This is a genomic window from Lysinibacillus sp. NPDC096212, assembly GCF_044763105.1.
Taxonomy (GTDB): Bacteria; Bacillota; Bacilli; order Bacillales_A; family Planococcaceae; genus Lysinibacillus.
This window is the reverse complement of the sequence record NZ_JBIWFQ010000034.1, coordinates 1-57,671: the sequence shown is the minus strand read 5'-3', so window position 1 is coordinate 57,671 and position 57,671 is coordinate 1. Positions and strand designations below refer to the sequence as shown.

Genomic DNA, 57,671 nt, shown 5'->3' with positions numbered 1-57,671 from the left:
ATAAGGTGTTTAGAATGTAATAGCAAGATAACAAAATTAGTAGAGATTATTATGTGATAAAGTAAAATTACATTAGAAAATCATAATAAGGTTAGGAGAACGAAAAAATGACATGGCATGAAATCAATGATGATATTGTCATTACATTACCTGATACTTTCGACATGAATGCAAACCTTGGCTATCTAACAAGGGAAAAAAATGAATGCATGTATGAAATAGAGAACGATATCATTACAAAAGTTATAGCAATTGGGGAAATTCGTTCTTTAGTACAGGTAAGCGTAATCAATAATAAACAAATGGTTGTTCAATTCCTAAATGATTCTAGACCTATTGAAAAGTGGCAACGGGAAGCGATTGTAAAATATATTCATGAGTGGTTTGATCTTGATAACGATTTAACGCCGTTTTATGAAATGGCCAAAGCAGACCCCTTACTTAAAATGCCTGCCCGAAAATTTTATGGATTGCGAGTTGTCGGCATTCCTGATTTATTTGAAGCTTTATGTTGGGGAGTTTTAGGGCAACAAATTAACTTAGCCTTCGCGTACTCCTTAAAGAAGCAATTTGTAGAAGGATTTGGCGATTCTATCGAATGGAATGGCAAAAAGTATTGGGTGTTCCCATCGTACGAACGAATTGCACAGTTAACACCTCCCGACCTAGCACATATTAAAATGACTGTAAAGAAAAGTGAATATATCATTGGAATCGCCAAATTAATGGCAAGTGGAGAATTATCAAAGGAAAAATTAATGACAATGAACTTTAAAGATGCTGAAAAAAACTTGATTAAAATACGAGGAATCGGTCCTTGGACAGCCAATTATGTTCTAATGCGCTGCCTCAGGTTCCAGACAGCTTTTCCTATCGATGATGTGGGTCTTATTAATTCGATAAAAATATTACGTAATTTGAACCGAAAGCCTACAAAAGAAGAAATCTTAGAAATATCGTTGCCATGGAAAAACTGGGAATCATACGCTACCTTTTATTTATGGCGTGTCCTTTACTGAATAGTTACAACTTAAAGCGGAATGTACTCAATAAAAAGAGAATGAACTTTAAAACCAATCTTGTTGACCGACCTAATGAGGCATTAATCTTTCTCCTCATAGCTTTCCATTCCCAATTGTATTCCTCTAGTTGTGTTTCTAATTCATACAAAAATATACCCTGCAGGTAGACTTTTTTTTGTGTCTACTCTGCAGGGTACACTTTAAAATAACTCAAGGCATGATCTTTTTACATAATCACAGAGCAGGTTTCTTTATCCCCGTAGCAACTTGTAATACCCAATGAGAGAGATCATTACAGTAAGCAGCAACAGAGTAATAAAGACCGGTAAAGAGGCGCCGCCAGGCACGAGTGTGCTAACCAGCATGATGAAGCCGCCTGCTACATATACCCGACCCATGAAAAGGTGAGACTTACGAATTTCGATCCCAGTATTGGTATCGTATACGGAAGTAGCCAGGCTGGAGCCTATATTCCCTCTCATTCTCGGAATAAAATTACCAATCACAATGAACACAGCACCTGTAACTAGAGGAGCAATAATATCCACGTTAAAAGGATTACCCATGCCATAGGCCAATACCAGACCGTGAACTGGCAGAAGGATAAGAATAACGCCGTTCAGAATCGCATTAACCGGTTCAACAGAGCGCGGGCTTTTTTTATTCAATCCAAGCCTCTGTATCAATGCCATGCAGACAAACACAAGAATCATCATTACGGGAATCATGCTTACAATAAACTCTCTGGGAGTAGCGTTAGAATCACTTTGATACTTTGAAGCGGAAATAATATTTTCAGGAAGCTGTGGGTAGCTCCATATACTTGCTATCACAGCTATAATGAAAATTAACAACGAAAACAAATACTTTTTCATAAATTTTCCTCTCCCTTTCCCTTGCTTTTATTGAATTGCATAAACCACTTCATTACTTCCTGTAATACAGACGTATTGATGGAGTAAACAACATGCTGCCCTTGCCTTTCGTCCCATACCAATCCACCTTGCTTGAGCAAGCTAAGATGATGAGAGATTGCAGGCTTTGTCATCTGAAAATGATCGGCAATTTCCCCAGCCGTTAAATCCTTATCCATGAGTAGATCAAGAATTTTGCGTCGGGTTGGGTCGGAGAGTGCTTTGAATGTAAGATTTAACGTCATATTATCACCTCCCTTTCTTATACGATTTAAACATTTAAATAATTATTTAATAATTAAATTAAACCACGCCTTAACTTTTTTTGTCAATATGCAAACAACCAGATATGACCAATAAATTGTTCAACCGTTCGAATATGAATTTGTACAGGATATACTTCATACCTTCCGCAAACAGATTATTTATAGCACTTTGCAGCTGATACTGCTTGCAGTGATAGTCGCTCCCTCCGTGAATTTAGAGTGGTTATTCTTTTTCTACCACTTCCCCAAATGTCCAAAGCATAGCAAGTTCTTAAGAAATTCTTCATAAATAACCTACCTAATTATTAATAATTTCCATTTACAATAACAAAGGTCGACAATATTACCTAAAATTAAGCCAAAGGAATTAATAGTAATGAAATATAAAATGGTCTCTTTTTCTTGTAGAACGCAAAATATCAAAATAAATAAGTTAGGAGAGTCTCATCTTGGGAATGACAGAAATTTTTAGTAATGTTCGGTATTTTATGTTGCCGGTATTAATGATTATTGGAATAGAGTTTATACTTATCGCACTATATTATTTCTTTTATTATAGAAAACAGCCGTCAAATCGAAAAAAACAGATTCATATAAAGAAGCTTGTTCTTGGTGCAATCTTTATCGGGTATATTATTTTTGTGTTTGAGTTAACTATTTTTGATCGTGGCACTTCCCATTACCTGCAGATGAACCTTCAGCCGTTTAGTGGTTATATTGATGCGTGGAAAAAATACTCTTTACGTGATCTTCAAAATTGTATTTTTAATATCTTAATGTTTGTTCCGCTAGGTGTTTTTTTACCTTTATTGAACTCTAAATTCAAAAAATTTAAGTGGCTTCTTCTTGTAGTTATAAGTGCTACATTATCTATAGAAACGTATCAGACACTTTCAGGAGCTGGGATTTTTGAGCTTGATGATTTAATGAACAACTCACTTGGTGGTATTATTGGATACCAGTTATACAGACTAGGGGCTTCCGTTGCGCATCACAAAAAAGTGAAAATAAAAAGTCTAATCGGAAACCTTGCCATACCTCTATTGATGGGTTTGATTTTTGTTGGGATGAATATTGTCTACGCCCAACAGGAGTTTGGTCATCTAGCGATAAACGCCTATACAAAATCGAATATGTCAGATGTGCATGTATCAACTTCACTGGAATTAAGCTCATTACCTACAGTTGCCCCAGTATATAGGAAAACCATTAAAAATGATGGAGTTGAAGCCCTATTGCAACAGAAATTAGGATTATCAAAGTTGAATGAACATGTCTATAGAGGTGATCGTGAGATTCTATTGGAAAACAAAGCAGGGTCCCAATACACGTTGTTTATAGGTTCAGAGGGAGACTGGTCATTAAAAGAGAATAATAATACGCCAGGGCAAACTTCTTTTTCAGGGAAAGAGTCAATGGTTGATAAGGCAAAGGCAATGATGGACGAATTTGCCATACTACCTCAAGATGCTGAAATGACGGTATTGGATACTGGAGAATTTGAATGGAATCTTCAGGATAGTACTTATTTAAATACTGATTATTGGACAGGAGATATAATGCTTGATCTTAAACAAGATGGCAGTGTTTCTTCATTAGCATATAATTTACATAAGAATCAATTTAAACGAGAAGTGAACATACTGTCTCCTGCGGAAGTGTATGAGCGAATAAAAAATGGGGAATTTCCCCAAATAAAATATAATGCACTGGTGAATGAGGAAGATCTTGTTATAAAACAAGGAGATCAACTTGAAATAGAATTAATCGAGCTTTCATATATGTACGATACGAAAGACTTCTATCAGCCAATATATAGAGTTTCCGGAAAGTATAATGGAAATGATTGGTTTACCTTAATTCAGGCAAGACGGTAGTAACGGTATCATAAATCAATACACACAAGCCCTTTTCTACCTTTTATCCTAGTCAATACAACTTTAAATAATTTAGAATTTATCTTTATTCACAAAAAAGCCTCACTTCATTGAAGAAAGTGAGGTTTTTTGTAAGTTTCTTTTGATTAAGTTCTATTCTATATAGTAAGGATTTACATGAATAAGGACTTCCCCTACATCGGGGTATTTATTTAATATTTCATTTTTTATATCACGAGCTATATCATGGCCTTGTTTAATTGTTAAATCATGATTAAGTGAAAGACGAACGTCTAGAATCTTATAGTGACCGTGTTCTCTTGCACGGATTTTGTCTATTCGTTTTACTTGATAAAATTCATGAATAGTCGCTTCATAACTGTCTAAAAGATACTGATCCACGCTTTTTTCCATTAAAATATCAACAGAAGGTTTAACTAATTCCATTGCGATTCTAAAAATAAAATAAGCTACTAAAGCACTTGCGATTGCGTCCGCGTATAACAAATATGTCCATCCAATTGCATTTCCTATAATCGCTAAAAGGACTCCTATAAATGCTGCAAGGGAAGCAATAATATCACCTTTATGATCATAAGCAATCGCTATTATAGCCTTACTATTCCACTTTTTCCCCTGTTTTATGGAGTATCTATATAATATTTCTTTTGCTATGTAAGAAATTATAGCTACAATCAATGCACTGTACTGTGGTACACCGGGTTTATCAAAAAATGCTAAAATTGCTTCTACGAATATATATAGTGAAACTAATATTAAAATAATTCCAACGATCGCTTCACTAATCACCTCTGCCTTACCATGCCCAAAGGGATGATCCTTATCAGGTGGTTTATTAGAGATACCTACAACCGCTAGCACAGCAATCGAAGCTACTACATCTGCCCCAGAGTGGATGCCGTCTGCAAATACAGCCTCACTACTTCCAAAAAGGCCAAAGAAGATTTTACCTATCATTAGAATTAGGTTGGATACAAGTGCAATCCATGCAACTTTTTTGCTAATTTGTTCTCTTTCACTAACCATTTATTTCTCCTCCGATTAAGAGTTTTAAAACTAAAAAACTGAGGGAAGAAATTCTCCTCAAATACCCTTAACCTACTTCATTCAATTAATACTCAACTATGATATCAGACGAATATCGAGTGGGTCTACAACAACCTTTTTTACCAATACTAAATAAATTTAGAGCATAAAAATAAGTTGCCTTAGACCAAATTAACAACTCGTATTTACTTTTCTTTTCTCTTGCGGAATATCCTTCAAATGGATTCTTTATTAAAGTGTAATTGCAAAATTTCCAGGCAGTTTAGTTGAATAAGTGCGGGCGTTTTTGTGTTTTAATAAGAACTGCTATTAAGGCGAAGGTATAACTTATGAAATACATTAAGGCTTATATGTAACCCTTGTACTAATTATGTTTATTATTTTGGTTATCACAACAATATTTGATGATGATTATTCAGGGATTGTATGTTCGTTTGTTTAGGCATATTTATAATAGGAACAGCATTTTTTATAAACACCAAACAATTAAAAAATTAGGATGCGTAAAGCGAGTTGCTAAACTATTGGGGGTTTACAAAGTAGATCCAATCTTTTTCTTCTCCAATTAACAGCAGAGCAGATAAGAAGGATACAACTATTCTCAGGAGATTTATTGCGAGGAGATGATTTTTTGGTTAGTGTATTGGAAAATATAACCCAAGTATCAGGAATAATATTACTCCTATGTTCAGTCTATTACTATAGACACTTTAAGAAAATTAGGAGAGAAAGAAAATTAACTTTGCTTGAATCTTCGATCTATGTCATAACTCAAGTTGCACTTTATCTTTGTGCAGGCAGTTATTTTCTTCTGTTTTTGGATAGGAATTTCGGATAGAAATTACTAGACTAACTGGGTACTTTACTTGAAGATTTTTGAGTATCTTTCATAGTTGCAATGATTCTTGCATAGGAGGAGATGAATATATGAGTTTACAGAAATGCGATAAATGCAATACTCAATTTAAATGGAGCAAAATCATAAAATCTCTTTTTTTAGCATACAGTCCTATTCAATGCAATCAATGTGGTACGGAGCATAGGATAATATTCTTTTCAAGAATTATATTGTCTTTGTTATCAGTTCTACCATTGTGGTTACTTGGCTTTATCATATTAACTCAATTATCGTCTTCCATTTCTTATACTTTTTCGATAATGATTTTATCTGGTGTTTTTTTGTTTTTGTTTTTGTTATTTCCTTTTTTTGCGAAGTACAAATCGGAATACTGAATATATTTATGGTGAAATAAGGTTTTACACTTGTTAAGCTAAGGAGTGCTGTAGTTAAAGATTATTAAGTTGTATAAGTAGCTCTTTTGCTTATTGGGGTAGCGTCAGGAAAATGCGGATTTACAACGATAAGAAAATTCCAAATTAAAAAGCCCAACTTCTCTACAAATCAAAATAGAGAAATTGAGCTTTTCAGTTACTTCATTTATTTATTGAATTCATTAACTGGAAGAAGTATTCAGGTTTATGAGTCTTATTTAGGTTATACCATGAATGTAATGCATCTGGTGTAAATACATCTATTTTTTTTAGTACCTCCATTGCAAATTCCAGAGGAGCTATTCCTGATGCAGTAACTAAATTCGCATCAGATACCGCAGATCCTAACTCATAGAATTTTTCTCCTTTATAGTTAGGACATACCATTTTAGTATATTCTAAGTTATTACTTGTATGCTTTCTAGTATCTAAGTATCCCATATTCGCGAGTCCCTCAGTTGCACCACAAATTGCAGCAACAATAGTGCCAATCTTTAAAGCTTGGCCAATTCTTTCCAAGATAGGTTGATGAATTTCTTCACTCCAAGTAGTCCCTCCTGGTAAAATTAAAAGATCTTTACTCTCAAGAGTACATTCATCAAGGGAAATATCTGGTTTTATGCTCAGTCCTCCCATAGTAGTAATCATTTCTTTATTAGCTCCTACTGTAATTACTTTTAAAGGTGCTAAATCTTTTTTGAAATATCTTCCTGTATTTAGTTCAGCAATTAAATATCCATATTCCCAGTCCGACATTGTATTAAATACATATAGAAAAACTTTTTTTGTTTGCATCCAATAACACTCCAATCACAATTGATATAGATATTATAAGATAACTTCCCTGACAGTTAACGTCAGGGAAGTTATCATACTTGATGAAATTTTATTAATTCCGACAGAACTTCAATAAGTCTTTTCTTAAGACTTATTGGCTCAATAACTTTAATAGATTTATTGTACGGTAAAAGTAAATAAGGTACATATGTATGTATCATATCTTTTTCAAGAAGAAAAACTGCTTGATTTGAAGTCCGTTCTTGTAAATAATGTCCTAAAAACCAATGTTGGCAAATATCATCCAATACACTTTTATCCCCATTAATAACCAAAGAAATAATCCCTTCCTTATCTTCTATAGTTGGAAGAAGATTTTTTATAAAAAAGTCACGTGCTGAAAAATTTTCTGGCCGGTTAAACTTATTTTCAGTTAGCATTAGACTTTCAATTCGATCTACTCTAAAACTACGGATATCATTCCTAAGATGACATAATCCAATCACATACCACTTATTATTCCAATAGATAATTCTGTACGGATCGACCAATCTATAATTTAATTGCTTTTCGCCACTTTTATGGTAAAGAATTTTTACTGAGTACCCGTCAGCTACGGCCTGCTCCAACTCCTTCAAAAAAGGTTCCATAGAGAGTGAACTTAATCGACTTATTACTTCAAGACTAGTTACATGTTGGTTTATCTTTGTTTCCTGCTCTTGATTTGAATATTTGCTTAGCTTTGAAATAGCCCTATTTAGTGCTTCACCACCATAATATCCAGCTTCTTCTGCAAAAACAGCAGCATGATAAAGTGAAGTTTGCTCCTCAAAATCAAAAAAAAGAGGAGCCTCAATAAAATTGTTCAATAAAGTGTATCCACCGTTATGTCCTGGTTCTGAAATTATAGGTACACCACTTGTTGAAATTGTATCAATATAACGATACACAGTCCTTATATTCATCTCTAACTTTTCTGAAATTTGTTTTGCAGTAATTTTTTCACCTGAACGAAGCATCCATAGAATTGCTAACATATTGTCAATTTTAGGCATATAATTCCACCTCTATATGAAATTTATTTTCTATTATATATTTCCGATTTTTGGTATAACTCATCAACTGTTCCTTTCCGATAGCTTTCTATATAATGAGGCCCTAGACACATTTGTAATTTCACAAATTTGATTTACAGTCATATCTCCCTCTTTATAAAGCTTTACTGCATAATTCATTCCTGCATGATTTTTATGGTACTTCTTTAACCGACCTTTAAACTTTCCTTCTTTCTTAGCTAGTTCAATCCCTTCACGCTGCCGCATACGGATAAGATCACGTTCTAATTGGTTTACACCTGCCATAACCGTAATTAAGAATTGGCTGTAGGGATTATCTTCTGATAAATCTAGCCATGTATCTTTTAAGGATTTTAAATTTGCCTTTTTACTCCGTATGTTATCGATTAATTCAAATAAATCTTGTGTACTACGAGTAATCCGAGTTAAGTCCGTAACATAAATGATGTCACCTTCTTGTATATCCTCTAACATTTTTTGAAGTTGCTCACGATCTTTTGTTGCTCCGTAAACTTTTTCTTCAAAAATAATATCCATTCCGATTTCGTTCAGTTGCTGAAATTGCCTTGAAGGATTCTGGCTAGTTGAACTGACACGTATATAACCGATTTTTCGCAAAATATCATCTCATTTTTGAGACAAGTCTTATGAGACGCTCTTAACTATGTTTTTATCAGTCTCCTACACTTGTATCAATAGAGTACACTCTATTGATATATAATTGAGCTAATTAACTGAATAATTACAGAAATGAGATGATACTTTATGAAAATTACGAGAGGTGGTGCTAGGAACCTACTACACTTTTTCCAAACGAGATTTAGAAATTATAAATAAACGAAGGAGAGAAGAAAACCGTTTAGGGTTCGCCGTTCAATTAGCCGTTCTTCGGTATCCCGGTGGCCATACACTCATATCAAAAGCATCCCGGATTCATTCATACATTATATTTTCTTATATATAGTGTATTTTTTACGTCTAGCATTAAGCTAGACGTAAATTAATCCTTCTATTTCACCGCTTGAATAATAGCTGAGACAATATAATTCTCTAGATCATAATTAGGTTCCCATTCACGGATAAATTCTTTTGAATCATCTTTTGGTTCAATTGAGATATTTGTAAAGCCAGCATCTTTTAAAAGTTCTTCATATTCATCAATCGAAATAGCACCAGATATACATCCAGAATACAAACTCATATCTGTTAAATAACTCTCTGGTAAGGCTGCCGTTAGAACAACATCTGAAATCGCTAAACGACCACCTGTTTTTAAAATACGGTAAGCTTCTTTAAATACCTGTGGCTTGTTTGGTGATAGATTGATCACACAATTCGAGATGATAATATCAGCTGTATGATCCGCAACAGGCATCTGTTCAATTTCTCCTAAACGAAATTCTACATTTTCAAAACCTGGTTTTTCTGCGTTACGGCGTGCCTTTGAGATCATTTCAGGTGTCATATCAATGCCAATTACTTGACCTTCTCTCCCTACCTTTGGTGCAGCTAAGAAACAATCGAAGCCACCACCAGAACCTAAATCAACAACAGTTTCTCCATGCTTCAAATCCGCGATAGCTTGTGGATTACCACAGCTAAGGCCCATATTGGCTCCATCAGGAATAGAAGCTAGCTCTTCCTTTGTATAGCCCATTTTTTGCGAAATTTCTTCGATGGAAATATTTTGATTTTCATCTGGATTACAGCAGCTAGAGGCTGGTGTACAGCATCCTTGTGTACTGTTTAATTTCAAGGCTACTTTCGCATAATTTTCACGTACATTTGTACGAATATTATCTTCTCTTGTCATTTAAAACCCCACCTTAGCAAGATTTTGGTGAATAACCTACCAACACTAAACCTAGTTCACCATTCTCTTCTTCTGCATGAATTGTAACTTCTGTTAATTGAGGTGCAATATCAGGATGAATGGCAACTTCGATCCCTTCAATTGTCTCTACAGTATCTTCATCTGTAGGTGCTTCTAAGCCCACACCTAAATTAACACCACAGCATCCTGGAATGCCGAAGAAACGCAGTGTTTTCACCTCTGAATCAGCTAATACTTGCTCTAAATAATTTTTACCTTCGGGACTCATTTTCATTTGAATGTCTCTCCTTTAAGTTCATGTAAACCTTTTGTTCCTACTGGTGGTGTTTTTACCCATGAGATGGCCACGAATTGATTGTTGCTGATGGATCTGATTTCTTCTAACCATTTTGTTTCAGCTTGTTGCTTTTGTATTAATGTTAGACTAGTTGTTTCAATAGATGAAAATGTCTGATTGATAACCCACCAATCAACGGATAATCCAGCACGCTGTAAATCTTCCTGTAAACGTGTCGCTTCAAAAACAGGTGTTGCTTCAGGAAGTGTTACAATAGCTACGCTTGTATAACTCGCATCACGTAATCGTGGTAACAAGTTTGAAACAGCTGGAGGGATGTCACCTTGCGAACGGCTTATTTCACGATGATAAGCTTCTGTCGCATCTAATAACAACAATGTATGGCCAGTTGGTGCTGTATCAATAATAATGACTTCATCTTGATGATTTTCTACAACATCAGCAAACGCTCGGAATACGGCAATTTCCTCTGTACAAGGAGAGGCCAAGTCTTCTTTGACAAATGCTAAGCCTTCTTCATTCATCGTTTCACTTGCTTTTGCAAGCACTTCGGCTTCATAATTTGCAACTTCTACTTTTGGATCAATACGACTTACCGTTACATTTTTAACTTTGTCATCACCGAACGTCCAATTTAAATGCGCTGCTGGATCAGTCGTAGTTAAATGTACATGCATGCCTTCTTCTGCTAAGCGCAGGGCGATATACGAAGCAACTGTTGTTTTGCCGACACCGCCTTTACCCATTGTAAATATAAGCCTCGGCTTACGTTCTAAATAATCGGCAATCATGTCTTCTACTTCAGGGACCGTCATACCTTTGTCTGCTTCATTTTCATGTAAGATATCTTGATCTGTCATCCATGCTTGCATACGCTCAATACTTGATAATGAGTATGGGACAAACGGTAAATAGTATTGTTCAAATTCCTTTAACTCTTTAGGAATCAACTCTAATGCTTCTGTTTGGCGTGCAATGAATGCTTTTTCCACTGCATCATTAGAGTATAGATTTTTCATATAACCATTCACTAGTAAAATCTGATTTTGAATACCGATATCAAACAGCTCTTGAGAAGCACGTGCAGCCTCTTTTAAAGGATTTCCGTCAGGACGTGTCACAAGCATTAGTGTCGTTTGATTCGCATTTTTTAAACGCTCAACAGCCTCTTTATAGATTTCGCGTTGCGGCTCTAGTCCTTTTAATGGACCTAAACACGAAGTACCAGTAGTGTTGTCATCTAAATACGTAGACCATGCAGAAGGCAGCTGTAACAAACGTAACGTATGTCCTGTTGGTGCCGTATCAAACACAACGATATCAAAATTCTCAATTACTGTAGTATCAGTCAACAGTGTTGCAAATTCATTAAAGGCAGCAATTTCAACTGTACAAGCACCCGAAAGTTGTTCCTCCATATTCTGAAGGACTACATCAGGCAATTTACCTCTGTAGGGGCCAACCATTTGCTCTTTGTAATGTTGTGCTGCCTGTTCAGGGTCTAAATTTAATGCAAATAAATTATCGATACCATCTATTTTTGTCGGGGTATTAGAAAGTGTTTGACCGAAAATATCTTGTAAGTTGGATGCTGGGTCCGTACTAATTAGCAGCACCTTTTTCCCTTCATTTGCAATGGCTATTGATAGGCTACTAGCAACTGATGTTTTTCCAACGCCGCCTTTCCCAGTAAAAAATAGGAAAGGAGTGTCAGGGAAATGACTTCTTGAAAAGCGTTCCATATTACGCATCTCCTTTTAGAGATAAGCGTACTTTTGGTTTTTGTAATAGTTCTTCTTCGGAAAGTCCTGACCAATGTGAAAATTGTTCATTTGTCGGGTATTTCCCTTTACAAAGTAATTCTCCATCTACAAACGTTGCAGGCAGTGCATCCATTCCTTCTGACATTAGAAGCTGATTGATGGCTTCATTTTCTACAAAGGCATTTGGTTCATTTGTTAAATTAAATCGTTCAGCTTCTATATCTGTTTTCTTTAAATTATTCATTACAAATGACATACGTAATAACTCTTGGTCAATGGATGGTCCACATAAGCCCGTAGAACAGCACATTGCTGGCTCATAAATATGAATTTTTTTCATGTTATTTCGACTCCTCAGCTACAAATTGTTCAATACGTTTGCCAATAGCATCACGTACGTTCTGGAAAACTACCCACTTTTCTTCTTCTGTACCTGACGTTTTCGCTGGATCTTCAAATCCCCAATGTTCACGACGAACGTGAGGAGGCGTCATCGGACATTTATCTGCGGCATCTCCGCAAAGAGTGACGACTAGTGTTGCATTGTTTAATGTCTCTAAATCAATTAGATCAGATGTATGATTCGAAATATCAACTCCTACCTCTGCCATAGCTTTGATCGCATTCGGATTTACTCCATGTGCTTCAATGCCAGCACTTTTGACTGTCCAATCTGTAGGCAAGAATTTCCTATACATAAGAAATAAAGTGTGTTTGTCATAAAAAGTACTTCTATAATTTAATGGTTTTAAAATATTTTTTTTGCCAACGTAATGCAACCCATACAAGTCCAATGAGTACCGGTACTTCAACAAGTGGACCAATAACAGCGGCAAAAGCTACTCCACTATGAAGTCCAAAAACACCTACAGCTACAGCAATGGCTAATTCAAAGTTGTTACTAGCGGCTGTAAATGACAGGGCTGCTGTAACGGGATAAGATGCACCTGCTTTACGAGAAGAAAAGAATGAAACAGCAAACATCACAACAAAGTAAATGAATAATGGGATAGCAATTCGTACAACATCAAGTGGTAGTTCGACTAATTTTTCACCCTTCAATGCAAACATCATCACAATTGTGAACAGCAGTGCAATTAAAGTAAGTGGTGAAATCTTTGGTAAGAATCTTTCCTCATACCATTGCTTTCCTTTTGTTTTGATACCGATCCATCGTGTTAGAATTCCGGCAGCAAATGGTATTCCTAAGTAAATAAGAACACTTTTCGTAATTTCCCACATTGAAATGGACACTTTAAAATTCTCTAAGCCAAACCAACCAGGTAATACATTTAAGAAAAAGTAAGCAAAAATCGAATACGTTAAGATCTGAAAAATGGAGTTAAATGCAACTAAACCAGCTACATATTCTCGATCTCCACGAGCTAGATCATTCCACACGATAACCATCGCAATACATCGAGCTAAACCAATCATAATGAGCCCAGCCATATACTCCGGATAGTCTCGTAAGAAGATAATGGCTAAAAAGAACATTAAAAACGGACCCAATAACCAGTTTTGGAAAAGTGACAGTAAAAGAACTTTCCAATCCTTAAACACACGCCACATTTCCTCATATTTTACTTTTGCCAGTGGCGGATACATCATTACTACTAGCCCAATAGCAATCGGTATCGATGTTGTACCAACCGACATGGATTCTAATGCTTCACCGATATTTGGCATTGTGATACTTAATAAAACGCCAATACCCATCGCTACAAAAATCCAAAGAGTAAGGTAGCGATCTAAAAATGAAAGCTGTTTCGTTAAGGATTCATTACTCATCTACATTTCCCCCTATTTAGCAACCACAGTCGGTGCCACAATCACATCCAGCTACAGGTTGAATTTGTTCTAAAATGCCCTTCATCAGTGGCGTTTGATCCTCCACTAAACGATAATGTTTCCAAGTCCCTACTTTTCGCTCAGTAATAATACCTGCCTCCTTTAATTTTCGAAGATGCTGACTAACTGCTGGTTGTGAGATGCCTAAAACATCCACAAAATCACATACACAAACCTCCCCGTTCTTCATACATGCAAGTAATTTAATGCGGTTCAAGTCAGCTGCTGCCTTTAATTGTTTTTCAATTAGTGTATTTTCCATATGTTTGAGCTCCTTGTATAATCATTTGCTTATATATTACATAAAATAAAAACACCCAACCAATTACAGGTGATTAAATTATTATATAACTATAAACTTATATTATGCTTGTTAAATAATAATTGCAATAATTTTTTTCCATCATTCAAAAAAATTTTCCAAGGTTCTTTCTTGGAAGAGATAAGAGCATGTTTTGAACAATATATTTTCAAAACATGCTCTTTAGATTTGTTCCAACAAGGAGGCTGTTCTTGTTTTTGCTTAATAGTATTGAAACATAATGAGAAAGAAGTTTATTAAAACTTAGGAATATTATTGTAACCTTCAATAATATCCCCAAAACCTTGGTCGATGAGAAGGTCAGCTACCGATTGAAGAATTTCTTGTTTACTTTCCACGAGGTATTGTGCTTTTGAACGAATGAGTTGATCAAACATTTCACTTCGTTTTTCCCCAACAGCTTCCCAAGATTGTTGTGATTTCAGTAGATCTCCTAACGTTAAGAGAGGATAATCTATTCCTTCAAAGGTGAAATCACTATTCACTTGATACCACACATCCCCATTCTCTCGTAACCATTTTTCACCGATGTTTTCAACACCCTGTCTCATATTTCTGGCCACGTCTAAATAGGATTTTTCTTTTGTTTGTTGATAGGATTCTAGCAAGTAATTCATTTCTCCTAGAGCATGATTTAAGGATGTATGTGTCTTCTTTGTCTGCTGGGGAGAATAATAATCGGTCACAAGGTAACCACCTTTGGGAACTTCGATTATGTTTCCATTTTTCGTCTGATTGACCAAAAAGTCTGCATAGGTGATGGTCGAGTTTTTGAGTTCTTTAATGTCAAGCATGTTCCCTGTTTTTTTTAGGAATAACGCGACATTCTCGTTATGCCTAGTATCGGTATAGGGAGCTTGGATTCCGTAATCTTTTTTCAACCACGTACTCGTATACTCCGTTTCCCATAAACCTTTTTTATCTCCTTGAAAAATAAATAAGTTCGCAACAGAATTTAATAGCAAATCGTAGAAGTATCGCTCCTGTGTAGTTTCATAGTAATTTAATGCTTTTTTATCTTGGACCCTCACTAGGTTTCGCCCATATCCTAATTTTGTTTCAGGTTCGATCGACCATGGGAGTTTTGAATAAGGTCCTTCTGCTGTATACCATTTGTTCATTTCTTTGTATTGTTTGGTACTTTCATTTATCCATTCATTAAGCGCTTCTTCTTTTTTAAACAGAGGCTCTTGTGATATTAACACCCAGTTTTCAGATAAATCATTTCCCTCTGATTGAAGTGGAAGAGTGACAGTAAGGCCATTATCATCATTCATTAATTTCAAGTCCTTATTTTCACTCGTCAATTCCCGGACCACACTCTTATCCCCGTTCTCATAGTTGGTTATAAGTTCTTTCGATACGTAGTTTCGGCTTATCATCATATTAGTCAATAAATCTTCGTGTTCCTTTACTTTTAACAGGCCGATAGGATAGGTGGTTGGATCTACACCGAATACATGATCATGCTCATGTTGAATTTCCTGGCGTTCGAAATCCGTTAAATCATACTTTATATTTCCGCTGATAGGGTACGATATTGAGGCACTATAACCTTTGCTGCTTTTGTTTTGTAATTGAGTGAAAATGAAGAAATCCCCATTATCGATTTCTCGAACAGTGACCTTGATGGAGCCCATGCTTTCCCCATCTTCAAATAAATTATAGACAGTTGTTTGATCCGTTGAACGAATATATGATTTATTTGAACTTTTGGTTTTTTGTAATAGTAAACCATTGGCTTCCAAATGTAATTGTGCGGAGTTTGGTAATTCTAGTGAAACGCTCTCTCTAGGTTCAATTTCTTTTTGTTTATCTTCTTTTAATGACCATGCAGTCAAAATCATGGCGGCTAAAACGAAACATAAAATGCTACTCCAGATTTTTCTTTTAAACAAACTGTCCCTCCAAAATGTAACGATTCTTCTAAATTAAAGCCACCCAAATTATACCAGTGTTAATTAAGAAAAACAATTTTTCGTACATAACTAATTCTAAGATTTCTTTGTAGCATTGAAATAGAAGCTGTTGGTGCTTTAATAACTAGCTAAAATTTAAATTCTCTGGGGATTTATACGGTTCTCTATATGAGTAATGATATAATATAAGAAATAATTTTAATAAAGAAGGTACGTATATGGAGATACGACAGCTTGAATACTTTTTAGTACTGTGTAATGAGCTTCATTTTACAAAGGCTGCCGAAAAATTGAATATTTCTCAACCGACGCTCAGCCATCAAATTAAAGTATTGGAAAATGAACTGGGCATTCCACTATTCGATCGCCTAGGGAAAAAAATAGAGATTACAGATGCTGGTAAAATATTGCATGAACAATGTACCCATATATTTCGAGCAATAGATAATACAAGTAATCAGATAATTGAACTGAAAGAATTAAAAGCAGGGAAATTAGTGATCGGTACTTTACCTGGCGAATTAACAAATTTAGTGTCGGACTATTTGTTAGATTATCATCTTGAATATCCAGATCTACAAATCTGCATCAATAGTTCGGATGATTTATTAAAACAGTTTAAAGACAATAAAATCGATTTTGCGATTTCCTATAAACAAGAGTATTTCGATTATGAGGATGAGCAGCTTCAACTAATTCCATTGTTTACTGAAGAACTGCTATTCGTTGCTCATAACCATCATCCGTTAATTGTCTCTAAAAAAATAGCCTTGCAAGATGTTTTAAAGCTTCCACTAATATTATTTCCAACTATCCATCAATGTAGGAAAGTAATTGATAGTGCAGCTCGCAAAGAAAAGCTTCATGTGAAACCTAAAATAGAGACAGCTAGTATTCAAGCTATTTTTAAACTAGTTGAACAAAATGTCGGGGCAACAATTATTTCGAAAACTCTATACCACCTATATAGAACGAATACTATTTGCGAGCGAACGATCTACAATCCACCATTAACGCGAGAAATTGTACTTCTATATAGAAAAGATAAATTCATTAATTTTGCGGCAAAAGCTTTTATTCGTTTAATGGTTGAGGGGCTTGAAGAAGCGGGCTTTTCAATTTCTGAAAAGAGTCGACAATTGATTCAATCATTAATAAAACAATAAGAAATCCACTCATCACAGAATGGTGATGAGTGGATTCTATTTTTCTAATGACTAAGCACTATGCCTAGTCATCATACTTCTTATTTTTTCATTGTCTTAGCGTTCGCTAGATGAACATGCCAAGACAGTGCCTCTTCTAATAAATGAGGTGTGTGATGATGACCAGTCTTCTCTACCGCAGCATTATAATATGCCCACAATTGAGGACGGTAATCAGGTTGTGCACAATTATTAATTAATAAAGGCACGCGTTCTTTTGGTGCTAAACCGCGTAAATCAGCTACCCCGAATTCTGTAACAATGACGTCCACATCATGTTCTGTATGGTCCACATGAGATACCATAGGGACAATACTTGAGATATTACCACCCTTTGCATAGGATTTTGTGACGAATATTCCTAAACGTGCATTTCGGGCGAAATCACCAGAACCTCCAATGCCATTCATCATTTTAGAGCCTGAAACATGTGTCGAATTTACATTTCCATAAATATCAACCTCAAGTGCTGTATTAACGGAAATTAATCCTAAACGGCGAATAATTTCAGGATGATTGGATATTTCTTGAGGTCGTAAAATTAAACAATTTCTATAGTTTTCTAGCTGACTATAAACTTGCTCACCATATTCCTGTGAAAGTGTAATGGACGTACCGGAAGCGGATTTCACTTTTCCTGCATCGATTAATTCAAATACGGCGTCCTGTAACACCTCTGAATATATTTCTAAATCCTCACTCAAACTCTGATTCTAGAAAACCATTTAAAACTGCATTTGCTACCGATCCTACGCCTGATTGGATTGGTGCTAATGTTTTTGTTAAACGACCAGCTTTAACTTCATCACGTAAAAAATTGAGTAAATGCTCTGCCATTTTAGCGGTTTCCTCATCTGGCTGTACAATTGTTGATGGAGCATCTGTTTTTTCAGATAGCACTATACCACGTACCTTACTAATATCTAACGGGATACCAACTGTTCCAATTCGCTCCCCTGCACTATTTAAAGGAATAAGACTTCTCTTCCCTTGTACATCAGGAATATAAATATCATGAATTCCCTCTAGAGAGTCAGGATGCGAAACATTTAGTTCAATAATAATTTCATTTGCCATTTGCATAATAATTGGAGAGTTTCCAACAGAAGTTGTTGGTATCAACATGCCATCTTCGGTAATTGCAGTAGCTTCAATTATAGCAAAGTCAATAGGTCCTACGATTCCTTGACGAATTAACTCTGCATTATGTGAAACATGCGCATCCGTGTACAGTATTTCTCAATTGTTAATCATACGACGAATAGCTGGATCACCTTGATAGGGTGCTCGCTTACGAATAATACCAGCTTCAGCCATCTGTTGATCTACCTCTGGACCAAGTGAGGCTCCTGTATAAACATCAACTTGGAATTTTTCCTCTTTCGCTTTTTCTACAAGCGCTAGTGGTACTATTTTTGCATCGCCTACCCTTGTAAAGCCACTCATTCCTAATAACATGCCATCTTTTATCCACGTGGCAGCTTCTTGAGCTGATACAATTTTATCTTGTAAGGCAACATGACGAATTTTCTTATGTGCTAGTTTTAACATACTATATGAATCCCCTTATCTACTATCAATTTTTATTCAGACCAAGCTGAGTGCAAGACGCAATCACAAAAGTTTTTAGATTTATAATTTGGAATGAACAATGCACAAACATCAGATTTAATATTGCCAAATGTTGTTTCGGGTTTGTGCTTAAATCCTTCAAAAAATGCTGGCAAAATATTTTGTTTGAATTGATTACGTGGGAAAGCATTGATGATTTCATTTCGTTCTTCATTCGTCAAATCATGATAACCGTTCCCCATTACATCAAGGCCAACTCCGGCATATAGCAATGCGACTTCATTTTCTTTATGCTCAGCAACACCGATCGTAGTATGTAGTGCGATGGCATCCCAAACAAGTTGTATTGAGTCATCATCAATATGATGTTGAGCTAGAAATTGACGAGCTGCATTTGCGCCATCTACCTCAAAGCGTTTATCTAAGCTACTATATTGTTTTGTTAAACCTAAATCATGAAACAGAGCACTTACATATAGCAGCTCTTCATCATATGCTCTCTGCGCTTTTTTACCTTGAAGTGCCCCAAACAAATAAACACGATTTGAGTGATTCCATAGCAATTCAGAACCATGTTCTTTTAAAATATCCTGAGCTTCTAGTGCCAAACGGCTGTCAGGAATTTTAATACCCGCAATATTTGTCATCAGTAGTACCTCCCTTATTTAAAGTAGCAACTATTGCTTATTAAGAATTATAAGAATCTAGTTTCTATATATCAATTCTATAATTTCTATGATAACCATAGATTTTTTCTATGATCTTTCGTTTAATAGATACTTACTTAAATCTTTTCGGCAAGTAAAACATGAGATAATAAGGTATATAACTTGTCTTAAATAATCTGATGTGAAAAGATTTATTATGAAAAAAGTTGCCGTTAACATACTTAACCGTTCTTTCCTTTTAAACCAACTCACCTAGTGAAATAGCCAGTTATCGTCACCTTCGATTTTATTTACGAAATTGGTTGAAAAAAGGAATAAGAGATTTTTACGTATTCTAGACAGACAATTTTTTAAAGACATAACTACGAACAAGAAACCATCTACCTATTAAATAGTAGATGGTTTCGTGTTTATTGATATTATATCTAATCGTTCTCACTTCGTTACTGTCTCACTGTTATCTTGAAAGAACTTCTCCATATGGTCATCTGTAAATTCAGCTAATGATTTATAGGTATACTGTGGATTTCGATCTTTATCAATGACGACAGAGCGTACACCTTCAAAGAAATCGTTATGTTTTAAAAAGTTTTTAGCCAAGATTAAATCTGTCGCAAAGCATTCTTCTAATGTTTTATGTCGCGCATCTATAAGCTGCTTTAACGTAATTTTTAACGATGATGGAGATTTCGACAGAAGTAACTGGTTTGTTTCATGTGAAAATTTACTTGGGTCATTGTCTAAGGACTCTACGATTTCTTCCACTGTATAGTTTGAGAAATGCTGATCTATTTTATTTTGAAGGCTGGCAAGTTCACTATTTCCTAATGTTTTACTTGAATATGTCTCTATTAATTGATTTAAAGCTGTGTTTGTTTCCTGTGCATGCCAGTCAGTCTGTTCAACGCGTCCAAGGAATTTGTGTAGATTATCGCTCGTCATATAGCTATCCGCTCCATTGGCAAAGAGAACGTCTGCAGCTTGGATGACAGATGCGGTTAAAGCTAAGTAGTATCCTACATAGCCTGGTGCTTTGTTTAGGAAATAGGCAGCTCCAACATCTGGAAAGAAGCCAATATTCATTTCTGGCATAGCCCATTTTGTCCGTTCTGTAACGATTCGGTGACTAGCCCCATAGGTTAAACCGACTCCACCTCCCATGACAATGCCATCAAGGCAGGCAATAATCGGTTTAGGATAGTGATAGATAGCCATATCTACTTGATATTCTTCTTCGAAAAAGACTTCGGCATTTTTTGAAGCTACCTGACTGGAGCGAGCCTCATAGAGTGTTTTAATATCGCCTCCAGCACAAAATCCTTTCTCGCCAGCGCCTCTTAGGATGATTAGGTGAATTTGATCATTTGCTTGCCATTCCTTCAATTTCTCTCCGATGGGCTTTAGCATTTGAGTGGAAAGTGAGTTTAAAGCTTTTGGTCGATTCAGCGTAATGATGGCTGCTCCACCGTCACTGACTGAAAATATTACTTCGTTTTCCATATTGTATCCTCCCTTAAGAATGTTTAAAGTTTGGCTGTCTTTTTTCAATAAATGCCTGGACGCCTTCTTTAGCATCCTCTGTTAAAAATAGCTCAGCAAAACGTGTTCGTTCAAGTTCCAATCCTTTTTGAAGGTGATCTTTCCCTCCCTGAACTATACATTCAATTGTACGGGATACACTTGTCATACTTTTACCGTCAACAAAGGATTGAGCAACAGCTTTTGCAGTTGGTAGAAGTTCCTCAGGTTCCGTCACCATTTGAATAATACCTAGCTGTTGTGCTTCATCGGCACTTAATTGTTTGCTTGTTAAAATTAATTGTAGAGCCTTTGCTTGACTCGTCATTCTGCTAAGTCGTTGTGTGCCACCAAATGTTGGAAGTAACCCGAGTTTTAATTCTGGTAAGCCAACAATGGCATTACTAGAAGCGATTCTAAAATGGCAGCCTAACGCTAGCTCTAGTCCACCTCCGAGGGCTGGCCCATTAATGACAGCAATAACAGGCTTTTTCATGGCTTCAATTTCATCACATAAAGCTTGTCCTGCCTCGGCCATTTGCAATGCTCTTTCCTGTTGTCCAAAGGCTGAAACAAATTCCTTAATATCTGCACCAGCGGCAAAAAATCGACCGGAGCCTGTAATAATGATGGCGTTTGTTTCTTCGTCCTCTGCTAGCTCTTTGAAAATAAAGCGAAGATTTTCAATAGATGCTGATGACAAAGTATTTGCTGGTGGATGATCTAAATGAACAATCGTGATGGAACCTTCTTTGCTTACATTGGCAAATGTATCGACCATTATCATTTCCTCCTATTTTTGAGAATTAACTAATAGATTTTGGGTTGTTGATGATACTTTTCGCAATCTCTCTTTTCTTCATAAAGAGATTCTGATGTAGCGGGATGTTTAAGTGTTGAATATCATTCAGCCATGTTTTTCGTATTTGCTCATTTGTTTCAGCAGCAGAAATAATGTCAATTGTACTTTTTTCTATTTTACGATAGCCTTCCTGGCACAATATTTCTGTCATCAAGTTTTTCGTTTTTTCATGTGTTGCCTTTTCCGATCTCAGCAAAGAGGATTCCATAATATAAACATCTTTTGCCATATCAGCCAATAGGCGCATGTATTCCTGTTCTTGTTCCAGATTAATCTGTGCATCTGCAATGACATCAATGGCTACTTGCATTAAGTACTTGGAAAGCTGGATGTATTGGTGATTACTTTCTGCGGGTTGATAAGCTACTGAAATTTTATCTGTAGAAGCTGTTTGCGCTTGCTTTTTATATAACATTTTTGCGATTGTTAAACGATTGATTTCATTCGTTCCTTCAAAAATACGGCTAATTCTTGCGTCACGATATAAACGTTCTACCTCATAATCCTGCATATAGCCATATCCGCCATGTATTTGTACAGCTTCATCTACAATTTTTCCAAGTGCTTCTGAGCAATTGACTTTATTGATTGCGCATTCTATAGCGAAATCGGCTATTTTTTGAACTATTGACTCTTTACTAGCTAACTTAATGACATCATCCAATTCACCAGCTGTTCGGTATGCAGCACTTTCTGCACCGTAAATTAAGATCGCCATGTCAGCAAGTTTTTCCTGTATCATTGTAAAATCAACAATTGGTTTTTGAAATTGTTTCCGTTCTTTACCATAATTCACGGCTAATTGTAGTGCCTGTTTGGAAGTTCCGATGTTTGAAAAAGCTAGCTTTAGACGCGCCATATTCAATATATTCATGGCAACCTTATGGCCTTTTCCAACTTCGCCAAGAACATTATCACTTGGTACTGCAACGTCTTCCAAAATAAGGGTAGCTGTCGAAGATCCTTTAATGCCCATCTTCTCTTCTTCTTGCCCAACAGAAACCCCTGTAAAGGTACGTTCTACAATGAAAGCAGTCATTCCTTCGATTGTTTTCGCAAAAACGACAAAAATATCTGCTAGCTGAGCATTGGTAATCCATTGCTTTTCACCGTTTAATACCCATGCTGACCCATCTTCATTCAAAATCGCATTAGTTTTGGGACGTAATGCATCTGAACCCGCTTCTGGCTCCGTCAGGGCATAAGCTCCAATCCATTCACCTGAGGCCAGCTTTGGTAAGTACTTCAGCTTTTGAGACTCATCCCCAAAATAGACATAGGGCAATGTGCCAACTCCTGCATGAATATTGTAGGATACGCTAAAAGAGCTCCCATAGCCCATCCTTTCTGCAACTAGCCCTGAGATTGTTTTATTGAGTTCAAGACCCCCATAAGCTTCGGGTATTTCAATATCAAGTAAACCAAGGTCACCTGCTTTTTGAAATAATTGACGAGTGACATCATATTGATGCTGCTCAATAGCTGAAATATTAGGTGAAACATCCTGTTTAATGAACAACTCTGCAGTTTTTGCTATGAGCTTTTCCTCATCCTGAAAGTCCTCAGGTGTAAAGATCGTCATTTTGTCTTCTAGTTTATCCATACTAGCCCTCCTTGAAAGAAAGAGGAGAAAAGCAAGTTACTTTATTTCCTCTTTAGGTAAAATGGTTTTCGCCAACTCACTATCTAAATCTTCGAATTTGTAATAAGAAATGGATTCATATAACTCACTTCTAGTTTGCATATCCTCGATAACTTCTTTTTGAGTCCCTGTATTTTTTATTAATTCAAACACTCGTTCATATGCTTTGGCTGCTACTCTCATGGATGTAACGGGATAAATAACCATCGAATAGCCCATTTTTTCGAACTCCTTAGCCGTATAATACGGTGTTTGTCCAAATTCAGTCATATTGGCTAATAAAGGAGCATCTAACTCACTTGCAAATTGTTTAAACTCTTTTTCTGATTGTAGAGCCTCTGGAAAAATAGCATCCGCTCCAGCTGCTACATAGGCTTTGGCTCTAATGATAGTCTGTTCTAAGCCTTCTACAGACCTTGCATCTGTTCGGGCAACAATAAGTAAAGTAGGTGCTATTTGTTTAATCATTTTTATTTTTTGTATCATTTCCTCTTGGGAGACGAGTGTTTTACCATTCAAATGACCACATTTTTTAGGAAGATTTTGATCCTCAAGCTGGACAGCAGCCACCCCTGCCTCTACCATTTCACGAGCTGTGCGGGCAACATTTAATACACCACCAAAGCCAGTATCGATATCCACTAGAATTGGTAAATTAGTAGCTCGGATAATATCGCTAGCACGCTGAGCAACTTCATTTGAATAAATCATTCCTAAATCAGGTAAGCCCCTGCTCGCTGTGTAAGCAGCTCCAGAAAGATATAATGCCTCAAAGCCAACTTTTTTAGCCATTAAGCCGGCCATTGCATCATGAGCTCCTGGTATTTGCAAAATAGCTGAACGAGTGATTAAAGCTCGAAATTGTTCTGCTAATTGTTTTTGTGAAACTGCTTCATTGACAATCCACGCCATCTATATAACCTCCTAAATAAATAGATCTACAAATTCATGAACATAACTATTTTCAAGAAGCTCTTTTTCAGCACAAATCTGATTAATGGTACTTAATTGTTTTTGAGAATAATGTGTACTCATGTTTTGCTGGAATTTATCAATGATTTGAGGGAATGCTTCCTCACGACGGAAACGATGTCCTAAAGGATATTCACACTCAACTAGCTCTGATGAAGTGCCATCTTTGTAATAAACTTGAACAGCATTGGCAATCGAGCGTTTTTCAGGGTCTAAATAATCAATTGTATATTGAGATTTTTCAACGACCACCATTTTATTTCTCAAGTCATCGATACGTGGATTTACGGCCACATCATCTTCATAGTGATCTGCTGTAATGTCACCATAGATGAGGCCAATAGCTGTAATGTATTGAATACAATGATCACGATCAGCTGGGTTATTAAGAGGTCCCTCTTTATCGATAATACGAATGGCAGATTCATGTGTAGTAATTTCAATTCTTTCAATTTCATTTAATCGATTTTTCACTTCATGATGTAAATGTACGGCGCATTCAGCAGCGGTTTGTGCATGGAATTCGGCTGGATAAGAAACTTTGAATAGAACATTTTCCATGACATAAGATGCAAGTGGTCTAGCAAGTGTTAATTCTTGTTTATTAAAGAGAACGTCTTGGAATCCCCAGCCAGGTGCTGATAAGGCAGTTGCATAACCCATTTCGCCCTTCACAGCCATCATGGCTAATTGCACTGCCCTGCTTGTTGCATCTCCAGCAGCCCATGATTTTCTAGAACCAGTATTAGGTGCATGTCGATATGTTCGTAAGCTCGAATTATCAATCCAAGCATTTGACAGTGCATTGATAATTTCTTGATGAGAGCCACCTAATGCCTTTGTCACAACGGCTGTTGTCGCAATTTTGACAAACAGAACATGATCTAAACCTACACGATTTAAGCTATTTTCTAGTGCTAGAATACCTTGTATTTCATGGGCTTGTATCATCATTTCTAAAACGTCTTTTACTTTAAGAGGCTCTTTACCCTCTGCAATACGTATGCGACTCAAATAATCTGCAACAGCTAATATGCCACCTAAATTATCTGATGGATGTCCCCATTCAGCCGCAAGCCAAGTATCGTTATAATCCAACCAACGAATCATACAACCGATATTGAAGGCGCCTCTAACTGGGTCAAGAACATAGGGAGTCCCCGGAATACGTGTACCGTTTGGGACGACTGTACCTGGTACTACTGGACCAAGAAGTTTCGTACATTCAGGATACTGTAAGGCTAAAATGCCACAACCCAAAGTATCCAATAAAACATAACGTGCTGTTTCGTATGCCTCTTCACTTGTAATCGTTGTATTTAATACGTAATCAGCAATATCAGTTAGTAATTGATCTGTCTTAGAAATTTCATTTGTTTTAATCATCTATATCTTCCTTTCATTGCATAATTTTGCTATACTAGTATACTGATGGACATTGGTCAGAATGCCCATCAGCTCTATGGCGAGTTGTTAAAACTTGATTATACCGATAATTCTTCAAGGTTATGACGCTCGCCAATATAATTGACACGAGGTCTAAATAATCTATTATTGTCATGCTGCTCTATAACATGAGCACATAAGCCGATTGTTCGTGATCCAAAAAAGATTGGCGTATATATTTCAATCGTCAAACCAAGCATGTAATACACGGGTGCTGCATAATAGTCTAAATTTGGGTACAAACCTTTTTTCTGTACCATCACTTTTTCACCAGCTTCACACATGTGATATAAGCGGTCATCCCCTTGCTCCAAACATAATTTGTGCAAAGCCTCTTTCATAATTTGCGCTCTTGGATCCATCTTTTTCATATATACACGGTGACCAAAGCCCATAATTTTTTCTTTATTTTGTAGTTTGTTTTCTAGCAATGTTTTAAAGCCTTCAACTGTTTTCGCTTCTAGAAGCATATACATCACTGCCTCGTTTGCCCCACCATGTAAATTACCTTTCAATGATGCGACAGCCCCAGTTAAAGCACCATACAAATCAGATTGTGTAGAGGCGATTACGCGAGCTGTAAACGTCGAATTTGGCATCTCATGTTCACTATATAAAACGAGTGACTGATCAAAGATTTCTTCTTCTAACGCAGTTGGTTTTCTGCCAGTAATCATGTAATAAAAATTAGCACTATAGGAAAGCTGGCTATCAGGCTCCACGACGTCTTGACCATTTAATACTCGATAGCTATTCGCTACGATGTTGGGCATGCCACCTAAAAGTCTATATGCTCGCGTCAAATTCATTTCAGTAGAACGATTATTGATGTGCTGATCATAGCCTGCTAAAACAGAAATTCCTGTTCTAAGTCCATCCATAGCATGTGTCCCATTAGGCAATAACTTGAAAATTTGAAAAATCTCTTGTGGAACCTGATAATTAGATTTCAACTTGTTCTGTAAATCAGCTCGTTGCTCGGTAGTTGGTATTTCCCCATGCAACAATAAATAGACAATGTCTAAATACGAATATCTCTGTGATAATTCAATCAAATCATAGCCTCGAATGACAATTTGACTTCCTACAGTGTCTAAAAAAGATAGCTTTGTTTCAGCGGCAATAATACCATCGAGACCGGGTGAATAATTTAACTCCATTCATTACAACCCCTTTGTTTAATTATTCTTGTAAGCGTTACCATTCAAACACAAAAGAACAACAAAAAAACAACTTCTACCCCTTTGAGAAGTTGTTAATCTACAAAAACATGACAGAGCAAAAAAACAGTGAATTCATGTAAATTCACAAAGATCATGCAGTAGCTAACACCTCCCTATCCTCGTAGGTCAATTGATGCTTTTCTTAGTGGCAGGTCTCCTGACTTATGATCAACGCTACAATAACACCTTCCCATTTTGACAAACAAAACAGTGGACTTGTTATCGAACTCCTAAATACAGTTGCGGGACAGTGTTGGACTCTCACCAACTTCCCTTTTAATCAAATGGAATCAAATCCATTTGAACCACCAAAATTTAGCATATTCAATTTGTCTATTCACCTTAACATAGAGTTTTCGAAACAATCAATATAGTTGAGATTTGGAGAAGCTTGAACATAAAAAGCTATTTTTCATTTTTCAAGAACTATTCTACTTTTTTTAGCACTATTTTGTACAAAAAAGATTGTTAATCAATACCATTGAAACTATTTTTATAATTTGTAAGTAAAATAGAGGATTCATATTTTGAAAAGGCGAATATTTTTTAATGACAAGTATTAGGGGGAGAATATGGGATATATTTCAGAATTAAGGAAACTTATCGGTAGTAGACCAATTATAAGCATCGGGGCGACAATTCTTGTGATAAACGATGATAAGAAAATACTCTTTCAACATCGTTCGGATACGTTGGATTGGGGATTACCTGGGGGCTCAATGGAACTAAACGAAACTTTAGAAGAAGTTGCTTGCCGTGAGCTCTATGAAGAAACAGGACTTGTGGCCAATGAATTTGACTTGATTGGTGTTTTTTCGGGACCAGATTATTATTTCCAATATCCAAATGGGGATGAAGTCTATACAGTCATTCATCTTTATGTTGCTAAAAATGTAAGTGGTGTATTGGAGAAAAAGGATGATGAGAGTTTGAATCTTACATATTTTGGTGAAAATGAGCTCCCAGATAATATGGAAAAGAGAACAAAAAATCTATTAGACAATCTAGAAGATAAATTGTGGGATTTAGGTAGTTCTTTTGCAAATAATAATAGAAATTTTAGTAAATAAAAACATTTGCTACGGATCCTACGTCTGATTGGATCGTTGCTAATGATTTTGTTAAACTACAAGCCTTAACTTCAATGCCTGGGCCACTATTATCAAACGGCTGTCAGGTATTTTAATACCAGTAATATTTGTTATCAATATTACTATTAAATAACTATAGCTTATAAAGAATTATAAGAATCTAGTTTCTATATATCAATTCTATAATTTCTATGATAATCATAGATTTTTTCTATGATCTTTCGTTCAATTCTCAGTTGGAATAAAAAAATGAAAATAAAAAGATTCCTTTGATGCACATTTTCGGAGTACCGAATGCCAACAAAAGATTCTTTTTATAACTCATTTATCAATAACTTTAAATTCACAAGGTTATTTTAGTATAAAATTCTATTAAAAGGGTATTTCGAATCATTACCAATGATTACTTTTTCGTTTATGTCCATTACTTCCGATTAGATAAATAATGGCGCTATTACATGCGGTATGAGTATATGCAACACAAAGTCGATAGAAAAGTGAGCAATTATAGCCGACTCCAGACCCTTTTTCCAGTAGAGCCAACCATAGATAACGCTAAGAGAGCCGTTAAGCAATACCGCCCGGAGGATTACGTCGCTAGTGATGGCGGTTATCGCGCCCGTGATTCCGATATGACCGAGGCCAAAAATAACCCCTGTTATAATAATAGCCAACCACACGCCGATTTTAGTTGGTCCCCTATCTTTCGCCTTTTTGATTTTGGAAGCAATCCAAACCAAAAGCGTCATCAAAAAAAGCCGGAATAATATTTCTTCTGCCGTACCGCCATAGAAAATCGCAAGCGCGGATTTCCAAACTGGAACCGCCATTTCCGCCTTCATTAGTTCAACAGACATATTCCAGAAAGGGATGCACAGTAAAACGACAAGGACACCGCCCAAAATGCCCCAAAGGACAGATGAACCGAGTATAGATTTCTGATAGCCCTTTCACTTTTCACCACCTGTAGTTCCCTCCAAAATCGGTGCGCTAAATCCAATATGTCGCGCCAAAAGCAATCCGAAAAAGCTTGCCAGCACACCTAACACCAGTGTTTGTGCAATCTGCGCAGGTATGATGATCTACATAGGTGCGTTATCTGGCAGCGGCGCAAGCGCGTACGTAAACGGTTTAACCATTACGCCCGTCACGACGCATACGGCAATAAGTAGCAAGAATAGTTTCCAGTTTATTATCTTTTTCCTGATGCAGTTTTCTCCTAAGAAATTATTTCGTGCCTATAGTTAGAAAATAAAACTAGCTATTGTTATTTACCTCCTGATGACTATTCCAATACCGAATGAATCCAATCGGCAATATCATTGATCACTTGTTGATCGACATGTTGTGCAACTTTATACTCTTTTTTTGCTTTTCGTATCTCTCCATAAACAAAAGGCATGAAAGCATGATTTAGGTTTAGATAGAGTTTATACGTTACATTGGATCTATCTCCCAATATTCTTTTGTAACCATTAAAATCCTTTTCCACTGATACATGGAAATCTTTTTCTCCTTGTAGAATAAATATGGGCTTATTTAATTCCTTGAGATAATTGGCAGATGGATGTTCGCCCATTTCTTTTAGGTAGTAGGCTCTAACATATTTTCCTAAAACTGAAGTTGATTTTGCTTCTTCATCACTTAGGTTATAGATGTTGTCAAACTTTGATGATAATGCTGCTATTTGTTTTTTTGCAATTACTTTCAAAAACTTATTCAATGAATTTAAAACTTCGTTATTTTGATCCATTAGAATTTCTTCAAATTTGCGTGGAGAACCACCCATAATAATGATTCCAGCAAACTTACCGCCTTCTGCATCAATTCGCGGAGCTAACATCCCACCTAAACTATGACCGATAATAAATATTTTGTTTGAATCAATACGTGAATCACTTTGCAAAAAATTCGCAGCGAGAATTGCATCCTCAATGGTTTCTTCTTTCACTGTTAATCCAATATCCTTTCTCATTTCTTTACCATATACGAATGTTCTTTTATCATATCGCAGCACTGCAATTCCTTTTCCAGACAAACCATTTGCAAGATCCTTAAAAGGATAAATATTTCCGATTTTTTCATCCATGTTGCTTGGACCAGAGCCTTGAACCAATACAACTGCAGGAAATAATCCTTTTGTTTCATCAGGAATGGTTAATATTCCATTCAGTGGGTACTTTGTTTCAGCACCTAAAACAATTTTTTCTTCAACCATTATATTTACCTCCTTATATTGACAACCAAAATGTAAGTGAATACATCAAGTTGGCCCTATCAGTAGTTCATTTCAAATTTGTGCTTTTAGTTTTTCAACAATACTTTTGAATTTCGGTTCATTGTGCAATGGGAAGAATGCAGGATTTTCTATAACACTTTGTACGATACTTTCTTTTACTATCTTTTCGTCTCTAGGAGCTTCAATATCATAATCCTTCAGCCAGTTTTCAATACTGTCAAAAAAGAAATCTCCTTTCAATTCGTACGGTAAAAGGACGTTCGTACAAATGTATGTGTATTTTTCGAGCATTTCCAATGCTTTTTCCGCTTCTTTTTGCATCATATAACCTTGCGCCGCAGCCATATAAAGCAACGACAACAAATTAGGGTCCAGTTTTTCTACTTTAAAGACTTTTGATATTTCGATAAAACGTTCAAGTGCCTGCTCAAATTTTTCAGGATGATTGGCTACCAACAGCAAGTATGACTGTGCAGGTGCAAGAAGGCCGTGGAGATGTTGATACAAACTGACCTGTAAAGCTTCCTTGGCCTTCTCTAAATTCCCTGTCATTTGATAGGCTTTGGAGAGTAAAAAGTTATCACTAATCGGCGGCTTCATTGTTTCGTCAAGCAATTCCAAAGCTTCCGCCGGTTGATTTAAAATGATATGACATAGCACTTCCAATGAATTTGCCTGCTTCACGATCCAAATATCATCACTTTCCTTCTTAATCCGGATACATAAATCAATGGCTTCTTGTAACAGTTCTTCTTGTTTTTCTCTTTCCGTAGCTAGGACAAAATGATTGACATATAATTTAGCTATTTGCAGTAGCAGAGGAAAACAAGAGAAATATTTCTTTATAATTGCACGGCATTGATCAAGTACATCATCAAAAGGCTTGTTGCTAAAATCCTCAGCCAGCCGTTGGTATGTTTTCTTTATATCTTTTTTTGTCATTTGCGGGAGGTAGCCAATGAGTTCATCAATGCTTATATTAAAATAGGCTGCCAATTGTGGCAGCAGGGTGATATCCGGATAGCTTTGAGCCGTCTCCCATTTGGATACGGAAGCCTTTGATACACCGACATACTCAGCAAGTTTATCTTGTGTGATACCTTTTTCTTTTCTTTTTGCTGTAATAACTTTTGCAATACTTATTTCTCTCATCATTTTCATTCCCTATACTATTATTAAAATGCATTTTACCGTCAATTCCAATGAAGTTATATTTTATTTTAGTAGAAAAAATCAACCGCAAGGCAACAAATCCAGTGATACACAAAATCCATTACGCATTTGTAAACATTTTTTGTATATTGCCAGTAGGAAATATTTTTTAATGACATAGCCAATACAATAACACTATATTCCCTTAGCCTACGGTTCGCACAATAATTGAATGAAGTGTAATTTATGGTCTAACTATTTTGTTAATAGCAGTGGTTGATGGGGGTTTTTTGACCAAATCCTAAAATTGGAGACATGATATTGCTCTAATGTATGGTTAGTTCCACACAGGGTAACTCAACTTGGTTGTTACGACTTAATACAACTAGAGATTGTTTAGTTCCACCGTCATTACATATAGATTACCCAGAAAAGTAAAAATACTTGACCTGACAAACCGTCACCCAGTATAAAACTGGGGTTTTTTTGTTTTTTCTAATCAAGTATAAGCTTTTCGGAACCTCCTCCTGTAATACAAAAAAGGATTCTTTTGATTCATACCTCCGGAGTACCGTATGTCATCAAAAGAATCCTTTTATTTTATTTTGCATATCCAATTCAAATTATAATAAAGTAAATACAAGCTAATTTTCTCTTCAAAATACCAGTCAGTTGAACGGTGTATTGTAATTATAGTTTAACCTTAACTTCAGTACCGTCTTTAGCTTTGACATCGACTAGCACGATTCCCTTATAATTTTTCAGTTCCTTGACAATAGGCTTTAGCGTTTCTTTGTCAATTAGCGGAAAGGTAAAGTCCAGTTTTTTTCTTTCGAAGTGCTCTCTTGTCCATTTGTTTGCTTTATGCTGAACAAATTTTGAAGACAAAATTGAAATAACAATGTTTAACATAGTATATGGAAGTGGAATGGTGAACCGAACGTCTTTTGCTTTCACTTTTACATACATCATAAGCAAATCACTATTCAATAATGACCGAAACGGTATCCCCGTTAGCCGATTTAATATCAACAATTTGGCCATCTAATTCATTTTCGATTGCTTCGATAATAAGGTTGATGTCTATATCTTTAACGTATTTTTCCGATTGAGGAATACTCGCTGCGATGCTGTGTCCAGCCATTAATACAACCTTGACAAGCTTTAAAGGTAAATTGACCGTAACGTTATCATTTTCAGCTGATACAACACGGATTTTTAAAGTTTTATCTAAGTATTTAGTCGGTTTTTCTAAAAGGTTCTCCTCTGTTTCTGCTTTCTCTTTTAATACTTGAATCAGTTCCGATGCCTTATCTGCATCAATCTTACCTTCTTGAACCATTGTTAACACTCTTGAGATTTCCTCTTTCATAGTTAATTCCTCCTTATTCTTCCTTTAAGAGTTTAATGGCTTCTTCTGGTGTGATTTCGCCATTTTCCAACATAGTGACAATTTTTTTCTCGTCTACTTCATTTTTCTTCTTCTGCACATATCCAAGGGATGAAATGATGTCTGTTAGCTTTCCTCGTACTGTTGGATACGAAATCCCTAGTTCCTTTTCAACTTCTTTGATATTCCCTCTACATGTTAAAAATACTTCCACAAAATGAAGCTGATCCTTTGATAAGGATGCCAGCTTAGATAATTCAAATTCATTTTCAATCGTCGTGTGACAATGAGAGCACTGTAACTTTGTAATTTTCAATGTTTTACTGCAGACAGGACAATTTGTGATTACTTTATAAGCCATAATTAAGTCCTTTCCTTTTAGTTGATTTGATTATATAACAAAAAATTGAAAATGTGAACAATAAAATTAATTTTTATAATACCTAAAATCAATAATATTAATTCGTTATTTAATATTATTGATTATCTATTTCCTTTGAATAAAAAAACTCCATAGGTCTTTCACGAGGATGAGAGATGAAAATGTAAGCAAGCTACATGTCTTTTTGAAGTGATTGATATCTTCTGCAAGATCGCATCAAGACTAATGGTTTCATCTAATACAATCAAATATGGTTTTAAAGCAAGAGCTCTTGCGAGGTTGTCACGTTGTCTCTCTGTTTTGCTAAAATGCTCGAAATTAAGGAGAGGTTCTTTTAATACCTCAAAAATCGTCCGCTTCGGATTAAAAGACAGCCTGCAAATGGTCGACAAGTTTGAAAAGTAAGGCTTAAATCCAGCTAATAATCGAAAGTCATTAAAAAATTAACTGAAAAGGGCCAACAGGTTTATGAATATCAAAAAGAGCTAGGAATTGATGTAAAAATATTAAATCGACTAGATGAGTTTACAATAGATGTTTCGAAAAATTTATGAAGATCGCCTCCATCTTCAGTGAAATAACGAGGGAATCACTCAAACTTCAATTGGATAAAACATCTAAATTAACATTTTAGCCCCTTTTCATCCAATTATTCTAACTTTTTTTAGTAAAATTGCCCATGATTGTTGCAGAAGTTTTACACAGTTAAAATTAAGGTTTCAATTTTGCTGTTTAAAGGTAATCGGTAATATTATTGAAAAATAACTCGTGCCTGTTTCATGCTATTCTTACTTTATTCAATTGCGAAAGCTTTTTGAAAGGAGTAGGTTTAATTGAAGAAAAGATGGTTATTACCCATTTTCGCATCGTTTATGTTCTTTACAGGTATGGGTGTTCATGATGCAAAAGCGGCAACAATAGCAGATTTAACAAGTACAGCAAAAGCATATATAGGTGTTCCTTATCAATATGGAGGAACAGATATTAAAACAGGTGTAGACTGTTCAGCATATACACAAATTGTTTTTTCTAAGTTAGGGATTTCACTACAACGTACATCTACAGCTCAATATCAGCAAGGTACTTCGGTTGCTAAAGATCAGTTGAAGACTGGGGATCTTGTATTTTTTAATACTTCGGGAAGTGGGGTTTCCCATGTTGGCATATACATAGGTGACAGCAATTTTATTTCAGCTACTACAAGTTCTGGGGTTAAAATCGATAAAATTAATGATCCTTATTACTGGGGATCTCGTTACGTAGGAGCAAAACGCATTGCAAACTTCACTGAAAATGACTTGGGAGAAGTAAAAGGCACTGACGTCGACTTTAGCGTTTATGCATCGCGTGGAGAGGTAGCTCTTAAACTGGCAAATCAATTACATTTAGATACTAGTAATACCAATTCAAGTTTTCCAGATGTAAGCCCTACGTCTAAATATGCAGGTGCTGCGGAAGCACTAAGAAAACTTGGCGTTTTTACGGGTGATGTAAACGGAAAATTCAATGCAGGTTCTCCTATAACACGTGGTCAATTATCGAAAGTTTTAGTGGAAGCATACCATTTAAAACAACAAGGAACAGCACTACAATTTGTTGATGTTCCAAGTACGCATTGGGCTTACAATTATGTAGCCATTCTCTCTTCCAATAAAATTACGATTGGTAAAGGTAACAATATGTTCGGGGTGGAAGACAATGTCACACTAGTACAATTAGATACCTTCCTTCAACGATTAGCCCAATAACTTCAATAAAAGGTGTTTCATCTATGGATGAGATGCCTTTTTTTTCGTTCTTTTGCTTCTGGGCAATATCATTCCACACTCCCCCATACTTCCAATCACTATATGTATAAAAAAGCCAATACTAATTGTACTGGCTTAAAAATTATTCAGGATTATTCATTGTAAATCAGTGTGTGCATTGAGATTTTTTTGTGTCATGTGTAACCTCACCACTCTACTTCTCAACCAATAGAAAATTTATTTTGAAAATAGATTGATCAAAATGGAGTTTCTTTTTTTATAAAGCTTGATTTTCCTTAATTGAACTATAACACCCAGTCACAATGTACAAGTAAGAAAGCTCTTAACTAATTTAATGATCTAAAGCAAATCGACTAATCCGTCTGGAACTAATTTTAATTTATTATCTGTAAAATCGCTAATTGGCTTCCAAAGCAATTTAAAGATTGCGCCATTATCTTCTTGTCCGAAAAAAGAAGGTTTTTCATAAAAGGACTTTTCAACAAATTCAGCATCATATACAAAAACTACTTCGTGTCCAAGGTCGCCGTTATATGTAAATATGTTTTCAATTGTACCTAAATAGTTTAAGTTCTTTATATTTGCCTCGATTTCTTCAAGTACTTCTCTCTTTATTGCATGAGAACTTGTCTCCCCATATTCAATTCCTCCGCCAATTGGCCGATAGTAATGATCTCCCTTTACTTCATCGAAGCCTTCAGAGACAAGTATTGAATCGCCTTTCCTAAATACACAAATAGCAATTGCTCGAATTTGACCTTTCTTCATCCTATACCTCCATTATCTTCAGTGATTTTGCAAGATTTTTCCTTATTATAACAAATGGATAGATAAATGTTATATAACTCCTTGCTTATTTTTGTTGGAATAGCTAAGTAATTCCAACTCAAGATTATTAAAATTTTTTATTTTTTTATCGTTCTTTCTCGAGGATGCGATGGCAAAATAGCATTGTATAGTTCTAGAGATACAGGGTGCTTGAATGCACCATCTTTCCCAATCTCCTCAACTAGCTGACCGTGCTGCATCACGAGGATTCGGTCTGACATAAAACGTGTTGCTTGTAAGTCATGAGAAATGAAAATGTAAGCAAGTTGCATGTCTTTTTGGAGAGTTTGTAGTAATTGTATAATATGCTTCTGCAAAATCATATCAAGACTACTAATGGCTTCATCCAATACAATCAATTTTGGATTTAAGGCAAGAGCTCTTGCAATGTTGACACGTTGCTGTTGCCCACCACTAAGTTGCGCAGGATATTTTTGAGCGATTGTTCTATCTAACTCCACGCAGTCTAGTAATTCCATTACTTTATGTTGTCTCTCTATTTTGCTGAAACGTTCGAAATTAAGGAGAGGTTCTTCTACTATCTCAAAAATCGTCTGCTTCGGATTAAATGAATGATAGCTATTTTGAAAGACAGCCTGTAAATCTCTACGTATTATTTTTTTGTGCTTACTTGTTGTTTCATAAAGATTAATTCCTTGAAATAGAACCTCACCTTTTGTTGGTCGTTCAATTCCTAAAATAATACGGCCTAATGTACTTTTGCCTGAACCACTTTGACCGACGATTCCTAAACATTCACCCTCCTGAAGTGAAAATGTTACATTTTGTAACACAGGAGCTTCCTGTCCTCGTTTGAACATGAATGGTTTGTGAGCATAATGCATCTCTATATTGTTCACTTCTAGCAGCGTCATATTTTTTCACCTCTAAAACATAATTCTTGATTGTAAAAGTTTTTTTGTATAAGGATGCTGAGGCGCATCAAAAAAATCATAGACATTCGTGTGCTCAATCATTTCACCTTGATACATCACGGCCACATCGTCAGCTAGTTCAGCAATAACACCTATATCATGTGTCACAAGAATAATAGCAGCCTCTGTTTCCGAACGAATACGATCAAATAATGTTAATACTTGTTTTTGATTGACTGTGTCAAGGGCTGTCGTTGGTTCATCTGCAATATATATAGAAGCTTGTATCGCCAATGACAAAGCAATCATCACTCGCTGTAACATTCCGCCACTTAATTGGAAAGGATAATAGCGCAAAAGCTTTTCTGGATTGGGTAAATTGACTTTATACATAGCATCAATGGCAATCTGTCTCATTTCTTTTTTAGTCATTACAAAGTGAGCTTTTAATGATTCCCGAAAATGACTTTCGATTGTTTGAATACGATCAAAAGCTGTAGACGGATTTTGCATAATCATAGACAGATGCCTTCCACGATACGCTCTCAATTTAGCGGCTGATACATTCAATAAATTTTCTTGTTGGTAGATGATTTGGCCTTGTGTGATCTGCGCCGAAGCTGGTAATGATTGCATGATGGCACGGCAAAGCATTGTCTTGCCACTACCACTTTCCCCTATAATCCCTAAGACACGCCCTTTATAGGCTGTCAAATTGATAGAGGTTACTATATTTTTCTCACCGATTTTTACCGTTAAGTCTTGCACTTCTAAAACTTTCTCCATAATTACCCCTTTACTGGCCAAGCTTCTTGAAACTACTTGCCAAATGATTCAATAATAGCACAACAAGGACGATGGCAAGTCCAGGATAAAGCATTAATTCAGGATATTGACGGATGTATTGTTTACCTTCATTCACCATCATTCCCCATTCAGGGATGGGGGCCTGCACGCCAAGTCCAATAAAGGAAAAGCCTGCAATTTCTAAAATAACCTTTCCTATATCTAATACGACTATTGTTACGATAGGTGGCAGTAAATTGGGGATATAATGGCGTTTGATTAATTTGATTCCAGAAGTGCCACTGATTCTTGCTGCTTGAATAAAATCTTTTTCGTTCAGCCCAATAAATAAACTTCTTATCAATCTTGAATAATAAATAAATTGCGTAAAAATAAGTGCGATTAACACATTTTTTAAGCTAGGACCTAATAAACCTAATAGTCCAAATGCAAGGACAAGTGTAGGAAAAGCTAATAAAATATCACATATTCGAATAAATAGGAAATCTATCAGGCCTCGTTTTAGCGCAACAAAAGCACCTAGTAAGATCGCTAAAAGAATGGCTACTATTTGAATGACGAGCGCTGATCCTATAGAATAGCGAATGCCTAAAAGCAATCGTGAAAAAACACATCTTCCTAAATGATCTGTACCTAATGGATAGTCCCATGTTGGACCTAAAAATTTCTTTGATATATCGACTGCTAAAGGGTCATGAGGCATTAAAATTGGCGCAAACAGTCCTAACAAGCCAATGACTAGCAGTATCGTTAGACTAAATAATCTGAGTTCTTTATGTAATAGGCTCACTTCAATCTCTCCTGTCCTTCATCATCAGATGAGGATCCAATAGACGATGCAATACATCTGTGCATAAATTTGCAAGCACATAAATGACAGCAATAATCAATACATAGCATTGTACAACTGGGTAATCCCTGTTAATAATGGATTCTATTAAATACCTCCCAAGTCCTGGCCAACTAAAAACCTGCTCTACAATTACTGCACCACCTAGTAAATTACCAAGCGTCATACCTAACACAGTAGATAGCGGGATAATAGCATTTCTCAAAACATGGCGTACGAGGATCACAGAGTTTTTTAATCCTCTTAGCTGTGCATATTGAACATAATGCTGTTGTAATTCCTCAATGATGGTTGTACGGATAAACTGAACGAACAGTCCAATTGTTGGTAAAGCTAATGCGAATGCAGGTAAAACCAGATGTGCTAGTGTGCCTTTTCCATTTGTCGGGAAGATCCCTAATTTCAAGCTAAATATATATAATAGTAAAAAACCTAACCAAAATGTTGGAATCGATACACTCATGATAGTCAATAGTCTAATGATTTTATCGATGATGGAATGCTTATATAATGCACTTATGATCCCTAATGGTATACTTAATCCTAAAATTAACACAAATGCAGCAACTGCTAATTCAATGGTAGCGGGTAATTTCGCGAAAAGTTCATGTGCTACTGGTAATTTACTAACAAAAGATGTACCAAAATCTAAATGCAAAACGCCTTTTATCCACAGTAAATATTGAATAAGAAAAGGTTTGTCTGTTCCAAGTTCTTCACGTAATGCTTGAATGGCTTCTGCTGTTGGTGCAACTCTTGCCAATCTAAGAATGACCTCAGCAGGTTCTACTGGAACGAAACGAATAAATACAAAAGTCAGGATGGATACGCCCAATAGTACAAACGGTAAAGTCAAAATTCTTTTTAAACAAAACATCCATGTCGATTCATACATGCTGTCACTTCCTAATCAATCCTATGATAAAGAGAGAGCTGTCTTTGATCGACATACTCTCTCTTTTACAGTTATTTTTCTTTATCCATTTGTGCAAATGGAATATCATATTCAGATGCACGTGGAGCAAAATCCTTCATATATTGCTGATAAATCACGCTATTTGTTTCGTAAGATATAGGATAGAATAGTGCTTGGTCATGGAACATTGTTAAAATATCCGTATAAAGTTGCACTCGCTCTTTTTCATCTGTACCTACTAATAATTGATGAATGTTATTATCGATTTCTTTGGCATTTGGTAAGCCTAATTTTGCTTCATAGACACCATTAGCGTTTGGTGTAGCTGATTCATTAGCAAAGCTATGTGGATCTGTTGGTGGTCCATTTGTACGCCAGAAATTAATATCAACTTGATCATCCATTAATTTTTGCAGACCTACCATCACATCTGCGCCTTCTAAATTCAATTGTACACCTATTTTTGCTAGTTCACCTTGCATTAGTTCTGCCATAGGTTTTTGAATCGCATCTGTCGCAATGTAGATTAAATCTAATGTTAGTGGCTGTCCGTTTTTAGAGCGAATTTTTTCACCCTTCTGTAGCGTCCATCCCGCTTCATCTAGCAATTGTTGCGCTTTTTTCGGATTATATAAAATTGGCGCTAAATCAATATTGGCATAAGGCACAGCATCCCAAAATAGTGTATTGGCCACTTTTTCAGTACCATGTGTAATACTGTCAACCATCTGTTCCTTATTGATTGCATATTGAATCGCTTGACGTACCTTTAATTCTGCTAACGGTCCTGATTGTGTATTAAACAGTAGTGCTCGCGTAGATAAAGGTTCAGACGTAGCAGTTTTATATTTCCCGCTATCTTTTAAAAACGTATAGTTATCTAAACTAATGATGCCACGACCATATATTAAATCTAATTCTTCATTTTCAAAGGCCAACGAAATAGATTCTGAATCAGGGATAATTTTTACTTTTATTTGTTCTACAAGAGGTTTTTCTCCCCAGTAGTTTTCGTTGCGACTAAATAAAGCATATTCATCCTTTTTGTAATCTGTTAATACCCATGGGCCTGTCCCAATTGGTGCTTTGATTGAATCTTTTGTCGCATCACCATTAGGGAATCCATTATCACCTAAAAAACGGAAAGGTCTTACGAAGGCAAGTTCGTTTAAGACAGGGTAATAGGGTTCATCCAATTGCAAACGAATTGTAAAGTCATCCACTTTCACAACCTCTTTAATATGATTAACCATGCCCATCCAAGAATGCATATCACGATTTGCTAAAACTGCATGAAAGTTACGAATCACATTGTCTGCATTAAAAGCCGTTCCGTCAGAATACTTGACATCTTTTCTTAAATGGAAAACATAAGAAGTTTTGTCCTTTGAGATGTCCCAACTTTCTGCTAGTTTCGGCGTAATTGTTCCGTCATCGTTATATTCAACCAATGATTCATAGACCATCGCTTGTGCTGTCATTTGATTTGGTAAATATGTATGGGGATTTAATGGACCTACATCTAATGGCCATCCAATCGTTATCATTTTTTCGTCAGTCTGTTGTTTCGTTGCTGTCTCTTCCTTTTCAGTGCTTGTACAGCCAGTAAGTAAACTGAACATCATAACAAGCATGAAAGGAAGTAAGTACTTTGTCAATCTCATTTTCTGTCTCCTATCTTTGTTTGTGGTGCACTAAATGAAGAATCTACAGAGTGAAAAAAGGCATAAAAAAAACCTTATTCCAAAAGAATAAGGACAGAATAACTTACTGTGAGTAAGCCCCCATCCATCTCCCTATCTTTCGTAGATCATCAATGAATCTCCTTACAAGCAGGCATTCTGGCTCATGAATCATGATTTTGCTTCACCTTCCCAAGTATTCACTCAGTGGTAATCTAAACAAAACTCCTCATTTACAGCTGCGGGACAGCATGGGATTTACACCCATTTTCCTTTTAATTGAATGAAAGCTTTTCTTCATTCAAACTTGTAATGATTGCTATGAAATTAGTATTAAACATAACATGCTCAAATGTTCTCGTCAATTTTATTTTCTGAATATAATAAAAACCTTATAGTAATGACTAACATAATAAGACCAGGAATCTTAGTCCTGGTCTTGTACAACATCGGTTGTGTAAATAAGAAAGTCTTATGGAACAGAAGATAAATCAAAGATGTTGTACACAGGACATGGCAACACCATCTGTGGAGAGCTTTGTAACGCTTCTCTTAAGTACATAAGAACCCCACTGCTTATCTGTGGGAGTAGTCAGAAAGATGTTGCGGATAAAGCCAGGCATCTTTTTTAATGATTCAATGCTCTTGGCTGACTTAAGACAGCTCAAATGATACGCCTGTTCATCAATACTTGCGTTGAAAAGGGGATGAGTAATATCTAGGATTGGCAATTGAATATCATGCTCGAAAACCGCATAAAGAATACGCTTATTTTGATTTACATTCTCCACTTTATCACCACTCTTTTTAACAATTTTTATTGGTGTTCAAGCAACAAATAGATAACCTTTATTTCGGAAATATTTTATCTTTTCCCCAATCTTCTTATAATTAAAGCATTCGTTAGTTGAAGTGCAATAACTTCACCATCTTTTTACAAAGAACGTATCCGATTATTGCTCTAACAAATAAAATATCGGTAGTAAAATCAATCCTAGTAGAAAAAGCACTGGAATCGCGGAAACAATTAAAGAAAAAATTCTCAACTTGCCCTTTTGGCTAAAAAATGCAGCTAGAAATGAGGCTACTATTAAAGAAATGACCACAACGTCCCCAATTTCCGAGGTTCCGTTCACTTCAATTGGTGTAATATTTTTTTGCAATCGCCACGTAGCTCAACATTTAGATACCCAGTTATGAATTTCATTAGCTACTTTTTTAGGGTTATCCCAATGAACCATATGATCAGTTTCTTCCATTGAAACAATGGTGACATTTTCTATATGCTGTTTTAATTTGTTGATTCCAGTTCTTCTAGCGTTTATTAACTCTTTGGGAAGAGTTGCGTGGATAAGAATCAATGGTGATTTTATGTATGGATAAGCTGTTGTAAAACTTTCTCTAAAAAATGCTTTAATAATAGATAATACAGTAAACTTTGAAGTAATAAGTTCATATTTTTCTCTTTTATTAAAAAGTGTTTGAACCATTTGTTCAATTTTTTCATTCCATCGGTCAGTATATTGTTGGTACTCCCCGATTACATCAGCCCAAGTGTCAAAAACCGAGGAATGCTCCATATAATTATTCCACCCATCATATACTTTAGAAAAGGTCATATCTTCTTGGAAATCTGGAAACGTATAGCCACCATCAAGTAAGATAACCCCTTTAATTTTTTTAGGGTACATTTTAGCATAGTGTAAAGCTATATCAGCTCCCCAAGAATGGCCCAAAATATAAAAGGGTTCTTTTAAGACTCGTTCGAATACATCGTTATACCATTTTGCAAGACTTGAAAATAGATAACCATCTTCATTTACAAAAGGAGATGTGCCTCCGTGACCTGGATTATCAAAAGATAATATATGAAAATCATCTTCTAGGTATTCTGCTAACTCAGAAAAGACTGCCCCACTATTTCCAAGTCCGTGTAAACAGACTATTGTGGGTTTAGTGTTCTTTCCTAATTCGTAATAATGGACATCCAACTCTTTAACACATAAACTAATATCCTTCATAATACCTCCTGTTTAGAATTAATTATATTTGTTTATTTCTACACATTATTACAATACCCCTTCTTCCACTAACCTCCCCCGTTAGCCATCTATGTAGCGCAAAAATCAGCATTTCACCACAGAAAATGAAAGATTATTACGTTCTTTCATGGGAGTTGTATAGCAACATTCTTTTAGAATACAGCCTTTACAATTGACTAATTTTATCATCAAAAGTTTTATATCTTGTTCCACTAAACAGACCGTTAGTTGAATAGCAACTATCTTTTTGAATGATTAAACATAAAGTCTAATCATTCTTCTTGTACTAAAGCACCTATTTTTGTCATTCAGTCCCATACAGACCAAGCAGCCTCGATATGATTACCTGATGGGTCGGTAAAGACAAAATATTTAGCATTTTCTCCACGCATCATAATCTCGGTAACTTCTATACCGTTAGCCTTTAATGATTGATGTGTATATTCAAGATCTGGACAATTCAACGTAAAAGTTTGATACAGGCGACCATCGCGTAAAAAATCTGCTGTTGTATGATCCTTTGTTTCTACAAGGAGTAATACAACATATCCTTCTGGCGGTGTTAATACTGCCACATAACCAATATCATCCTGAAATTTTGGTGCTTTAAGCTTAAATCCTAGCTTATTCTGGTACCATTCAATTGTTTCATCGATATTATTAGCTGGTAAATAGAGATAGCCAATTCTACTGAATAATGACTTTTGCTCTTCAGTAACTTCCAATTTCCTCACTCCTGATTAAAAAATTTAGGTTGGTTAATAGTATTCTATAAAATCCAGTATATCCCTTTTTGCCATGGGAATTGTTCGACAAATGTTTTTTACTAACGACGCAGAATATTTGAATAAGTTTTGGAAACAATACACCTAAAAAGGGCTTGAGAAAATGAAAAGAATTGTTTTTGTTGTCTTACTTTTATTAGTTCCAATTGATGCTGTTGAGATAGTATCTGCTAGTTCTCTACAATTAACAAAAGATACATTTGAAGCCGATGAACAGCAAGAATTATCAATAAAACAAGCGATTGAATTAGCCTATCCGCCTGCATTGAAATGGAATAAAAATGCTCAATTAAAAGATGCAATAAATATTGATTTAGATAAGCCTGGAAAGTCAATCGGAAGTAACGGCAAAAGAAAGCATTGGAATATTTTATTTGGAGTGCCAGAAACTAATAAGGCTTTTTTAGTAACCATTCATGACGGAAAAATAGATGATACAAATGATTTAACGAGTGATGGTACTTCTCCTTACCCTAAAAAAGAGTTTATACAAATGAAAGATATTAAGTATGATTCACCTGAATTGCTTCAAAAAGCCATAAAAATTGGCGGTATTTATCCAGGTAAAGATTGGGCTAAAGGCTATAATTTTATGCTTAGAAAAGATATAGAGAGAAATGTTACCCTTCTAATAGTGATAGGTTGGAATAGTGACCAAACAAAATTGGAAGCAGCGGGCTTTAATGCTTCCACAGGAGAATACATTAAACCTAATTAATTTCATTCTAAATTTTTTCGTTAACGCGGACACTAGCGAAATAAGAAGGATCGAAATCAATCTTTTTTTGTTCAAAGCATGACTTTTTATATGTAAAAAAATAAGACGTTTAAATTGAAAAATTACTCAAAATACAACAAACAAAGCCAACTTCTTTGCGTACAGGAAATTGGCTTTCGTTTTGTTGAAATTCACAAAATGTGGGATATATATATCATTTGGTTGGCGAGACCCCAAATGGTAACCCGCAATAATAAAATATGATTTGTTCACCTAATTGTTTATTTAAAATAATGATTGAATGTACATTCTCTGCTACCAGCACGTTCCATCGTTCACATCATGTTTTCACCATATTCAATAAGTCCACTGAAAGTCCACTTACCAATGGCGGTTGGTTTATTTTCTTTTATCATTAAGATTTCGTCATCTTTAAATATTGTTATACTCACTACTTAATTTGATAAATTCATCCACATCTTTAACGCATAATTCAATTCCTTTTTTCCAAAAAGCTTCCGAAGTGATATCTTCACCTAAATGTTTCATCACTAAATCTTCTGTGCACATACACCCTGAATCACGAAGTAAATCCAAATAACATCTTTCAAATTCTTTACCTTTTTCTTTTGCTTTTGCAAATATGCTCAATGCAAACAAATATCCGAATGAATATGGAAAATTATAAAAAGGAGATTGTGTAATATAATAATGTGGTGTCCAGATCCATGATTGCAGTGAAGGATTATCAAGAGAACCATCATATCCTTCATCTATTGCTTCTTGCATAATTTCGTTTAAGCGTGATGATGAAACAATTCCTTCTTTACGTTCTTCATAAAATTTCTTTTCAAATAAAAACCTAGAATGAATATTCATGAAATTCATAACACTACGCTTTAATTTCTCATCAAGTAAAAATAATTTTTCATTAGTAGATTTAGCTTTTTGCATTGCCGCATCTAATATAATCATCTCTGAAAACGTTGAAGCAGTTTCAGCAATGCTCATTGGATATTGTTTATTCACGCCATTAATAGATTTCATTGCATCGTTATGGAAGGCATGTCCTAATTCATGCGCAAGTGTTAATACATTTGTAATTGTACCGCCAAATGTCATGAAAACTCTTGATTCTTTCGAAAGTGGAAAACCTGAACAAAATGCAACAGCCGACTTATTTGCACGATCTTCAGCTTCTATCCATCCTTCACTAAATGCCTTTCTAGAGAAATTTTCTAATTCTGTTCCGAATTCACTGAAATGCTCCAAAATAAAATCAACAGCATCTTCGTATTCTATTTTTTGACTTTTTGTTGTAATAGGTGCCCAAAAGTTAAAGGATTGCATCTTTTTATAGCCATTTATTTTTGCTTTTTGATGTAGGTAGTCAGCGAAAGGTTTTTTATATTTATTAACTACAGACCACATCGCATGAAGCGTTTCCTCCTTCATACGATTTTTAATTAAAGATTCTTGTATTACATTATCCACGCCAGACTTCTTGTAAACTTGTAATCGAAAACCTGCAATATGATTTAATATTTTCGCAAATAGTTCTTCATTCTCTTTCCACGTATGTTCTAAAGCATTATGGGCTTCTTTACGAACATCTTCATTAGGATGTGAACGTAAGTTGATAGCTTGACCTACAGATAAATTTTTTTGTTCTCCATTTATTTGAACTTTTATCGTAACAGTACTCATAAAAGAATTATAAAATTGCCCCCAAGCATGAAATCCATCTACCATGAGGTCCGATACTAAATTTTGTTCTCCATCTGAAAGGGTTGTCTCACCATCTTCACGCCATTCATTCAGTATAAACTTAAAGTTTGCTAAAACATCAGTATTCAGTAGATCTTTCCACAAATGGGTATCAATTTTTACCAGAGTGTTTTTCACTTTTTTCAATGCAGATTCAAAACGAGTATTTATGATCGTAATTTTCCCTTGCAGAATTATAGCATCCGGATCTTTTGAATTTTGGGCAAGAAGGCAGGTTATAAAAGAACTTGCTTGAGATATATTAGTTCGAATATCTCCTATGTAGTCAACTAAAACCGCAACATTAATTGATTCATTTATTTTTTGTGGAACATTAAAGGAATTTGTTTTTTCTTCAAATTCAGAAATTTCTTTTTCTAAATATCTTATATGTTCATGTAATTGAGATGATTTACTTCCGCCCTGGAACAGACTATCTAAGTTCCATACTTGGCTATACTTTGTTTCGCCCATTTATTTCGCCCCCTTAAATTTTAACTATTCAGTAATAAACAAACATACATTCCCATTTTATCACATTATGGAACATTAGTGAGTGTTATTTAACAATCTTGCGCCATTGCTTAAGTAAATTGTTAATTTACTAATATAACTAAAATCAAATGGTTAATATATACGTTAATTCCCTCTTTTTTACATAGTTAAGGAATAAAGAAAGGAAGATTTGAAATTTAGGTATGCGCCTGGTAATACGCAAGATCAGTCGTAATCACTTCAGCTTGATGCAATTGTCGAAAAACGAAGCGTTTAATTGAAATCAAGGAAGATTTTGAAGCAAAAGATATTCATTTTGTATCCCAGCAAGATTAAATTGACAGAACAACTGCTATGGGAAGATTTTTAAAAATTTATATTCAATGAGTAGATAAATATCGCAGTTCCTTTTAACAACTATTCATATTATAGATTGTAGAAAGGAGGTAATAACTATGTCTGAATACTGCGGTAATGGCGGCGGCTACGGTACTGGTTCAGCATTTGCGCTAATCGTTGTACTATTCATTCTATTGATTATTGTCGGCACTAGCTTCATCGGATTCTATTAATACCCAATACCGCCATCTATCCCATAATTTTTAGGATAATATAAAGTTATCCTTTCCCTTCGAATATTTACAAAGGGTCACAATCCTCCGGTGACCCTTTTAATAGTTTCTTAAATCAAAGTTAAGTATTGAGTCGCATCTGAAGGGGCACTGAGTGTCGTTTTTGAGATAGTAAGAAAACCTCTTATCATACAGTCGGTTGAAGATATTGATCGTGTTTTATTTAATTAGCGACGTTTTCAGCTGATGGTGGAATTGCATTTCTACTACTTATATTCGTTAATGATACGGATGATAACGAAGAAACCTTATTGATACCCAACTACATATAGTTAGACCAACATTAAAACATTCTTTGCAAGCAAACAAAAAAATAACATGAGACCCCACCTCAAATAGATAGATGATGCCCCCATGTTATTCTCTGTTTTTTATTCCGCTATTTACAACTATACTCTTTTGCACGTATCTGTATGATTTAGTTAATGATCTAGTTCTAAAGGTAAAAACGCATATTCTCCATTTCTAATAATCTCACATTTACGAACTGGGACAGGTTGTTTGAAAATTGGCCCATCTAATACTGTAGTATGGAACTCTCCACCTTCTCCGCAAGGGTCAATACCACGAGATTCAAGCTCCTTTATGTATTCAAGGGTTAACGTCCGTCCTAAATCTTCCTCGCGCATGCCCAAAGATAAATTAACAGTTACAATGATTGTAACAAATCCAAGGTTTATGAACTCTTCAACAGCTTCACGATGACCCATCTCCCATAAAGGCATGCCTAGTTTTAATCCAGCATTCTTCGTAACCTTGTCATGCCAGCAGCCATGTTCAGGCATATCTAAGTCTCCTGTTATTAACACTTCTGCCCCTTGATTTTTAGCTTTTTCTAAAAGGCGCATAAATATTTTTTCATATTCTGTCCAGCTTGCTGCTGCAGTATAAACAGGTAAACCTATCGATTTAGCTTGAGCACGTATAAGTTCCGGAGGCATTCCATGGGATCTTGAACGTTCGCCTTCTTCCTCCAACATGACGATTAATCCAAGCGCTTCTCCAACCTTCATTGCTTTATATAAAGCTAGGACACTATCCTTTCCCCCGCTAAAAGAAGCTATGAATTTATGCCCTCGAGCATTATTTTTCCAATCTATTAATTCTGCCATGCATATCTTTCCCCTTTAATTTCTAATGACTTTTTATAAGCTCCTCCTAGAATAACATGAAAACTCATATGCAATTGCACATGAGTTTTCAAAGAGGCTTGATCTAATTGTTTTGCTCAAGGCATTGGTAAATTGCCATCATATCTCGTTTATTCAATTCACGAATACGGTTGAAAATTGGAATATCTGCAACAGCCTCCGTGATTAAACTTTCAGCGACAACGTCATTGACTTTGCCCGTTAGCCATGTTTGCACGTCTACACCATCGACAATTTCCTTCCGTCCTTCATCATTGATACCACTTGCAGAGCAACTAACACATGGTACGGATAATTTATAGACGCCATCATGGAGATTGTCTTCTGAAATGACTTTCTTCCCATTACAGAATGGACATTTATGACTTGCTTTAATTTTATTAATTTGTGTCACAATTTTTTTGTAGCCAAATGCTTCATAGACGTACGTTAGTTTTTTGTATTTTCCATTAGTGAAATATTGGTCAATGATAGTTTCTCTCGTTTCGTCAATATTGGCAAAATCACAAATTGTTAGGAGATTTTTGCTGCTTATTGCTTCGATATTGTCTTTAATTTTGTCCCAGAATGGTAAAACATTATTTAGTACTATTTCATAACCGGCAAAGCTTGCTAGATCTAATTCAAGCATTTTCAACGATACTTGCGTTTCTCTAGGAAGTAAAGAGACATCTTCCGTAAGAGTCAAATCGCCGCCTACAATTGCTTTTAGTTTTTCAAGCTCTGGTAAGTTCCCTACAGTTTTTATGACTTGATCGATAGGTTGATGTATTATCTCGCGAATATCAGTGTCTTCAAACGTTAGTTTTTTCTTATGGTTTAGCACCGCACCTTGACAAATTGGACAGGCAATCATTTCTTTTGATTCTTTCATTTGCTCTTTAATAATTGATTTCGAAATAACGATATAACGTCCAAGGATAAAATTAAAACCTTCCCATTTTTTTGAGGACTTACTTGCTTTATCATAAAATGATTTTTCCCAATAACCATATAGGAAGGTATGTCTTTCTTCCGTTGTCATCTCATTGTAGCTTTTACTAATATCTTGACCCAGTTCATTCTTGATCTCATCAAAAAGGAATTGTAATTTCGGATATTGATAATATTTTAATACTTCCATCACGTCTGGATGTAATAAGCCATCCCAGAATGGCACTGTTTTGTCTTGTATGACGATATCGAAATCAAATTTTTCAATTTCCAGGCGGCCAGAACAGCTAGGGCAATGATTTTCTTGGCTGAAGAAATCGAAGCTTCTCGTATCTTTATTCGTCGGATGTGCAGCCACGATATGGTTAATCAGTCCACCGATTTCATATAAAAAACTATACTGACTATACAAGTGTCTTTCTAGATCAATGGCGACGACAGGTGCGATTGTTGCGGATTCATACTCACCATAAATTAAACGGGCCATTGATGACAAGCTTTTTAAAATACCACCTTTATAGATGTTTTCGGCATTTTTAAAATAGCTAATATGATTTTTTTCTAAATAATGCATGCCTTTTTTTGAATCAAGTGCTGAAGATATTTGCAATGAAGGATCAGTATTTATACTGTTATGCTGACTGAAATAATCATCTTGACTGACAACATCAAGATGTCGAACAGGTTCCTGCTGTCTCTTCCCAAAATCAACGATAAAATCAGAGCTTTCTATCATATAAGCATTATGCTCAATCATCATAATAGAAACGGATTCATCTTGCAGAATGTCCCTGACACTATCAATGAATTGATTTAAAATATTTTGTGATAAACCTTTTGAAGGCTCGTCAAAAATAAATAGCGTATGGGGGTTTCTTGCGTTCGAAAACAGCTCTGAAACTAAATGAACACATTGAAATTCACCTGTCGATAAAGATTGTGTTTTTCTTTCCAACGTTAAATAACCGAGCCCAAGTTTGATTAGTAAACTTAAGCGTTTATGAGCGATGTCTTCATTTGGAAGCTCCTCAATAATGTCTTCAATGGAACGTTGGAAAATATCATCTATGTCGTCACTGTATTTCGTCATTTTCTTTTTAATATCAAGAAACGTTGCAACAGTTGATCGACTAGTAATCGATTGGTTACGGTCTTGTCCTACCATAACCAGTTTATCTTTTGGATATCGTTTTAAGAAATCCTTAGAGATACACTCATTGACAAGGGTCGATTTCCCACAGCCAGACTCACCTGTAACGGTTACTAGTCTATTTTTAGGAATTTGAATGTCAGCCATTTCAATATTACGGCAGTAAAGATCATGAAATTGATAATAATCTGTAGGTACTGCCTGATTTCGTTCACAATGAATTGGCTCTGGACGCGGTGATTCTTCGACGATTCTACCGCCGTATTTCCCACTACCTGGCCCGAAGAATAGTTGCTCATCCGATGTATCGAGTACCGTATCAGAATGATCAATTAGCCAAATTTGGTTTTTATAGCCCAATTGTTTAATTTGTTGTAAAATTTTCAACAGCGTTTGGTGATCAAGACCAACAGAAATTTCATCAATAATAATTACGGTATTTTCACTAGAAGCCATAAATTCTGCTAAGTAAAGTCGTGTTAATTCCCCGCCTGATAAAGTGCCCATGATCCTATTTATTGTTAAGTAACCAATATTCATATTGATAATATTTTCAAGAATATGTTGTCTCTCTTCGCTAATATTTAATTCTTCTGAAAGGGAATAAATCGCTTCAATACTTAAATTGTTAATATCCGAAATACTATGTGGCTGATTCCATAATTCTAGCTTATATTGCTCAACTTCCGGACTGTAACGCTTGCCCTCACACTTTTTGCATTCGACATTTTTAGTTGTTCCACGTCCTTTACATGCAGGACACCAGCCTAATGCATTATTAAAGGAAAAAACCTCTGGCGAAAGATCAAACTGATCTGCCAGCTTTTCACGAACCTCTTTAAAAACGCCTGTATGCGTACCGACCGTTGAACGTGGATTAGTAGAAATTGATGATTTCCCGAGAAAAAGGACTAAAGGCATTTCTTCCATCTTAATGGCACTGAAATTCGTTTCCATAATATCGGGAAACAAATACTGATATTCAGCCTTTGGCAATAAAGAAACAAGACGTTTCTTAGATTCTTCACCAATTGTTTGACAAAATGTAGTTTTGCCAGAGCCGGACAATCCAGCAATTCCTAATGATTGATCTTCCGACAAGTCGACATCTAAGCGGTTTATATTGTTAGCAATTAATTGATTTATTTTCATCGGATATTCTCTCCATTCCATCTAGTATTGTCATGTTAGCACAACTACTACTGGATTTGTTATGTTTATGACATGCCAATCAATTATGCCTCGGCATAATTGCGTCCGGAATCAGCTTTGTGCAAGCACAAAGTACTCCTTTCCGATTCCGTGACATCCGCCGGAGGCTTTAACTTCTTTCAGCCTTTGCTGAAAGAAGTTAAAAAAATGACGCTTTCCGTGTTCCGAAAGCGTCTAATTGTTGAAGAACGGTTTATTTTATTCATTTCCTATTGGATACCTGCTTTTGATCTTGAAAAGCAGGTATCCTAATGAAGAAATATTTTTACAGTTCTGCTAACACTTTTTCGAGCTGATTACCATTGTTAATCCAAGCGTATTTAGCTCCTTCGATTGCTCCTTGACGAGCTTTTGTTGCTTCACTGAATCCGCTTTGATCAAGATGTAAATGTGTAGTTCCATCTGAACCTTCTGTCAACGTCCATGTCACAGTAGTAGTTTCTCCGGCACTTGCCCAAGTGTAAGATAATGTATGAGGTTCTTCTACTTTAAGTACCTCGCAATTGACAATTCCATCCCACCATTCATTTGGCTCAGCTCGGAATTGGAATTTATGTCCTACGATTGGTTTAAAGTCATTTTTCCATATCCATTTTGCAAGAGTGTCTGAATCCGTTAATGCGTTCCAAACTTTCTCAATTGAACTTGTAAATTGATAATCTAAAGATACATCTGCTTTCATTTTTCTTCCTCCAATAAAAGATTTAATATAGCCATTCTTTCTTTCCAGAATCCTTCGTAATACGATACCCAATCTTGAATTTCCTTTAACGGACTGGCATTCAAACGATACCTCGTTTCTCTACCAACCCTTCGAGCAATTACGAGATCAGCATCTTTAAGGATAGCCAAATGCTTAGAAACTGCTGTACGCCCCATTTGAAATTGAGACGTTAATTCGTGAAGAGGTAATTCTTCCGCATCTGCCAACAAGCGTATTAATTGGCGTCTTGTTGGATCAGCAATAGCAGCATAAATATCACGGTCTTGAGTCTTTTCGCTCAAAATCGCCCTCCCCCTTATGAATTGGACACTAAATGGTGTCTTAATTATATGACACCATTTAGTGTCCAGTCAATTTTTATTTTGAGATAATGACAATAGTTTTATACTCTTAACATTAATTAAAATCCATTTTGCTATATAATCATTTTAGAAAATGCATTGGAATTTGTGTTAGGTTTGGATTCCTCGCGTACTTGTAGTAACACTAACAGTCTAAGCCTATTTGATCACTCGATTTTTTTGTTTTCAATAAAAAAACAAACCGAAATTAGATCATTCGATTTGTCTTATTTAATCCATAAAAATTTATTCTCTGTAGTTGACTACTACGTAACGTAATACTTTATATTCTAGATATCAGGGGTGATTATTAGTGAAAACAATTAAAGAAATTTCGAATTTAACGGGGGTTTCAGTTAGAACCTTGCAATATTATGACATAATTGATTTATTGAAGCCTTCAAATTATACGCTATCCGGATATCGACAATATGATTCAGTGGCACTAATTAAGCTGCAGTAAATTTTATTCTATAAGGAACTGGGATTCTCTTTGAATGAAATTAAGTTATTGCTAAATGATCCTACTTCTGATTATCAAACTAAACTATCAAGGCAACGTACGCTCATGTTACAAAAGAAAGAAGGACTTGAAAGTATAATTTCCTTGATAGATTCTATTCTCAAAGGAGAGAAAGTTATGGATTTTGAAGTATTTAAAAAAGTATTGGGCAATAAAATGCCTTCTGAAGTTAAAGACAAAGAGCAACTAGCAAACCAACTTAGCGCTGAAAATTTCACCTCTATAAAAGAGGTTTGGGGCGAGAAGGAGTTTCTTAATCTACCAACTATTTCGAAGGATGAATTTGATGAGTTTATGGAGCAAAGCGATATTCTTTTAAAAGCTCTAGCCCAAGAAACTGATGAGTTAAAGCAAATGCACATTATTAGTAGTTGGATCGAATTGCATGTAGCTAAGTTCAATATTAATAACCCTAAAGCTTTCGCAAAGATTACTTCTCATCTATATGAAAGCGACGAAAATGCAATAGCCCAAGTAAACCCAAAGTTCGGAGCAAATTTCAATAAAGTATTATCTAGTTTGCTAGCTAAATTTTCTGTATAAAATTACTATAATGCTTGGATAGTAATGCAAAAAAATTCCATCTTGCTCTAGTAATACCTACTAAAATGATTAGGGAAGGTTGAATATGTTCTTTCCCTAATCATGCATGTTAGAACAAATTATAATTTTCATCCAGAGAAAAATCAAAAACACAGTCGAGTTGATGCTGTTGATTCGTTCGTACTAATCCGAATACATCTCGGTTGCAACACATCAATCAATGCTTCGTTTGTTATTTCCTCAACAGCTACCATACTGAGAGTCTTTAACAAATATTTTTGATAATCTTCATCAATTACTTCCGTCACATATTGAGCTAAAATCCGTCTTTTTCTTGTTGATTTCAATTTAAAACGCAAGTAAATCATTATACATTGTCTGCTGCGTTGCTGTTAATTGTCCATCAGAATACATGATAGCAAAACGCTTCAATGCTAAAAGTGCATTCTTCTTCAAAGCTGAATCTAGTTTCCCAGTAATTTTGATTTGACCAAAGGCTGTTGAATAGGTAATCATGTCACTTTGCATCATATCCATTTCATGCTCTTTTGCCATATCACGCACAGCTTTTTCATCCAATGTGTCAACTGATATATAATGCATTCCCCATATATTCTCTATTAAATGTTTCGGGAAAGTAGCAAAGTCATTGATGCGCTTCTTTCTTATGCCTTCTTCCATTTCATAAAGTGTATCAGACCCTTCATCACTACCAAAAGGTGCTTCTTCATCACCACAATCATAATAAAATTCTTCTGTGAAATGGGCGACAAAACGTGGGTGTGACGTTTTTGGATGTGGACCATATTCCTCTATATCAAAGTAAAGAAAATTATCAAAATCAAATGTAGGATTTTCTTGATAACCTTTTTTTATTTTACTAGCTATTAACTTTTGGGCTTCTTTTTCACAAATTTCTTGTGACTCAAATTCTTTCATATCATACTTCCCGATCGTTCCATTTTTTCCGTAATGCACACATATTGTCATCCCAAAATAATCAATTGTCCAAAATTTATTTGATTTTTCGTCTTGATATGTAAAAGCTTTTTTCATCTAACTGCACATCCTCTCCAGAGCCCTTTGGTCCTGTCAGATTTCCCCATATCGCACTCGTCAATTCAAGCAAAACGAATACCTCCCTCTAATTACCACTCACGCCAATCATCTGTTAACTCATAACGTCCAAGATTCTGACTTTTAGTAAGGTCATCAATATCAAATCCACAACGAATCAGCACTTGGTCAAAATAGTCGCAAAGCTCCTCTCGTTCTTCAGTTTCAATTAATCCGCCTCCACCTACCTCATTAATCTCATTTAGGGCAAGTACTACCGTTTCAATAGATTTCATAATTGCAGGATAGCTATCTGGCTGATTTGGCAGTTTCGCAATGGATGCTGCATACTGCTCTAGCACCATTTCCGTCTGATGAATAAAACTATCTGGAAACAATTCCGCGTAAATACAGTCATCTTTCTCAATCAATCCAGCAGTAAATTCTTCCTCTTCTTCTCTTTTAGCATTGCGCCAGCGTGACGTTGGTCGAATATCTTGCATAGGCCATTCCCCTTTATCTTGAGTTTCTAATTAGTAAAAAATCCCTCTTTAAAAGCCTTTATAATATAGAGTATTGGGTAGCATCGTAACAGTTATTTAAACATAACTCACTACCATTCACGTTCTCTTAATGCGTCTTCAATATCAAGCTTCACGTTGTATACATCCAATATATCAATAACAGTTAATGCAATACTATCTCGTGCAACAGTTTCAATTTCACTGTCATGTTCTAAGAATTCGTCTTCTAAATCATTTATCGCACGTGTAATTTCATCAAATTTTACTTGTATATCTTCTAATGAATGGGGACCTTGCTCTAAATAGCGGACAATTTGCTCCAATATACCTTTAATTTTATCTACTAAAAATTTAGGATAATAACTATCTTGATACATACCCTTTAAATAATTGATTTCTTTCATCTTAAACTCCTCCTTTAACTCTACTATCCTTCAATAATCTCCAAGTAAACCAGTTCTTTTCCTCCTCTATTAATCCAATATCGCCCTGGAAAATAAATCATGTATCTTTTCATCATTTTCACAAGCTTTTTTAAATCCAACAGCGAATCGCAACAATGCGTCCTTTTCGCTGGCATACGCACAGAACATATCTGCTTCTGGGTCGAAACGTACAATGCCTTCTAGCTCTGGTAACTTCTCTTGCAAATACACATTCGCAAGCGAGCACCAATCGTAGCCGTTACCTTGAAATCCTTCGTCTGCCCGTGTTTCAAACAACTCCTGTTTATAAATGCCTGCTTCTAATAGGAACGAAATATTTCCACTATCATGTTCTAGCCAACTAAAAGGTTTTAGTTCTTCATTCATCATTTGAGCATGTAGACTAGCTAGCTTTTCCGCTGTAAAACTTAATTTCCCCTCTTGACTTACAATTTCCCCCTGCTCTATACGTTCATTTAACCAACTTGAAACAAAGTCTGGGGCATATCCTCCTGTACTGAAACCTTGTGCAAGTGCAATGATATTCTTGTAATCCGCTAAATATTGAGCTTGCGTCACCTTCGAATTAGCACAAGTGTACAACCAAAACTGGATATCATACATCAGCATGGATATCTCATCTGCATGTAAAGCAAAATAGCCTTTGTCCTCTACAATTTGCGTACAAATACCTCGAATAACTGCTTCTATCCGATTTCCCTCTTCTGCTTTCTCACAAAACGACTGTAACAAAGGAGAGAATGGTGCATGTTTCACCAAATCTAAATCGTCAAGTTTATCTTGTTCTGATGTATCGAATACTTCCTCATTCACCAATCCGACAATAAAAGTCGCAAAGTTCGGCGCAAGGAAAGTAATATAGTAATCTGCCTCTTGGTCTACATGTACAACAGCAGGTTCACCATCTGCACCACATGCACGATAATCAAGCATAATGACATCATGACCTGCTGACGGGCAATCGGCTATGACAACGCCAATATTTGGGTAGCCCCATTCTTCCAACATAAAACTACTTCCTAAACTGCCACACAAGCTATTAGCCTTTTCGCGACCAATGCCCATAATTCCTGTAATCGCCACATGATTTTCTGCCGATACGAAAAACATATACATTTCTTAAAAAATGTAAACATCTCTACTGTGACACAACTTATATCTTCCGACTTTCGTATTTGTGTCTTCTTTATTCTCCGAGTCTGGTTTCGCCAAAGCTACTACCATTTAGTATGACTCTCCAAAGGCTTAAATTCCGCAGTATCGTTGCGTACACATCTAAGG

At 35.7% G+C, this 57,671-nt stretch carries 54 protein-coding genes, 3 pseudogenes and 2 riboswitches; of the genes and pseudogenes, 11 read left to right on the top strand and 46 right to left on the bottom strand.

The genetic code is table 11. The annotated features are described in order from the left end of the window. Window positions 1-107: 107 nt before the first annotated feature. On the top strand, window positions 108-1,019 hold the full coding sequence (locus ACIQ7T_RS24310; RefSeq protein ID WP_370076359.1) for a DNA glycosylase: 912 nt from the start codon (window positions 108-110) through the stop codon (window positions 1,017-1,019). A gap of 254 nt (window positions 1,020-1,273) precedes the next feature. Here the strand turns inward: ACIQ7T_RS24310 and ACIQ7T_RS24305 are convergent, their stop codons facing one another. Further along, entirely contained in the window at window positions 1,274-1,897 is a 624-nt protein-coding gene (locus ACIQ7T_RS24305) for an SdpI family protein (protein WP_370076357.1), read from the bottom strand. Further along, window positions 1,894-2,181: an autorepressor SdpR family transcription factor gene (locus ACIQ7T_RS24300; RefSeq protein WP_370076355.1), complete on the bottom strand. Its 288-nt coding sequence runs from the start codon at window positions 2,179-2,181 to the stop codon at window positions 1,894-1,896. The genes ACIQ7T_RS24305 and ACIQ7T_RS24300 overlap by 4 nt, the downstream gene beginning before the upstream one ends. 476 nt (window positions 2,182-2,657) lie before the next feature. Between ACIQ7T_RS24300 and ACIQ7T_RS24295 the strand changes: the two genes are divergently transcribed. Beyond that, entirely contained in the window at window positions 2,658-4,079 is a 1,422-nt protein-coding gene (locus tag ACIQ7T_RS24295; protein ID WP_370076661.1) for a VanZ family protein, read from the top strand. Window positions 4,080-4,232: 153 nt separating this feature from the next. On the opposite strand, the gene ACIQ7T_RS24290 is transcribed toward ACIQ7T_RS24295, so the two are convergent. Next, window positions 4,233-5,126, bottom strand: coding sequence for a cation diffusion facilitator family transporter (locus ACIQ7T_RS24290; protein WP_370076351.1), 894 nt, complete (start codon window positions 5,124-5,126; stop codon window positions 4,233-4,235). Between the two features lie 948 nt (window positions 5,127-6,074). Between ACIQ7T_RS24290 and ACIQ7T_RS24285 the strand changes: the two genes are divergently transcribed. Continuing rightward, window positions 6,075-6,380 (top strand): TIGR04104 family putative zinc finger protein, encoded by a 306-nt coding sequence (locus ACIQ7T_RS24285; RefSeq protein ID WP_402874283.1) that lies wholly within the window; start codon window positions 6,075-6,077, stop codon window positions 6,378-6,380. Window positions 6,381-6,581: 201 nt separating this feature from the next. On the opposite strand, the gene ACIQ7T_RS24280 is transcribed toward ACIQ7T_RS24285, so the two are convergent. From ACIQ7T_RS24280 to ACIQ7T_RS24270, 3 genes are all read right to left on the bottom strand, one after another. Beyond that, window positions 6,582-7,214 (bottom strand): type 1 glutamine amidotransferase family protein, encoded by a 633-nt coding sequence (locus tag ACIQ7T_RS24280; RefSeq protein ID WP_370076347.1) that lies wholly within the window; start codon window positions 7,212-7,214, stop codon window positions 6,582-6,584. A 74-nt stretch (window positions 7,215-7,288) separates the two neighbouring features. Next, the gene (locus ACIQ7T_RS24275; RefSeq protein ID WP_402874280.1) at window positions 7,289-8,251 is read right to left on the bottom strand and encodes a helix-turn-helix transcriptional regulator; all 963 of its coding nucleotides are present in this window, start codon (window positions 8,249-8,251) and stop codon (window positions 7,289-7,291) included. A 63-nt stretch (window positions 8,252-8,314) separates the two neighbouring features. Then, complete coding sequence (locus ACIQ7T_RS24270) at window positions 8,315-8,890, bottom strand: recombinase family protein (protein WP_402874277.1); 576 nt, start codon at window positions 8,888-8,890, stop codon at window positions 8,315-8,317. A gap of 178 nt (window positions 8,891-9,068) precedes the next feature. On the opposite strand from ACIQ7T_RS24270, the pseudogene ACIQ7T_RS24265 reads away from it, so the two are divergent. Continuing rightward, window positions 9,069-9,173 (top strand): annotated as a pseudogene (locus ACIQ7T_RS24265) (DUF4158 domain-containing protein); the annotation flags it as partial. A gap of 108 nt (window positions 9,174-9,281) precedes the next feature. Here ACIQ7T_RS24265 and ACIQ7T_RS24260 read toward each other — a convergent pair. From ACIQ7T_RS24260 to ACIQ7T_RS24225, 8 genes and pseudogenes are all read right to left on the bottom strand, one after another. Continuing rightward, the gene (locus tag ACIQ7T_RS24260) at window positions 9,282-10,085 is read right to left on the bottom strand and encodes an arsenite methyltransferase (protein WP_402874274.1); all 804 of its coding nucleotides are present in this window, start codon (window positions 10,083-10,085) and stop codon (window positions 9,282-9,284) included. 13 nt (window positions 10,086-10,098) lie between these two features. Continuing rightward, window positions 10,099-10,380, bottom strand: coding sequence for a Fe-S cluster assembly protein HesB (locus ACIQ7T_RS24255; RefSeq protein ID WP_402874271.1), 282 nt, complete (start codon window positions 10,378-10,380; stop codon window positions 10,099-10,101). Then, window positions 10,377-12,146: an arsenical pump-driving ATPase gene (gene arsA, locus ACIQ7T_RS24250; protein WP_402874268.1), complete on the bottom strand. Its 1,770-nt coding sequence runs from the start codon at window positions 12,144-12,146 to the stop codon at window positions 10,377-10,379. The genes ACIQ7T_RS24255 and arsA overlap by 4 nt, the downstream gene beginning before the upstream one ends. A 1-nt stretch (window position 12,147) precedes the next feature. Continuing rightward, on the bottom strand, window positions 12,148-12,507 hold the full coding sequence (arsD, locus tag ACIQ7T_RS24245) for an arsenite efflux transporter metallochaperone ArsD (RefSeq protein ID WP_402874265.1): 360 nt from the start codon (window positions 12,505-12,507) through the stop codon (window positions 12,148-12,150). Window position 12,508: 1 nt separating this feature from the next. Continuing rightward, window positions 12,509-12,888 (bottom strand): annotated as a pseudogene (locus tag ACIQ7T_RS24240) (arsenate reductase/protein-tyrosine-phosphatase family protein). An 11-nt stretch (window positions 12,889-12,899) separates the two neighbouring features. Next, window positions 12,900-13,958, bottom strand: a complete 1,059-nt coding sequence (gene arsB / locus ACIQ7T_RS24235; RefSeq protein WP_370076335.1) for an ACR3 family arsenite efflux transporter — start codon at window positions 13,956-13,958, stop codon at window positions 12,900-12,902. Between the two features lie 16 nt (window positions 13,959-13,974). Continuing rightward, a complete protein-coding gene (locus ACIQ7T_RS24230) occupies window positions 13,975-14,280 on the bottom strand; it encodes an ArsR/SmtB family transcription factor (RefSeq protein WP_370076333.1) in 306 nt (101 codons plus the stop codon). Window positions 14,281-14,576: 296 nt separating this feature from the next. Further along, window positions 14,577-16,238: a hypothetical protein gene (locus ACIQ7T_RS24225; RefSeq protein ID WP_402874261.1), complete on the bottom strand. Its 1,662-nt coding sequence runs from the start codon at window positions 16,236-16,238 to the stop codon at window positions 14,577-14,579. A gap of 239 nt (window positions 16,239-16,477) precedes the next feature. Here ACIQ7T_RS24225 and ACIQ7T_RS24220 point away from each other — a divergent pair, with 239 nt between their 5' ends. Then, on the top strand, window positions 16,478-17,425 hold the full coding sequence (locus ACIQ7T_RS24220; protein ID WP_402874258.1) for a LysR family transcriptional regulator: 948 nt from the start codon (window positions 16,478-16,480) through the stop codon (window positions 17,423-17,425). An 80-nt stretch (window positions 17,426-17,505) separates the two neighbouring features. On the opposite strand, the pseudogene scpC reads toward ACIQ7T_RS24220, so the two are convergent. The 8 genes and pseudogenes from scpC to mmgD all read right to left on the bottom strand — a co-directional run bounded on the left by scpC (window position 17,506) and on the right by mmgD (window position 27,304). After that, window positions 17,506-19,015 (bottom strand): annotated as a pseudogene (gene scpC / locus ACIQ7T_RS24215) (succinyl-CoA:acetate CoA-transferase ScpC). Window positions 19,016-19,047: 32 nt separating this feature from the next. Continuing rightward, window positions 19,048-19,683 carry an HD domain-containing protein gene (locus tag ACIQ7T_RS24210; RefSeq protein ID WP_402874255.1) on the bottom strand — a complete coding sequence of 212 codons (636 nt, stop codon included), beginning with the start codon at window positions 19,681-19,683 and terminating at the stop codon, window positions 19,048-19,050. Between the two features lie 456 nt (window positions 19,684-20,139). Then, entirely contained in the window at window positions 20,140-21,204 is a 1,065-nt protein-coding gene (locus ACIQ7T_RS24205; RefSeq protein ID WP_402874252.1) for an enoyl-CoA hydratase/isomerase family protein, read from the bottom strand. Between the two features lie 13 nt (window positions 21,205-21,217). Continuing rightward, window positions 21,218-22,003 (bottom strand): enoyl-CoA hydratase-related protein, encoded by a 786-nt coding sequence (locus ACIQ7T_RS24200; protein WP_402874249.1) that lies wholly within the window; start codon window positions 22,001-22,003, stop codon window positions 21,218-21,220. A 25-nt stretch (window positions 22,004-22,028) separates the two neighbouring features. Next, window positions 22,029-23,687: an acyl-CoA dehydrogenase family protein gene (locus ACIQ7T_RS24195; protein WP_402874246.1), complete on the bottom strand. Its 1,659-nt coding sequence runs from the start codon at window positions 23,685-23,687 to the stop codon at window positions 22,029-22,031. Between the two features lie 36 nt (window positions 23,688-23,723). After that, a complete protein-coding gene (gene prpB / locus ACIQ7T_RS24190; protein ID WP_402874243.1) occupies window positions 23,724-24,638 on the bottom strand; it encodes a methylisocitrate lyase in 915 nt (304 codons plus the stop codon). A 12-nt stretch (window positions 24,639-24,650) separates the two neighbouring features. Beyond that, window positions 24,651-26,084 carry a 2-methylcitrate dehydratase gene (gene prpD / locus ACIQ7T_RS24185; RefSeq protein WP_402874240.1) on the bottom strand — a complete coding sequence of 478 codons (1,434 nt, stop codon included), beginning with the start codon at window positions 26,082-26,084 and terminating at the stop codon, window positions 24,651-24,653. 98 nt (window positions 26,085-26,182) lie between these two features. Continuing rightward, window positions 26,183-27,304: a citrate synthase gene (gene mmgD / locus ACIQ7T_RS24180; RefSeq protein WP_402874237.1), complete on the bottom strand. Its 1,122-nt coding sequence runs from the start codon at window positions 27,302-27,304 to the stop codon at window positions 26,183-26,185. 193 nt (window positions 27,305-27,497) lie between these two features. Further along, window positions 27,498-27,692, bottom strand: a riboswitch (cobalamin riboswitch). A 247-nt stretch (window positions 27,693-27,939) separates the two neighbouring features. On the opposite strand from mmgD, the gene ACIQ7T_RS24175 reads away from it, so the two are divergent. Next, window positions 27,940-28,437, top strand: a complete 498-nt coding sequence (locus ACIQ7T_RS24175) for an NUDIX hydrolase (protein ID WP_402874234.1) — start codon at window positions 27,940-27,942, stop codon at window positions 28,435-28,437. Window positions 28,438-28,892: 455 nt separating this feature from the next. On the opposite strand, the gene ACIQ7T_RS24170 is transcribed toward ACIQ7T_RS24175, so the two are convergent. The 6 genes from ACIQ7T_RS24170 to ACIQ7T_RS24145 form a co-directional block, all read right to left on the bottom strand. Further along, window positions 28,893-29,288 (bottom strand): CPBP family intramembrane glutamic endopeptidase, encoded by a 396-nt coding sequence (locus ACIQ7T_RS24170; protein WP_402874231.1) that lies wholly within the window; start codon window positions 29,286-29,288, stop codon window positions 28,893-28,895. A 455-nt stretch (window positions 29,289-29,743) separates the two neighbouring features. Next, window positions 29,744-30,676 (bottom strand): alpha/beta hydrolase family protein, encoded by a 933-nt coding sequence (locus ACIQ7T_RS24165; protein ID WP_402874228.1) that lies wholly within the window; start codon window positions 30,674-30,676, stop codon window positions 29,744-29,746. Window positions 30,677-30,748: 72 nt separating this feature from the next. After that, a complete protein-coding gene (locus ACIQ7T_RS24160) occupies window positions 30,749-31,849 on the bottom strand; it encodes a helix-turn-helix domain-containing protein (RefSeq protein WP_402874226.1) in 1,101 nt (366 codons plus the stop codon). Window positions 31,850-32,539: 690 nt separating this feature from the next. After that, entirely contained in the window at window positions 32,540-32,821 is a 282-nt protein-coding gene (locus ACIQ7T_RS24155; protein ID WP_402874223.1) for a hypothetical protein, read from the bottom strand. A 10-nt stretch (window positions 32,822-32,831) separates the two neighbouring features. Then, complete coding sequence (locus ACIQ7T_RS24150; protein WP_370076321.1) at window positions 32,832-33,221, bottom strand: SHOCT-like domain-containing protein; 390 nt, start codon at window positions 33,219-33,221, stop codon at window positions 32,832-32,834. 13 nt (window positions 33,222-33,234) lie between these two features. Next, window positions 33,235-33,600, bottom strand: a complete 366-nt coding sequence (locus ACIQ7T_RS24145; RefSeq protein ID WP_402874220.1) for a DUF2089 domain-containing protein — start codon at window positions 33,598-33,600, stop codon at window positions 33,235-33,237. An 854-nt stretch (window positions 33,601-34,454) separates the two neighbouring features. Here ACIQ7T_RS24145 and ACIQ7T_RS24140 point away from each other — a divergent pair. Further along, window positions 34,455-35,369, top strand: coding sequence for a C40 family peptidase (locus ACIQ7T_RS24140; RefSeq protein WP_370076317.1), 915 nt, complete (start codon window positions 34,455-34,457; stop codon window positions 35,367-35,369). Window positions 35,370-35,729: 360 nt separating this feature from the next. Here ACIQ7T_RS24140 and ACIQ7T_RS24135 read toward each other — a convergent pair whose 3' ends face one another. The 9 genes from ACIQ7T_RS24135 to ACIQ7T_RS24095 all read right to left on the bottom strand — a co-directional run bounded on the left by ACIQ7T_RS24135 (window position 35,730) and on the right by ACIQ7T_RS24095 (window position 44,115). Then, window positions 35,730-36,158 (bottom strand): NUDIX hydrolase, encoded by a 429-nt coding sequence (locus ACIQ7T_RS24135; protein ID WP_370076315.1) that lies wholly within the window; start codon window positions 36,156-36,158, stop codon window positions 35,730-35,732. 137 nt (window positions 36,159-36,295) lie between these two features. After that, complete coding sequence (locus ACIQ7T_RS24130; protein WP_402874216.1) at window positions 36,296-37,093, bottom strand: ABC transporter ATP-binding protein; 798 nt, start codon at window positions 37,091-37,093, stop codon at window positions 36,296-36,298. A gap of 12 nt (window positions 37,094-37,105) precedes the next feature. After that, window positions 37,106-37,879, bottom strand: coding sequence for an ABC transporter ATP-binding protein (locus ACIQ7T_RS24125; RefSeq protein WP_402874213.1), 774 nt, complete (start codon window positions 37,877-37,879; stop codon window positions 37,106-37,108). A 10-nt stretch (window positions 37,880-37,889) separates the two neighbouring features. Further along, entirely contained in the window at window positions 37,890-38,690 is an 801-nt protein-coding gene (locus ACIQ7T_RS24120; protein WP_402874210.1) for an ABC transporter permease subunit, read from the bottom strand. A 1-nt stretch (window position 38,691) separates the two neighbouring features. Further along, entirely contained in the window at window positions 38,692-39,645 is a 954-nt protein-coding gene (gene nikB, locus ACIQ7T_RS24115) for a nickel ABC transporter permease (protein WP_402874207.1), read from the bottom strand. A gap of 71 nt (window positions 39,646-39,716) precedes the next feature. Next, window positions 39,717-41,330 carry a nickel ABC transporter substrate-binding protein gene (gene nikA / locus ACIQ7T_RS24110; protein WP_402874204.1) on the bottom strand — a complete coding sequence of 538 codons (1,614 nt, stop codon included), beginning with the start codon at window positions 41,328-41,330 and terminating at the stop codon, window positions 39,717-39,719. 150 nt (window positions 41,331-41,480) lie between these two features. Further along, window positions 41,481-41,674, bottom strand: a riboswitch (cobalamin riboswitch). A gap of 165 nt (window positions 41,675-41,839) precedes the next feature. Continuing rightward, window positions 41,840-42,139, bottom strand: a complete 300-nt coding sequence (locus tag ACIQ7T_RS24105; RefSeq protein ID WP_370076303.1) for a hypothetical protein — start codon at window positions 42,137-42,139, stop codon at window positions 41,840-41,842. Between the two features lie 384 nt (window positions 42,140-42,523). Next, window positions 42,524-43,369, bottom strand: coding sequence for an alpha/beta fold hydrolase (locus tag ACIQ7T_RS24100; protein ID WP_402874201.1), 846 nt, complete (start codon window positions 43,367-43,369; stop codon window positions 42,524-42,526). 329 nt (window positions 43,370-43,698) lie between these two features. Then, complete coding sequence (locus tag ACIQ7T_RS24095) at window positions 43,699-44,115, bottom strand: VOC family protein (RefSeq protein ID WP_402874198.1); 417 nt, start codon at window positions 44,113-44,115, stop codon at window positions 43,699-43,701. A gap of 163 nt (window positions 44,116-44,278) precedes the next feature. Between ACIQ7T_RS24095 and ACIQ7T_RS24090 the strand changes: the two genes are divergently transcribed. Then, the gene (locus tag ACIQ7T_RS24090; protein WP_370076297.1) at window positions 44,279-44,893 is read left to right on the top strand and encodes a hypothetical protein; all 615 of its coding nucleotides are present in this window, start codon (window positions 44,279-44,281) and stop codon (window positions 44,891-44,893) included. A 432-nt stretch (window positions 44,894-45,325) separates the two neighbouring features. Here ACIQ7T_RS24090 and ACIQ7T_RS24085 read toward each other — a convergent pair whose 3' ends face one another. Further along, window positions 45,326-47,134 carry a M3 family oligoendopeptidase gene (locus ACIQ7T_RS24085; protein WP_402874195.1) on the bottom strand — a complete coding sequence of 603 codons (1,809 nt, stop codon included), beginning with the start codon at window positions 47,132-47,134 and terminating at the stop codon, window positions 45,326-45,328. Between the two features lie 476 nt (window positions 47,135-47,610). On the opposite strand from ACIQ7T_RS24085, the gene ACIQ7T_RS24080 reads away from it, so the two are divergent. After that, window positions 47,611-47,727, top strand: coding sequence for a YjcZ family sporulation protein (locus ACIQ7T_RS24080; protein ID WP_370076291.1), 117 nt, complete (start codon window positions 47,611-47,613; stop codon window positions 47,725-47,727). Window positions 47,728-48,209: 482 nt separating this feature from the next. Here the strand turns inward: ACIQ7T_RS24080 and ACIQ7T_RS24075 are convergent, their stop codons facing one another. From ACIQ7T_RS24075 to ACIQ7T_RS24060, 4 genes are all read right to left on the bottom strand, one after another. Next, entirely contained in the window at window positions 48,210-48,899 is a 690-nt protein-coding gene (locus ACIQ7T_RS24075) for a Dph6-related ATP pyrophosphatase (protein ID WP_402874192.1), read from the bottom strand. Between the two features lie 103 nt (window positions 48,900-49,002). Next, complete coding sequence (locus ACIQ7T_RS24070; RefSeq protein WP_402874189.1) at window positions 49,003-52,173, bottom strand: ATP-binding cassette domain-containing protein; 3,171 nt, start codon at window positions 52,171-52,173, stop codon at window positions 49,003-49,005. 325 nt (window positions 52,174-52,498) lie between these two features. Continuing rightward, entirely contained in the window at window positions 52,499-52,915 is a 417-nt protein-coding gene (locus tag ACIQ7T_RS24065; protein ID WP_370076285.1) for an SRPBCC family protein, read from the bottom strand. Then, window positions 52,912-53,238 carry an ArsR/SmtB family transcription factor gene (locus tag ACIQ7T_RS24060; protein ID WP_370076283.1) on the bottom strand — a complete coding sequence of 109 codons (327 nt, stop codon included), beginning with the start codon at window positions 53,236-53,238 and terminating at the stop codon, window positions 52,912-52,914. Before ACIQ7T_RS24060 ends, ACIQ7T_RS24065 begins: the two co-directional genes overlap by 4 nt. 373 nt (window positions 53,239-53,611) lie before the next feature. Here ACIQ7T_RS24060 and ACIQ7T_RS24055 point away from each other — a divergent pair, with 373 nt between their 5' ends. Together ACIQ7T_RS24055 and ACIQ7T_RS24050 are read left to right on the top strand one after the other, a co-directional pair. Next, on the top strand, window positions 53,612-53,761 hold the full coding sequence (locus ACIQ7T_RS24055; protein WP_402874185.1) for a MerR family DNA-binding transcriptional regulator: 150 nt from the start codon (window positions 53,612-53,614) through the stop codon (window positions 53,759-53,761). A gap of 30 nt (window positions 53,762-53,791) precedes the next feature. Continuing rightward, window positions 53,792-54,364 (top strand): MerR family transcriptional regulator, encoded by a 573-nt coding sequence (locus tag ACIQ7T_RS24050; protein WP_402874183.1) that lies wholly within the window; start codon window positions 53,792-53,794, stop codon window positions 54,362-54,364. A 348-nt stretch (window positions 54,365-54,712) separates the two neighbouring features. Here the strand turns inward: ACIQ7T_RS24050 and ACIQ7T_RS24045 are convergent, their stop codons facing one another. From ACIQ7T_RS24045 to ACIQ7T_RS24030, 4 genes are all read right to left on the bottom strand, one after another. Beyond that, window positions 54,713-55,420 carry a WGR domain-containing protein gene (locus tag ACIQ7T_RS24045; RefSeq protein ID WP_402874181.1) on the bottom strand — a complete coding sequence of 236 codons (708 nt, stop codon included), beginning with the start codon at window positions 55,418-55,420 and terminating at the stop codon, window positions 54,713-54,715. Window positions 55,421-55,512: 92 nt separating this feature from the next. Next, window positions 55,513-55,923 (bottom strand): hypothetical protein, encoded by a 411-nt coding sequence (locus tag ACIQ7T_RS24040; RefSeq protein ID WP_370076277.1) that lies wholly within the window; start codon window positions 55,921-55,923, stop codon window positions 55,513-55,515. Window positions 55,924-56,033: 110 nt separating this feature from the next. Next, window positions 56,034-56,348: a DUF5713 family protein gene (locus ACIQ7T_RS24035; RefSeq protein WP_402874178.1), complete on the bottom strand. Its 315-nt coding sequence runs from the start codon at window positions 56,346-56,348 to the stop codon at window positions 56,034-56,036. Window positions 56,349-56,417: 69 nt separating this feature from the next. Continuing rightward, entirely contained in the window at window positions 56,418-57,500 is a 1,083-nt protein-coding gene (locus tag ACIQ7T_RS24030) for an Imm51 family immunity protein (RefSeq protein ID WP_402874175.1), read from the bottom strand. Between the last annotated feature and the right edge of the window lie 171 nt (window positions 57,501-57,671).

What these genes read in the sequence shown, in the direction of transcription:
- ACIQ7T_RS24310 (WP_370076359.1), top strand. Translation starts at nt 108, where the DNA reads ATGACATGGCATGAAATCAATGATGATATTGTCATTACATTACCTGAT.
- ACIQ7T_RS24305 (WP_370076357.1), bottom strand. Translation starts at nt 1,897, where the DNA reads ATGAAAAAGTATTTGTTTTCGTTGTTAATTTTCATTATAGCTGTGATA.
- ACIQ7T_RS24300 (WP_370076355.1), bottom strand. Translation starts at nt 2,181, where the DNA reads ATGACGTTAAATCTTACATTCAAAGCACTCTCCGACCCAACCCGACGC.
- ACIQ7T_RS24295 (WP_370076661.1), top strand. Translation starts at nt 2,658, where the DNA reads ATGACAGAAATTTTTAGTAATGTTCGGTATTTTATGTTGCCGGTATTA.
- ACIQ7T_RS24290 (WP_370076351.1), bottom strand. Translation starts at nt 5,126, where the DNA reads ATGGTTAGTGAAAGAGAACAAATTAGCAAAAAAGTTGCATGGATTGCA.
- ACIQ7T_RS24285 (WP_402874283.1), top strand. Translation starts at nt 6,075, where the DNA reads ATGAGTTTACAGAAATGCGATAAATGCAATACTCAATTTAAATGGAGC.
- ACIQ7T_RS24280 (WP_370076347.1), bottom strand. Translation starts at nt 7,214, where the DNA reads ATGCAAACAAAAAAAGTTTTTCTATATGTATTTAATACAATGTCGGAC.
- ACIQ7T_RS24275 (WP_402874280.1), bottom strand. Translation starts at nt 8,251, where the DNA reads ATGCCTAAAATTGACAATATGTTAGCAATTCTATGGATGCTTCGTTCA.
- ACIQ7T_RS24260 (WP_402874274.1), bottom strand. Translation starts at nt 10,085, where the DNA reads ATGACAAGAGAAGATAATATTCGTACAAATGTACGTGAAAATTATGCG.
- ACIQ7T_RS24255 (WP_402874271.1), bottom strand. Translation starts at nt 10,380, where the DNA reads ATGAAAATGAGTCCCGAAGGTAAAAATTATTTAGAGCAAGTATTAGCT.
- arsA (WP_402874268.1), bottom strand. Translation starts at nt 12,146, where the DNA reads ATGGAACGCTTTTCAAGAAGTCATTTCCCTGACACTCCTTTCCTATTT.
- arsD (WP_402874265.1), bottom strand. Translation starts at nt 12,507, where the DNA reads ATGAAAAAAATTCATATTTATGAGCCAGCAATGTGCTGTTCTACGGGC.
- arsB (WP_370076335.1), bottom strand. Translation starts at nt 13,958, where the DNA reads ATGAGTAATGAATCCTTAACGAAACAGCTTTCATTTTTAGATCGCTAC.
- ACIQ7T_RS24230 (WP_370076333.1), bottom strand. Translation starts at nt 14,280, where the DNA reads ATGGAAAATACACTAATTGAAAAACAATTAAAGGCAGCAGCTGACTTG.
- ACIQ7T_RS24220 (WP_402874258.1), top strand. Translation starts at nt 16,478, where the DNA reads ATGGAGATACGACAGCTTGAATACTTTTTAGTACTGTGTAATGAGCTT.
- ACIQ7T_RS24210 (WP_402874255.1), bottom strand. Translation starts at nt 19,683, where the DNA reads ATGACAAATATTGCGGGTATTAAAATTCCTGACAGCCGTTTGGCACTA.
- ACIQ7T_RS24205 (WP_402874252.1), bottom strand. Translation starts at nt 21,204, where the DNA reads ATGGAAAACGAAGTAATATTTTCAGTCAGTGACGGTGGAGCAGCCATC.
- ACIQ7T_RS24200 (WP_402874249.1), bottom strand. Translation starts at nt 22,003, where the DNA reads ATGGTCGATACATTTGCCAATGTAAGCAAAGAAGGTTCCATCACGATT.
- ACIQ7T_RS24195 (WP_402874246.1), bottom strand. Translation starts at nt 23,687, where the DNA reads ATGGATAAACTAGAAGACAAAATGACGATCTTTACACCTGAGGACTTT.
- prpB (WP_402874243.1), bottom strand. Translation starts at nt 24,638, where the DNA reads ATGGCGTGGATTGTCAATGAAGCAGTTTCACAAAAACAATTAGCAGAA.
- prpD (WP_402874240.1), bottom strand. Translation starts at nt 26,084, where the DNA reads ATGATTAAAACAAATGAAATTTCTAAGACAGATCAATTACTAACTGAT.
- mmgD (WP_402874237.1), bottom strand. Translation starts at nt 27,304, where the DNA reads ATGGAGTTAAATTATTCACCCGGTCTCGATGGTATTATTGCCGCTGAA.
- ACIQ7T_RS24175 (WP_402874234.1), top strand. Translation starts at nt 27,940, where the DNA reads ATGGGATATATTTCAGAATTAAGGAAACTTATCGGTAGTAGACCAATT.
- ACIQ7T_RS24170 (WP_402874231.1), bottom strand. Translation starts at nt 29,288, where the DNA reads ATGGCGGTTCCAGTTTGGAAATCCGCGCTTGCGATTTTCTATGGCGGT.
- ACIQ7T_RS24165 (WP_402874228.1), bottom strand. Translation starts at nt 30,676, where the DNA reads ATGGTTGAAGAAAAAATTGTTTTAGGTGCTGAAACAAAGTACCCACTG.
- ACIQ7T_RS24160 (WP_402874226.1), bottom strand. Translation starts at nt 31,849, where the DNA reads ATGAGAGAAATAAGTATTGCAAAAGTTATTACAGCAAAAAGAAAAGAA.
- ACIQ7T_RS24155 (WP_402874223.1), bottom strand. Translation starts at nt 32,821, where the DNA reads ATGATGTATGTAAAAGTGAAAGCAAAAGACGTTCGGTTCACCATTCCA.
- ACIQ7T_RS24150 (WP_370076321.1), bottom strand. Translation starts at nt 33,221, where the DNA reads ATGAAAGAGGAAATCTCAAGAGTGTTAACAATGGTTCAAGAAGGTAAG.
- ACIQ7T_RS24145 (WP_402874220.1), bottom strand. Translation starts at nt 33,600, where the DNA reads ATGGCTTATAAAGTAATCACAAATTGTCCTGTCTGCAGTAAAACATTG.
- ACIQ7T_RS24135 (WP_370076315.1), bottom strand. Translation starts at nt 36,158, where the DNA reads ATGAAGAAAGGTCAAATTCGAGCAATTGCTATTTGTGTATTTAGGAAA.
- ACIQ7T_RS24130 (WP_402874216.1), bottom strand. Translation starts at nt 37,093, where the DNA reads ATGACGCTGCTAGAAGTGAACAATATAGAGATGCATTATGCTCACAAA.
- ACIQ7T_RS24125 (WP_402874213.1), bottom strand. Translation starts at nt 37,879, where the DNA reads ATGGAGAAAGTTTTAGAAGTGCAAGACTTAACGGTAAAAATCGGTGAG.
- nikB (WP_402874207.1), bottom strand. Translation starts at nt 39,645, where the DNA reads ATGTATGAATCGACATGGATGTTTTGTTTAAAAAGAATTTTGACTTTA.
- nikA (WP_402874204.1), bottom strand. Translation starts at nt 41,330, where the DNA reads ATGAGATTGACAAAGTACTTACTTCCTTTCATGCTTGTTATGATGTTC.
- ACIQ7T_RS24100 (WP_402874201.1), bottom strand. Translation starts at nt 43,369, where the DNA reads ATGAAGGATATTAGTTTATGTGTTAAAGAGTTGGATGTCCATTATTAC.
- ACIQ7T_RS24090 (WP_370076297.1), top strand. Translation starts at nt 44,279, where the DNA reads ATGAAAAGAATTGTTTTTGTTGTCTTACTTTTATTAGTTCCAATTGAT.
- ACIQ7T_RS24085 (WP_402874195.1), bottom strand. Translation starts at nt 47,134, where the DNA reads ATGGGCGAAACAAAGTATAGCCAAGTATGGAACTTAGATAGTCTGTTC.
- ACIQ7T_RS24080 (WP_370076291.1), top strand. Translation starts at nt 47,611, where the DNA reads ATGTCTGAATACTGCGGTAATGGCGGCGGCTACGGTACTGGTTCAGCA.
- ACIQ7T_RS24075 (WP_402874192.1), bottom strand. Translation starts at nt 48,899, where the DNA reads ATGGCAGAATTAATAGATTGGAAAAATAATGCTCGAGGGCATAAATTC.
- ACIQ7T_RS24070 (WP_402874189.1), bottom strand. Translation starts at nt 52,173, where the DNA reads ATGAAAATAAATCAATTAATTGCTAACAATATAAACCGCTTAGATGTC.
- ACIQ7T_RS24065 (WP_370076285.1), bottom strand. Translation starts at nt 52,915, where the DNA reads ATGAAAGCAGATGTATCTTTAGATTATCAATTTACAAGTTCAATTGAG.
- ACIQ7T_RS24045 (WP_402874181.1), bottom strand. Translation starts at nt 55,420, where the DNA reads ATGAAAAAAGCTTTTACATATCAAGACGAAAAATCAAATAAATTTTGG.
- ACIQ7T_RS24040 (WP_370076277.1), bottom strand. Translation starts at nt 55,923, where the DNA reads ATGCAAGATATTCGACCAACGTCACGCTGGCGCAATGCTAAAAGAGAA.
- ACIQ7T_RS24035 (WP_402874178.1), bottom strand. Translation starts at nt 56,348, where the DNA reads ATGAAAGAAATCAATTATTTAAAGGGTATGTATCAAGATAGTTATTAT.
- ACIQ7T_RS24030 (WP_402874175.1), bottom strand. Translation starts at nt 57,500, where the DNA reads ATGTTTTTCGTATCGGCAGAAAATCATGTGGCGATTACAGGAATTATG.